General features: G+C 75.1%; 59 protein-coding genes (1 of these 59 only partly in view). 29 read left to right on the top strand and 30 right to left on the bottom strand.

The genetic code is table 11. The features are described 5' to 3' along the window. A protein-coding gene (locus ACI79R_RS20680) for a zinc-binding dehydrogenase (protein ID WP_456575551.1) crosses the window boundary here: on the bottom strand, positions 1 to 1,193 show its 5' portion. The gene continues 991 nt to the left of window position 1, outside the view; only the first 1,193 of its 2,184 coding nucleotides appear in the window; it begins with the start codon at positions 1,191 to 1,193; its stop codon lies beyond the left edge, outside the window. Positions 1,194 to 1,423: 230 nt separating this feature from the next. Next, complete coding sequence (locus ACI79R_RS20675) at positions 1,424 to 2,161, bottom strand: SDR family NAD(P)-dependent oxidoreductase (protein ID WP_456575550.1); 738 nt, start codon at positions 2,159 to 2,161, stop codon at positions 1,424 to 1,426. A gap of 261 nt (positions 2,162 to 2,422) precedes the next feature. On the opposite strand from ACI79R_RS20675, the gene ACI79R_RS20670 reads away from it, so the two are divergent. Together ACI79R_RS20670 and iolM are read left to right on the top strand one after the other, a co-directional pair. After that, positions 2,423 to 3,319: a fumarylacetoacetate hydrolase family protein gene (locus tag ACI79R_RS20670; RefSeq protein WP_456575549.1), complete on the top strand. Its 897-nt coding sequence runs from the start codon at positions 2,423 to 2,425 to the stop codon at positions 3,317 to 3,319. Positions 3,320 to 3,407: 88 nt separating this feature from the next. Then, positions 3,408 to 4,598 (top strand): scyllo-inosose 3-dehydrogenase, encoded by a 1,191-nt coding sequence (iolM, locus tag ACI79R_RS20665; protein WP_456575548.1) that lies wholly within the window; start codon positions 3,408 to 3,410, stop codon positions 4,596 to 4,598. A gap of 40 nt (positions 4,599 to 4,638) precedes the next feature. Here iolM and ACI79R_RS20660 read toward each other — a convergent pair whose 3' ends face one another. Beyond that, positions 4,639 to 5,394: a FadR/GntR family transcriptional regulator gene (locus ACI79R_RS20660; protein WP_456575547.1), complete on the bottom strand. Its 756-nt coding sequence runs from the start codon at positions 5,392 to 5,394 to the stop codon at positions 4,639 to 4,641. A 230-nt stretch (positions 5,395 to 5,624) separates the two neighbouring features. On the opposite strand from ACI79R_RS20660, the gene ACI79R_RS20655 reads away from it, so the two are divergent. Both ACI79R_RS20655 and ACI79R_RS20650 read left to right on the top strand, forming a co-directional pair. Further along, complete coding sequence (locus ACI79R_RS20655) at positions 5,625 to 5,834, top strand: dodecin (protein WP_456575546.1); 210 nt, start codon at positions 5,625 to 5,627, stop codon at positions 5,832 to 5,834. Positions 5,835 to 5,874: 40 nt separating this feature from the next. After that, positions 5,875 to 7,044: a flavin reductase gene (locus ACI79R_RS20650; RefSeq protein ID WP_456575545.1), complete on the top strand. Its 1,170-nt coding sequence runs from the start codon at positions 5,875 to 5,877 to the stop codon at positions 7,042 to 7,044. A 398-nt stretch (positions 7,045 to 7,442) separates the two neighbouring features. Here the strand turns inward: ACI79R_RS20650 and ACI79R_RS20645 are convergent, their stop codons facing one another. Continuing rightward, positions 7,443 to 8,330 (bottom strand): SDR family oxidoreductase, encoded by an 888-nt coding sequence (locus ACI79R_RS20645; protein ID WP_456575544.1) that lies wholly within the window; start codon positions 8,328 to 8,330, stop codon positions 7,443 to 7,445. A gap of 356 nt (positions 8,331 to 8,686) precedes the next feature. Between ACI79R_RS20645 and ACI79R_RS20640 the strand changes: the two genes are divergently transcribed. Next, entirely contained in the window at positions 8,687 to 9,718 is a 1,032-nt protein-coding gene (locus tag ACI79R_RS20640) for an LLM class flavin-dependent oxidoreductase (protein WP_456575543.1), read from the top strand. A gap of 256 nt (positions 9,719 to 9,974) precedes the next feature. Here ACI79R_RS20640 and ACI79R_RS20635 read toward each other — a convergent pair whose 3' ends face one another. The 5 genes from ACI79R_RS20635 to ACI79R_RS20615 form a co-directional block, all read right to left on the bottom strand. Next, positions 9,975 to 10,730 carry an SDR family NAD(P)-dependent oxidoreductase gene (locus ACI79R_RS20635; protein ID WP_456575542.1) on the bottom strand — a complete coding sequence of 252 codons (756 nt, stop codon included), beginning with the start codon at positions 10,728 to 10,730 and terminating at the stop codon, positions 9,975 to 9,977. A 357-nt stretch (positions 10,731 to 11,087) separates the two neighbouring features. Beyond that, positions 11,088 to 11,495 (bottom strand): universal stress protein, encoded by a 408-nt coding sequence (locus ACI79R_RS20630; RefSeq protein WP_456575541.1) that lies wholly within the window; start codon positions 11,493 to 11,495, stop codon positions 11,088 to 11,090. Then, a complete protein-coding gene (locus tag ACI79R_RS20625; RefSeq protein ID WP_456575540.1) occupies positions 11,492 to 11,656 on the bottom strand; it encodes a hypothetical protein in 165 nt (54 codons plus the stop codon). The genes ACI79R_RS20630 and ACI79R_RS20625 overlap by 4 nt, the downstream gene beginning before the upstream one ends. Continuing rightward, positions 11,653 to 11,784, bottom strand: a complete 132-nt coding sequence (locus ACI79R_RS20620; RefSeq protein ID WP_456575539.1) for a hypothetical protein — start codon at positions 11,782 to 11,784, stop codon at positions 11,653 to 11,655. Before ACI79R_RS20620 ends, ACI79R_RS20625 begins: the two co-directional genes overlap by 4 nt. A gap of 79 nt (positions 11,785 to 11,863) precedes the next feature. Then, positions 11,864 to 12,301 (bottom strand): nuclear transport factor 2 family protein, encoded by a 438-nt coding sequence (locus tag ACI79R_RS20615; protein WP_456575538.1) that lies wholly within the window; start codon positions 12,299 to 12,301, stop codon positions 11,864 to 11,866. 103 nt (positions 12,302 to 12,404) lie between these two features. Here ACI79R_RS20615 and ACI79R_RS20610 point away from each other — a divergent pair, with 103 nt between their 5' ends. Continuing rightward, positions 12,405 to 13,280: a PaaX family transcriptional regulator gene (locus ACI79R_RS20610; RefSeq protein WP_456575537.1), complete on the top strand. Its 876-nt coding sequence runs from the start codon at positions 12,405 to 12,407 to the stop codon at positions 13,278 to 13,280. Positions 13,281 to 13,290: 10 nt separating this feature from the next. Here the strand turns inward: ACI79R_RS20610 and ACI79R_RS20605 are convergent, their stop codons facing one another. The 5 genes from ACI79R_RS20605 to ACI79R_RS20585 are packed head-to-tail and all read right to left on the bottom strand — an operon-like array spanning position 13,291 to position 19,186. Continuing rightward, a complete protein-coding gene (locus ACI79R_RS20605; RefSeq protein ID WP_456575536.1) occupies positions 13,291 to 13,713 on the bottom strand; it encodes an acyl-CoA thioesterase in 423 nt (140 codons plus the stop codon). Continuing rightward, on the bottom strand, positions 13,710 to 16,088 hold the full coding sequence (locus tag ACI79R_RS20600) for a bifunctional salicylyl-CoA 5-hydroxylase/oxidoreductase (RefSeq protein WP_456575535.1): 2,379 nt from the start codon (positions 16,086 to 16,088) through the stop codon (positions 13,710 to 13,712). Before ACI79R_RS20600 ends, ACI79R_RS20605 begins: the two co-directional genes overlap by 4 nt. Next, the gene (locus tag ACI79R_RS20595) at positions 16,085 to 17,755 is read right to left on the bottom strand and encodes an AMP-binding protein (protein ID WP_456575534.1); all 1,671 of its coding nucleotides are present in this window, start codon (positions 17,753 to 17,755) and stop codon (positions 16,085 to 16,087) included. The genes ACI79R_RS20600 and ACI79R_RS20595 overlap by 4 nt, the downstream gene beginning before the upstream one ends. Positions 17,756 to 17,789: 34 nt before the next feature. Continuing rightward, a complete protein-coding gene (locus ACI79R_RS20590) occupies positions 17,790 to 18,701 on the bottom strand; it encodes an acyl-CoA thioesterase (RefSeq protein WP_456575533.1) in 912 nt (303 codons plus the stop codon). Next, positions 18,698 to 19,186: a cupin domain-containing protein gene (locus ACI79R_RS20585; protein WP_456575532.1), complete on the bottom strand. Its 489-nt coding sequence runs from the start codon at positions 19,184 to 19,186 to the stop codon at positions 18,698 to 18,700. The genes ACI79R_RS20590 and ACI79R_RS20585 overlap by 4 nt, the downstream gene beginning before the upstream one ends. Before the next feature lie 131 nt (positions 19,187 to 19,317). Here ACI79R_RS20585 and ACI79R_RS20580 point away from each other — a divergent pair, with 131 nt between their 5' ends. Next, positions 19,318 to 19,737, top strand: coding sequence for a RidA family protein (locus tag ACI79R_RS20580; RefSeq protein ID WP_456575531.1), 420 nt, complete (start codon positions 19,318 to 19,320; stop codon positions 19,735 to 19,737). A 19-nt stretch (positions 19,738 to 19,756) separates the two neighbouring features. Here the strand turns inward: ACI79R_RS20580 and ACI79R_RS20575 are convergent, their stop codons facing one another. The 3 genes from ACI79R_RS20575 to ACI79R_RS20565 form a co-directional block, all read right to left on the bottom strand. After that, positions 19,757 to 20,482, bottom strand: a complete 726-nt coding sequence (locus tag ACI79R_RS20575; RefSeq protein ID WP_456575530.1) for an alpha/beta fold hydrolase — start codon at positions 20,480 to 20,482, stop codon at positions 19,757 to 19,759. A 116-nt stretch (positions 20,483 to 20,598) separates the two neighbouring features. Continuing rightward, positions 20,599 to 21,525 (bottom strand): AraC family transcriptional regulator, encoded by a 927-nt coding sequence (locus tag ACI79R_RS20570; protein WP_456575529.1) that lies wholly within the window; start codon positions 21,523 to 21,525, stop codon positions 20,599 to 20,601. After that, positions 21,525 to 22,526 (bottom strand): LuxR C-terminal-related transcriptional regulator, encoded by a 1,002-nt coding sequence (locus ACI79R_RS20565; protein WP_456575528.1) that lies wholly within the window; start codon positions 22,524 to 22,526, stop codon positions 21,525 to 21,527. Before ACI79R_RS20565 ends, ACI79R_RS20570 begins: the two co-directional genes overlap by 1 nt. A 123-nt stretch (positions 22,527 to 22,649) precedes the next feature. Between ACI79R_RS20565 and ACI79R_RS20560 the strand changes: the two genes are divergently transcribed. Next, positions 22,650 to 24,080, top strand: a complete 1,431-nt coding sequence (locus ACI79R_RS20560) for an amidase (protein WP_456575527.1) — start codon at positions 22,650 to 22,652, stop codon at positions 24,078 to 24,080. Between the two features lie 18 nt (positions 24,081 to 24,098). On the opposite strand, the gene ACI79R_RS20555 is transcribed toward ACI79R_RS20560, so the two are convergent. Then, a complete protein-coding gene (locus ACI79R_RS20555) occupies positions 24,099 to 25,382 on the bottom strand; it encodes a HupE/UreJ family protein (RefSeq protein WP_456575526.1) in 1,284 nt (427 codons plus the stop codon). A 177-nt stretch (positions 25,383 to 25,559) separates the two neighbouring features. Between ACI79R_RS20555 and ACI79R_RS20550 the strand changes: the two genes are divergently transcribed. Beyond that, positions 25,560 to 26,144, top strand: a complete 585-nt coding sequence (locus ACI79R_RS20550; protein WP_456575525.1) for a hypothetical protein — start codon at positions 25,560 to 25,562, stop codon at positions 26,142 to 26,144. Between the two features lie 27 nt (positions 26,145 to 26,171). Here the strand turns inward: ACI79R_RS20550 and ACI79R_RS20545 are convergent, their stop codons facing one another. Continuing rightward, a complete protein-coding gene (locus ACI79R_RS20545; protein ID WP_456575524.1) occupies positions 26,172 to 26,552 on the bottom strand; it encodes an ArsR/SmtB family transcription factor in 381 nt (126 codons plus the stop codon). A gap of 87 nt (positions 26,553 to 26,639) precedes the next feature. On the opposite strand from ACI79R_RS20545, the gene ACI79R_RS20540 reads away from it, so the two are divergent. Both ACI79R_RS20540 and ACI79R_RS20535 read left to right on the top strand, forming a co-directional pair. Next, complete coding sequence (locus ACI79R_RS20540) at positions 26,640 to 28,349, top strand: SpoIIE family protein phosphatase (protein WP_456575523.1); 1,710 nt, start codon at positions 26,640 to 26,642, stop codon at positions 28,347 to 28,349. A gap of 50 nt (positions 28,350 to 28,399) precedes the next feature. Then, positions 28,400 to 28,618: a hypothetical protein gene (locus tag ACI79R_RS20535; protein WP_456575522.1), complete on the top strand. Its 219-nt coding sequence runs from the start codon at positions 28,400 to 28,402 to the stop codon at positions 28,616 to 28,618. A gap of 10 nt (positions 28,619 to 28,628) precedes the next feature. Here ACI79R_RS20535 and ACI79R_RS20530 read toward each other — a convergent pair whose 3' ends face one another. Both ACI79R_RS20530 and pdxR read right to left on the bottom strand, forming a co-directional pair. Further along, the gene (locus ACI79R_RS20530) at positions 28,629 to 29,489 is read right to left on the bottom strand and encodes a nucleoside hydrolase (protein WP_456575560.1); all 861 of its coding nucleotides are present in this window, start codon (positions 29,487 to 29,489) and stop codon (positions 28,629 to 28,631) included. Between the two features lie 5 nt (positions 29,490 to 29,494). Next, a complete protein-coding gene (gene pdxR / locus ACI79R_RS20525) occupies positions 29,495 to 30,964 on the bottom strand; it encodes a MocR-like pyridoxine biosynthesis transcription factor PdxR (RefSeq protein WP_456575521.1) in 1,470 nt (489 codons plus the stop codon). 100 nt (positions 30,965 to 31,064) lie between these two features. Between pdxR and pdxS the strand changes: the two genes are divergently transcribed. The 5 genes from pdxS (at position 31,065) to ACI79R_RS20500 (ending at position 36,614) form a co-directional block, all read left to right on the top strand. After that, entirely contained in the window at positions 31,065 to 31,967 is a 903-nt protein-coding gene (gene pdxS, locus ACI79R_RS20520) for a pyridoxal 5'-phosphate synthase lyase subunit PdxS (RefSeq protein ID WP_456575520.1), read from the top strand. Beyond that, positions 31,964 to 32,611 carry a pyridoxal 5'-phosphate synthase glutaminase subunit PdxT gene (gene pdxT / locus ACI79R_RS20515; protein ID WP_456575519.1) on the top strand — a complete coding sequence of 216 codons (648 nt, stop codon included), beginning with the start codon at positions 31,964 to 31,966 and terminating at the stop codon, positions 32,609 to 32,611. The genes pdxS and pdxT overlap by 4 nt, the downstream gene beginning before the upstream one ends. Positions 32,612 to 32,691: 80 nt before the next feature. After that, on the top strand, positions 32,692 to 34,230 hold the full coding sequence (locus tag ACI79R_RS20510; RefSeq protein WP_456575518.1) for a DUF222 domain-containing protein: 1,539 nt from the start codon (positions 32,692 to 32,694) through the stop codon (positions 34,228 to 34,230). 87 nt (positions 34,231 to 34,317) lie between these two features. Beyond that, entirely contained in the window at positions 34,318 to 35,361 is a 1,044-nt protein-coding gene (locus ACI79R_RS20505) for a helix-turn-helix domain-containing protein (RefSeq protein ID WP_456575517.1), read from the top strand. Between the two features lie 83 nt (positions 35,362 to 35,444). Next, positions 35,445 to 36,614 (top strand): LLM class flavin-dependent oxidoreductase, encoded by a 1,170-nt coding sequence (locus ACI79R_RS20500; RefSeq protein WP_456575559.1) that lies wholly within the window; start codon positions 35,445 to 35,447, stop codon positions 36,612 to 36,614. Positions 36,615 to 36,660: 46 nt separating this feature from the next. Here the strand turns inward: ACI79R_RS20500 and ACI79R_RS20495 are convergent, their stop codons facing one another. From ACI79R_RS20495 to ACI79R_RS20480, 4 genes are read right to left on the bottom strand one after another with little or no spacing between them, the layout of a single operon-like run. Beyond that, positions 36,661 to 37,449, bottom strand: a complete 789-nt coding sequence (locus ACI79R_RS20495; protein ID WP_456575516.1) for a hypothetical protein — start codon at positions 37,447 to 37,449, stop codon at positions 36,661 to 36,663. After that, positions 37,446 to 38,381, bottom strand: coding sequence for an ABC transporter ATP-binding protein (locus tag ACI79R_RS20490; protein ID WP_456575515.1), 936 nt, complete (start codon positions 38,379 to 38,381; stop codon positions 37,446 to 37,448). The genes ACI79R_RS20495 and ACI79R_RS20490 overlap by 4 nt, the downstream gene beginning before the upstream one ends. Beyond that, on the bottom strand, positions 38,378 to 38,623 hold the full coding sequence (locus ACI79R_RS20485) for a helix-turn-helix domain-containing protein (RefSeq protein ID WP_456575514.1): 246 nt from the start codon (positions 38,621 to 38,623) through the stop codon (positions 38,378 to 38,380). Before ACI79R_RS20485 ends, ACI79R_RS20490 begins: the two co-directional genes overlap by 4 nt. Beyond that, on the bottom strand, positions 38,623 to 39,117 hold the full coding sequence (locus ACI79R_RS20480; protein WP_456575513.1) for a DUF2975 domain-containing protein: 495 nt from the start codon (positions 39,115 to 39,117) through the stop codon (positions 38,623 to 38,625). The genes ACI79R_RS20485 and ACI79R_RS20480 overlap by 1 nt, the downstream gene beginning before the upstream one ends. 176 nt (positions 39,118 to 39,293) lie before the next feature. Between ACI79R_RS20480 and ACI79R_RS20475 the strand changes: the two genes are divergently transcribed. From ACI79R_RS20475 to dapA, 7 genes are all read left to right on the top strand, one after another. Continuing rightward, positions 39,294 to 40,520 (top strand): ROK family transcriptional regulator, encoded by a 1,227-nt coding sequence (locus ACI79R_RS20475; protein WP_456575512.1) that lies wholly within the window; start codon positions 39,294 to 39,296, stop codon positions 40,518 to 40,520. Positions 40,521 to 40,587: 67 nt separating this feature from the next. Next, entirely contained in the window at positions 40,588 to 41,349 is a 762-nt protein-coding gene (locus ACI79R_RS20470) for an ATP-binding cassette domain-containing protein (protein ID WP_456575511.1), read from the top strand. Further along, positions 41,346 to 42,422 carry an ABC transporter permease gene (locus tag ACI79R_RS20465; protein ID WP_456575510.1) on the top strand — a complete coding sequence of 359 codons (1,077 nt, stop codon included), beginning with the start codon at positions 41,346 to 41,348 and terminating at the stop codon, positions 42,420 to 42,422. The genes ACI79R_RS20470 and ACI79R_RS20465 overlap by 4 nt, the downstream gene beginning before the upstream one ends. A 75-nt stretch (positions 42,423 to 42,497) precedes the next feature. Continuing rightward, complete coding sequence (locus ACI79R_RS20460) at positions 42,498 to 43,463, top strand: sugar ABC transporter substrate-binding protein (protein WP_456575509.1); 966 nt, start codon at positions 42,498 to 42,500, stop codon at positions 43,461 to 43,463. A 16-nt stretch (positions 43,464 to 43,479) separates the two neighbouring features. Beyond that, on the top strand, positions 43,480 to 44,382 hold the full coding sequence (locus tag ACI79R_RS20455; RefSeq protein WP_456575508.1) for a cyclase family protein: 903 nt from the start codon (positions 43,480 to 43,482) through the stop codon (positions 44,380 to 44,382). A 79-nt stretch (positions 44,383 to 44,461) separates the two neighbouring features. Next, complete coding sequence (locus ACI79R_RS20450; protein WP_456575507.1) at positions 44,462 to 46,105, top strand: glycoside hydrolase family 3 protein; 1,644 nt, start codon at positions 44,462 to 44,464, stop codon at positions 46,103 to 46,105. Between the two features lie 35 nt (positions 46,106 to 46,140). Continuing rightward, positions 46,141 to 47,040, top strand: a complete 900-nt coding sequence (gene dapA / locus ACI79R_RS20445) for a 4-hydroxy-tetrahydrodipicolinate synthase (RefSeq protein WP_456575506.1) — start codon at positions 46,141 to 46,143, stop codon at positions 47,038 to 47,040. A 60-nt stretch (positions 47,041 to 47,100) separates the two neighbouring features. On the opposite strand, the gene ACI79R_RS20440 is transcribed toward dapA, so the two are convergent. Then, positions 47,101 to 47,373, bottom strand: coding sequence for a hypothetical protein (locus tag ACI79R_RS20440; protein WP_456575505.1), 273 nt, complete (start codon positions 47,371 to 47,373; stop codon positions 47,101 to 47,103). Between the two features lie 243 nt (positions 47,374 to 47,616). Between ACI79R_RS20440 and ACI79R_RS20435 the strand changes: the two genes are divergently transcribed. Both ACI79R_RS20435 and ACI79R_RS20430 read left to right on the top strand, forming a co-directional pair. Then, on the top strand, positions 47,617 to 47,820 hold the full coding sequence (locus ACI79R_RS20435; RefSeq protein WP_012948038.1) for a cold-shock protein: 204 nt from the start codon (positions 47,617 to 47,619) through the stop codon (positions 47,818 to 47,820). Between the two features lie 135 nt (positions 47,821 to 47,955). Beyond that, the gene (locus ACI79R_RS20430) at positions 47,956 to 48,192 is read left to right on the top strand and encodes a hypothetical protein (RefSeq protein WP_456575504.1); all 237 of its coding nucleotides are present in this window, start codon (positions 47,956 to 47,958) and stop codon (positions 48,190 to 48,192) included. Between the two features lie 24 nt (positions 48,193 to 48,216). Here ACI79R_RS20430 and ACI79R_RS20425 read toward each other — a convergent pair whose 3' ends face one another. Further along, positions 48,217 to 48,678 carry a hypothetical protein gene (locus ACI79R_RS20425; protein WP_456575503.1) on the bottom strand — a complete coding sequence of 154 codons (462 nt, stop codon included), beginning with the start codon at positions 48,676 to 48,678 and terminating at the stop codon, positions 48,217 to 48,219. A gap of 68 nt (positions 48,679 to 48,746) precedes the next feature. Further along, the gene (locus ACI79R_RS20420; RefSeq protein WP_456575502.1) at positions 48,747 to 49,385 is read right to left on the bottom strand and encodes a hypothetical protein; all 639 of its coding nucleotides are present in this window, start codon (positions 49,383 to 49,385) and stop codon (positions 48,747 to 48,749) included. Positions 49,386 to 49,562: 177 nt separating this feature from the next. Here ACI79R_RS20420 and ACI79R_RS20415 point away from each other — a divergent pair, with 177 nt between their 5' ends. The 4 genes from ACI79R_RS20415 to msrB (ACI79R_RS20400) are packed head-to-tail and all read left to right on the top strand — an operon-like array spanning position 49,563 to position 53,302. Then, positions 49,563 to 51,701, top strand: a complete 2,139-nt coding sequence (locus ACI79R_RS20415; RefSeq protein WP_456575501.1) for a histidine kinase — start codon at positions 49,563 to 49,565, stop codon at positions 51,699 to 51,701. Further along, complete coding sequence (locus ACI79R_RS20410) at positions 51,691 to 52,350, top strand: response regulator (protein ID WP_456575500.1); 660 nt, start codon at positions 51,691 to 51,693, stop codon at positions 52,348 to 52,350. Before ACI79R_RS20415 ends, ACI79R_RS20410 begins: the two co-directional genes overlap by 11 nt. A gap of 53 nt (positions 52,351 to 52,403) precedes the next feature. Next, positions 52,404 to 52,826, top strand: coding sequence for a peptide-methionine (R)-S-oxide reductase MsrB (gene msrB / locus ACI79R_RS20405; protein WP_456575499.1), 423 nt, complete (start codon positions 52,404 to 52,406; stop codon positions 52,824 to 52,826). 59 nt (positions 52,827 to 52,885) lie between these two features. Continuing rightward, on the top strand, positions 52,886 to 53,302 hold the full coding sequence (gene msrB / locus ACI79R_RS20400; RefSeq protein ID WP_456575498.1) for a peptide-methionine (R)-S-oxide reductase MsrB: 417 nt from the start codon (positions 52,886 to 52,888) through the stop codon (positions 53,300 to 53,302). A 44-nt stretch (positions 53,303 to 53,346) separates the two neighbouring features. On the opposite strand, the gene hemQ is transcribed toward msrB (ACI79R_RS20400), so the two are convergent. Both hemQ and ACI79R_RS20390 read right to left on the bottom strand, forming a co-directional pair. Further along, positions 53,347 to 54,063, bottom strand: coding sequence for a hydrogen peroxide-dependent heme synthase (gene hemQ / locus ACI79R_RS20395; RefSeq protein WP_456575497.1), 717 nt, complete (start codon positions 54,061 to 54,063; stop codon positions 53,347 to 53,349). A 46-nt stretch (positions 54,064 to 54,109) separates the two neighbouring features. Then, a complete protein-coding gene (locus ACI79R_RS20390) occupies positions 54,110 to 54,808 on the bottom strand; it encodes a hypothetical protein (RefSeq protein WP_456575496.1) in 699 nt (232 codons plus the stop codon). Positions 54,809 to 54,993: the final 185 nt, after the last annotated feature.

The following is a 54,993-nucleotide window of genomic DNA, read 5'->3' as shown; positions in this document are numbered from 1 at the left end:
GTGACGCGAGCGTTGATGGCGTCGGTGTCGAGCGTGCCGAAGCCGAGGATGAAGCGGGTCGAGCGCTCGGCGACCAGGTCGTAGTCGAAGAGCTGATGGTTCGCGATCACCGTGAGGTCGCGCCGGTAGCGCTGCAGCGCGTCGCTCTGCCGGTACGGACTGGACCCCATGCCGTCGGTGAGGATCTCCACCGCCTCGTGGGCGAGGTGCACGACGGTGAGCTGGTCGAGCTCGATCTGGCCGATGTCGGCCTGCGACCATTCCTCGCCGGCGTCGCAGCGGGTGATCGACAGCTCGAGATTGTGCTGGTAGAGCAGCTGGGCACAGCGCACCTTCTCCAGGGCGCTGCCCCAGCGGACGCGGGCCAGCGGGAGGTCGATCCGGCGGGCGCCGCCGAAGGCCCGCGTGGTCTCCATGCGGCTCCGGACGTCGTCCAGGACCGCCTCCGCTCCGCCGAGCGCGATGGCGGTGACCATCATGCCCAGGCTGGCGTAGGGCGGGTAGCGCAGGAACGACTCCTCGTGGTCCACGCCGAAGTGGCGGTCGACCGAGAGCAGGTCCGCGAAGGGGATGGTCCGGCGCTCGGGGACGAAGACGTCGTGCGCGGTGACGCTCGCGCTGCCGGTGGCGGCCATCCCGGACATGAACCAGTCGTCGTTCACGGTCAGGTCCGACAGTGGCAGCAAGCAGGCGATCGGGACGATCTCGTCGCCCTCCTTCACCGGGGCGACGACGAAGCTCCAGTCGGCGTTCATGACGCCGGACGCGTAGCGGAACGTGCCCGACACCCGGAAGCCGCCCTCGACCCGCCGGCCGTGCCCTGAGGGGGTCAGCGGAGCGGCGGCCAGGATGTACGACCGGTCGGCGAAGATCTCCTCCTGCGCCTCCCACGGCAGGTGCGCGGCCATCCAGCTGTGCTCCATCAGGAAGGCCAGCGCCCAGGCCGCGGACACGTCACCCTTGGCCAGCTCGCGCGAGACCTCGGCCAGGGCGCGGAGGCCGAGCCCCTGGCCGCCCCACTTCTTCGGCACGAGCGCGTCCATGAACACCTCGGCATCGCGGATGGTCTCGTCCGGCTGGCGCCGAAGGGTCTCGGCTTCCAGCGCGCGGACGCGCAGCTTCGGTGCCAGCTCCCGTGCCTGTTCGATCAGCCGGTCGGTCCTGGCGTCGAACTCCTCCTGCTGCGCTACCACGGTTGCACCCAACGGAAGGCCTTTCTCTTCGCTTGCCGGACCAGGTTCCCGTCCCCGCCGTCGTTCCTGCGGTCAGGGGAAACCCACTGGCCCGGGCTGTCGTCGCGAGCCGTTGAGGCATCTGCCGACTGTGGACGGGTGGATCAGATGTGCCCACGCTACGAAGTGACCTGGCTTACGTCAAGCAGTCTTGGGCCTGACTTCAGATTCGTCTGGCATTTGTCAGACCGTTACGGCACCCACGGCTGGCCGGCGGTGGACACGACCAGCTCGTAGCAGAGTCCACCGGCGTCACGGCCGGCCGCGAACGCCACCGCCTCGGCGATCGCGCCCATGTCGGCGAGGGCGTCGTCCGCCGGCCGGGGACCCGGCCCTCCGGCCGCCAGCATGGCCATCAGCTTGGGTGACCGGATCGGCGCGTCGACGACGACGAGTGACACCTGGATCCCCTCGGGTCGCAGCTCCTCGGCTGCAGCGTGGACCAGAGCGCGGGCGGCCTGCTGACCGCCGGCCCACAGCCCCTCGCCGCTGCGGGGGCGGCGGGCGAGCCCGTTGCCGATCTGCACCAGCGCTCCTCCCCCGCCGCCGGCCCGTAACGCCCGCGCCCCCTCGGCGAGGAACACGACCGCCATCTTCGCCACCGCCCCTCCCCAGCGATCCCACGAATCGGGGCCCGCCTCGCCGACCGGTCCGCCGCCGTACTGCTCCCCGGGTACGGGACGGCCGACACTGGTGGCGTTCACGATCAGATCGATCCTGCCCAAGCACTGCTGGACCTCCTCGAGCGCCGCGCGCAGCTGCCCCGGATCGGTGGCGTCGGCCTCCAGGCCGACCGCGCCGCGGGAGCGCACCTGCTCGAGGGTGTCCGCACTGCGGACGACGGCCGCGGCCTGCCAGCCGGCGGCCAGGTAGTGGTCCAGGATGACGCCGCCCAGGTTGCGGGCTCCCAGCACGACCATCGTGGGCATGTCGATCCTCTCCGTCGGCCGGGCGGCCGGGTCGCGCTCACCCCGTCGCGTCCAGAGGCGTCGCGCCCAGAGGCGTCGCGTCCAGAGGTGTCGCGTCCAGCGGTACGACGCACGACTCGGCGACGCGGGAGGCACGCTAGCGAAGCCGTCCGCCTTCGGTCTATCGTCACCTTTCGGCCCACTCAGCCGAAGTCAGACATTTAGTCGTTTTTCCGTCGGCCACAGTGACAGCTGGGCCGCACACGAGATCGGAGTGAGCGGATGAGGTTGGCGTCGATCAGCACCGAGGCCGGGGCGGCCGTCGTGGCCGTCGTGGGCGACGAGGTCGTGGACCTCGGCTCCACGGCCCCCCAGCTCCCCCGGAGCATGAGGGAGCTGCTGGCCGCCGGCGAGGCAGGCCTCGACGGGGTCCGCGCCGCCATCGAGTCGGGCGCGGGCCGGCGGCCGCTGTCCGACGTGACCCTCCTGGCCCCCGTCGGCGACCCCTCGAAGTTCATCGCGATCGGCATGAACTACGTCGAGCACGTGCGCGAGACCGGCAAGGAGATGCCGACGTTCCCCACCGTCTTCGCCAAGTGGAACAACACCCTCGCCGGGCCGTACGACGACGTCCAGCGCCCGGTGGTGTCCGACCGGCTGGACTACGAGGCCGAGCTCGGCTTCGTCATCGGCCGCCGGTGCCGGCACGTGTCGGCCGAGAACGCCGCCTCGGTGATCGCCGGCTTCACCGTCGTCAACGACTACAGCGTGCGCGACTACCAGATGCGTACCGGCCAGTGGGTGCTCGGCAAGTCCTTCGACGGGCACGGCGTCATGGGGCCCTGGCTGGTGACCCCGGACGAGATCGACCCGCACACGCTCGGCCTGCGCACGATCGTCAACGGCGTGGTCCGCCAGGAGTCCAACACGGCGAACCTGATCTTCGACTGCTACAAGCTCGTCGAGATCCTCTCCTCGGCCATGACCCTCGAGCCCGGCGACATCGTGGCGACCGGGACGCCCGGCGGCGTGGGCGTCATGGAGGACCGCTACCTGGTTCCTGGCGACGTCGTCCGCGTCGAGGTCGACGGCATCGGCGCGCTGGAGAACCGCGTCGTGCAGGAGGACCCCGCAGTGGAGTGGATCGAGCAGCCGTCGAGCGCCCTGGTCGCCGGCTGAGCTGACCGCGTACCGCGGACCCCGGCACTCCCGCCGGGGTCCGCAGTCGCGTCCGGCCCCATACCGGGCCGGAGGAGAGGAGGTCCCCGTGCGCGCTCTGGTCGTCGACGCCGACTGGAATCCCCGGCCCGACGCCGGACTCAGCGAGGCGGAGCTGAGTGGCCGGTGGGCGCGGGATGCCCGGCTGGCCTGGCAGCACCCGCGGTGGTCGGTGACCGAGCACCCCGACCCGGTGATCTCCGCTCCGGACGACGTGATCATCCGGTCCCGCGCGGTGGGCGTCGCTGTCTCCACCCTGCGGATGGTCCGCACCGACCCGGACGGCTACGTCGTCCTGCCCTACCGCATGCGGCTGCCGCTCGTGCCCGGACACGAGTTCGCCGGTGAGGTGGTCGCGGTGGGTCCGGAGGTCCGGTCCCTGCGGCCCGGAGACGCAGTCGCGGTGGAGACGCTCCGGTACTGCGGCCGGTGCGCCGCCTGCCGGCGCGGCATGGTGAACCAGTGCCTGGAGGGCACGTTCAGCGGCTTCAGCATCGACGGCGGGATGGCCGAGCTCGCCGTGGCCCCCGAGCGCCACGCCCGGTCACTGGCTCCGCTGCGCGACCTCGTGGAGGAGCAGTCGGCCTACGAGATCGGTGCCCTGTGCGAGCCGGCCGGGATCGCCTATGCCGGCATGTTCCTGCGGGCCGGCGGCTTCCTCCCCGGCGCGACGGTGGTCGTCGTGGGCTGCGGCCCCATCGGCCTGGCGGCGGTCGCGCTGGCTCGCTGCGCCGGCGCCGCGCGCGTCCTCGCCTTCGACCCGGTGGCGCGGCGCTGCGCCGCCGCTCGCGCCCTCGGCGCGGACGCCGTCCACGACGTCACCGAACTGGCGGCCGCCGGCACGGGTATCGGCGAGGTGGTCCAGGACGCCACCGCCGGCGCCGGTGCGGACATGGTGGTCGAGGCGTCCGGCGCGGGCGACGCCGTCGCCCCGCAGATCGAGGCCTCGCTCGCCATCGGCGCGAAGGTGGTCCTCCTCGGCGTCGGCGGCGACCCGGTGCCCACGCGGACGATGGCGTACATGTCCCGCGCCGCTGTCGTGGTCGGGATGATGGGTCACCTGGGCACGTTCGACGCCCTCATCGACCTGCACGCGGCCGGCCGCCTGGACCTGCGCCCCATCGTGAGTGCGCGGTTCGACCTGGCGGACGGGGTCGCGGCCCTGCAGCACGCGGCTGCTCAGGCGGACCCGAAGGTCCTGGTGCTGCCGAACCGACGAGGCGTCGGCGCCGGGGACTGACCCCTGCGGGCGCCGGGCGCCCGCGCGCCGGACGATCCGGTCAGGCGACCCCGCGGGCGGGGGTCGCCACCTCGCCGAGCACCTCGGCGTCGAACTGGCTCAGGTCCAGCTGTGCGGCCATCGACCGTTCCGCCGCGTCCGGGTCCTGCGCGGCGATGGCGGAGATGAGTGCCCGGGTGCGCTCGGTCGTCCCGCTGGCGTCCTCCGGGCGCAACTCACGCTGGAAGATCGGCCGGGTGACCTGCCCGAGCGCGGCCACGAAGGACGCCAGCACCCGGTTGCCACTGGCGGCGGCGACGAGGCTGTAGATGCTGGTGCCCAGCTCGAAGATCTCCGGGTCCTGCGTCTCGAAGGCCCCCTGTCCCTGCAGGTCCTGCTGCCGCTCGATCAGCCGCTGGAGCTCGGCGAGCTGCTCGTCCGTGCGGTTCTCGGCGGCGAGCCGGGCAGCGGGGATCTCGAGCATCTGGCGCACGGCCATGACCTCGGCGAACGTGATCCTGCCCAGACTGAGGATGGTCTCCAGGGAGCCGGACAACACCCCGCGCAGCGACTCGTGGTCGACGGTCTCGACGAAGCTGCCTCCGGCCGGGCCGGCGTGCTTGGAGATCAGCCCTTCGGAGGCCAGCGCGCGCAACGCTTCCCGGATGGTGGCCCGACTCACCTGGAAGGTCTTGGCCAGCTCCGCCTCACTGGGCAGGCGCTCGCCACGCTTGAACGTCGAGGAGACGATCGCGCTGCGCAACTGCTTCTCGACCTGCTCGCGCGGACGCAGGACCGGTTCGACTTCAAAGGCCACGACGTAACACTACCGCCCGACCGGGAACCGTTCCTCCCTCTACCGAGGCAGAGTCGGAGGGTTGCGTCACCAAGCAATCCGTAAGCAGGCTGACAGATGACTTCCCTGGCTATTGTCAGAGTGATAGCTTGAGGGCGAGCCGCTGGAGACCACGGCTCCCTCCGCGCCGTGTTGCCGGCGCCGTCGCCTCGCGGCGGTCGACCGGCCACGATCTCCCAGGAGCACACACCGTGACCGACCACGTCTACCGCATCACCGAGGTCGTCGGCAGCAGCGAGACGAGCGTCGACGACGCGATCCGCGCCGCGGTCCGCCGGGCGGCGCAGGCCGTCCGCCACGTCGAGTGGTTCGAGACGCAGGAGATCCGCGGGCACGTCGTCGACGGCGACGTGGCGCACTTCCAGGTGACGCTGAAGCTCGGCTTCCGGGTCGAGGACTGATCTCCGCGACGGCGCGGAGGTCCGAGGGGAAGGAACTGAGATGCCGGACACCAGCGAGGCCCCGACCATCGCAGCAGCGGACTTCCGCCGGGCGCTCGGTCACTATCCGACCGGCGTCGCCGTCGTCACCGCGCGCGAGGCGGATGGCTCGCCCGTGGCGATGGTGGTGGGCACCTTCACGTCGGTGTCCCTGGACCCGCCCTTGGTGGGGTTCCTCCCCGACCGGTCGAGCTGGTCAGGGGCCCGGATCCGTGAGGCAGGCTCCTTCTGCGTGAACGTCCTCAGCTCGGACCAGGAGAACGTCTGCCGAGCCTTCGCCCGCAGGGAGGACGACCGCTTCACCGCGCACTGCACGGAGGACGCCGGCTCCGGGAGTCCGCGGCTGACCGACGCGGTGCTGTGGATCGACTGCGACATCGAGTCCGTCCTGCCCGCCGGGGACCACGACATGGTGCTGGGCCGGGTCCGGGACCTGGGCGTGGCCGAGAACGCCGCCCTTCCGCTGCTCTTCCTGCGCGGCGGCTACGGAGCCCCGCTCCTGCCCTCCATCCAGGTCGAGGCGCCGGAACTGGGCGCCCAGCTGCGGCTGGCCGATCTCGTGCGGACGGAGGCCGAGCAGCTGTCCCGCGACCTCGAGCTGGAGTGCCTCGTCGGCGCCCTGGTCGAGGAATCGGAGGTCGTCCTCGCGACGGCCGGTATCGGGCGGGCCCCCGGTGGCAGCGCGACGAGGCTCGGGTCGACGTTCCCGCTCGCCGCACCGTTCGGTCCGCTGTACGTCGCCTGGGCGACCGAGGCGGAGCGGGAGACGTGGCTGCAGCGCGGACGCCGGCTGTCCGGGGGCGAGTCGATGGACCTCGCGGCGAGAGAACTGGACGCCATCCGCGAACTCGGCTACGAGGTGACCACCGACCGGGCGACGGCAGACCGGTTCGAGCGCCTCTTCGGTGACGCCGATGACGCGGACGACGCGGGAGCCATCCTGCGCGGCTTGACCGCCAAGCTGCCGGAGTCCGGTCTGCGTGCGCCGATCGAGCACCTCACGGACGTGACCTCGCTCGCCGCGCCGGTCCACGACGCGGACGGCCGCGTCGTCATGGTGCTGCGCCTCATCGGCTTCCAGGGATCGGAGTCCCCCGAGCGCCTGCGCACCTGCCTCGACCGGCTGCTGGCCGGGGCGGCCCGGGCCACCGCATCACTCCGCCGCGCCTGAACCGCGCCGAACCGCGGAGGGTCGGTCGGCGGACGCGTTCGGGACCGGTCAGCGCCCCTTCCGTCACTGACGGAAGGGGCGCTGACCGTCCCTCTGCCGGCGAGCGGGGCGGGTGAGCCCCCTCCGCCCGGATCTCGGCTCCGGTCCGCCGGTCGGAGCGAGCTGCGACCGGTCGTCACGAGCGCGTCCCGGGCCCAGCGGCCCACCTCGGGGGTCCGTCGGGCGCCTGCTCCCCCGCCGCGCGCGGTCGGACACGTCGAGCCGGATGGGCAGGCCGCCCCGGTCGATCGGTCCTCCTGGCTGTCGGGAGGACCCCTCCGGCCGCCACCGGCGCCCGGGCGATCCCGGGCCAGGTCCCCGCCCCCGTGACGCAAGCGGTCCGCCCATGACGTCGCCCGTCAACGCCGACCCGACGTCGTTCCCGTCCGCCCCTCCGGCGTGTAGACCCAGCCGGACTCCTCCCCCGGCGGCCTGCCGCCGGCGCCGCCCGGTTCCGGCGCGGCGTCGCAGGCGGCGAGGAGCGGCGCGAAGCTGCCGACGATCTCCTGGCGGAACTCGGCGTGGGGCAGCACGTAGAGGTCGTTGCGCCGGATGCCGGCCAGCAGCCGCTCGGCGAGCTCCACCGGGTCCATCCCGATCTCCAGGCCCAGGCAGGGAGGCAGGTCCGGCGGCGAGTCCGCCGGCATCGGCGGCCGGGTGCCCCAGGTGTCGGTGCTCGTCAGGCCGGGGCAGACCACCGACACGCCGATGCCGGAGCCGGCGAGCTCGGTCCGCAGGGACTCGGTCAGCCCGAACACCGCAGCCGCGGCCACGGAAGAGATCCCGGAGAAGCCGTGCGGGGTGAGCCCGGCCAACGAGGACACGTTCACGATGTGCCCGCCCTCGCCGTGCGCCAGCATCCGGCCGAGGAACGTCTGCACACCGTTGATCACCCCACCCAGTTCGACCGCGAGCGACCGGTCCCAGTCGGCGTGACCGGCACTGGAGACTCGGCCCACCATGCCGACCCCAGGGTTGTTGACGAGGAGGTGGACCGGTCCGAAGACCCGCTCGGTCTCCTCGGCGGCACGCGACCACGCCTCACGGTCGGTCACGTCCAGCTCGATGTAGTGGTGAGACGTCGCGCCCTTCGCGTCCAGTCGTCCCCTGGCCTCGGCCAGGTCCTCGGCGCGCATGTCGGTGACCACGACCCGCATGCCGGCCGCGCCGAGCACGGTCGCCGTCGCCAGGCCGATCCCGCCGGCCGCTCCGGTGATGAAGGCGACCCGCCCCTCGAACTCGTCCAACTGTCCTCCTGTCGTCCGCCTCGTGAGCGGCGTGCGGGGCCGGCGGGCGGATGCCCGCGGCGGTCGGGCTCGGACCGGCGCCGGCCCGGCCTCGGGCTGGTCGAGCTCGACCCTGTGCACCGAGGGAGACCGGCGCTCCCGCAGCGCGGGACGGGGTACCGGCGGCGCATGACGACGACCACCACGCCGACCTCGTAGGGCGGCACGGTCGTCCTCGAGGGCCTTGCTAGGGACGTCTGCCCAGCGCGTCCCCCCGTCGAGCGCCATGCGCCCTCCTGTTCACTCGGACGGCGTGGCCCATGGTCGGACACCAGCCCGATCAGTCATACGGGAGCAACACAGGTTACCTTCTGACCGTGTCTGCGAGCGTTCCGTTGTCCGTCCTCGAACTCGCCATCGTCGGTGCCGGCGCCTCCACGGCAGATGCGCTCGCTGCCACGACGCGCGTCGCCCGGGCCGCGGATCGGGAGGGGTACACCCGCATCTGGGTCGCCGAGCACCACAACAACGCCGCCGTCGCGAGCACCACCCCGGCGGTGCTCATCGGTCATCTGGCCGCGGCGACGCAACACATCCGGGTCGGATCGGGCGGCGTGCTGCTGCCCAACCACTCGCCCCTCGCCGTCGCCGAGCAGTTCGCGCTCCTGGAGGCCCTGCACCCGGGCCGCATCGACCTGGGCCTGGGCCGGGGGACCGGCACCGACGCCGTCGCGGCCGGCGCGCTGCGCCACGGCGCACCGGCCGAGCAGGACACCGGGCGGGGGGTGCTCGACATCCTGGCCCTGCTGGGGGACGCGCGGGTCGACGGCGGCATCGCCGACCACGTGCGCGCCACACCCGCCCCCCGCTCGGCGCCACAGGTGGCCCTCCTGGGCTCCAGCGGTCACAGCGCCCAGCTCGCTGGCGCGCTCGGCCTGCCCTTCGCCTTCGCGCACCACTTCGGTGGTCCGACCGAGGCGGCCGTCCGCCTGTACCGGTCGTCCTTCCGGCCGTCCCGCCTGCTCGACCGGCCGCACGCCATCGTGACCGCCGACGTGCTGGCCGCCGAGACGCCAGAGGAAGCGGAGCGGTCGTCCCTGCCGGGCCGCTTCTTCCACTTCTTCCTCCGGACGGGCCGCCTGCAGCCGGTCCCCACGCCGGAGGAGGCGGCCAGGCACCCGCAGCGGGCCGTGGTCGAGGAGATGCCCACCGGCATGCTGGTCGGGGATCCCGCGACGGTCGTCGATGGCCTGCGCGGGCTCGCCGCCGCCACGGGTGCCGACGAGCTCATGCTGATCGCCCACACCCATGCGGGCGACGAGCGGGTCGCCAGCCTCGAGCTGATCGCTCGGGAGTACGGGCTCCCCCGGCCGTCGGACACCCCGGCCAGCCGGGACCAGGACAGGTAGAGCGTCCGGTACCGGCACACCTCCTGCCGAGTCTCAGGAGGCGAGGCTGCCGGAGATCCCGTCGGCAGCTACCCGGCCGTCGTCGATGACCGTCTCAGATGCGCGATGGCGACGAGTTGCGGTTCACCTCTCGCCGACCCTGCCCCTGACCCAGGCCCCTGGCCCTGCACTGGGGTCTCGGGAGCGCTGGGACACGTCGGGGGGCGGCGGCGACCACTCACGGCAGGCCGCGCCCGGTCTGCGCTAGGGAGGCGCCTCAGCGCGCGGTCGGGCTCGAGCCGTCGGAGGTCGGGCTCCCGTCGGGCACCGCGGCCAGCAGGGCGACCCGCCGGGCACGGACGAGCCGGCCCACCGACCGGTCCTCGACGACGAAGGCCTCGCCCTCGCGAGCGCCCTGCACGACCCGCCGTCCGAGCTCCAGCCACTCGCCCTCCGGGCGGTCGACCGCACCGGCCGTGGCGACGAGGCCGACCGTGATCCCGTCGGCCGCCAGGTCCTGCCGCAGGCACTGAGCCAGCGCCACGACCGCGGCCTTCCCCGTGGCATGGAGTGTGCCGCCGGCGCCAGCACCGACACCGGCCAGGGACGTCGTCAGCAGGATGCGGCCGCCCTCGCCGCGCTGCCGCAACCGCGGGACCACCGTGGCGATGGCGTTGACCGCCCCGCCGAGGTTGATGCCGGTCACCAGGTCCCAGTCCGCCCACGACGCGCGGGCCGCCGTCAGCGGGGAGGCCAGCTCCGCGGCGGCACAGAGCAACTGGATCGGGCCGATGGCGGCTTCTGCCTCGTCGACCGCGTCCACCCACCGGTCGCGATCCCGCACGTCGTGCCGGACCAGGTGCACCGGGGCGCCGGTGGACCGCACCAGGTCGCCGGCATGCGCGAGATGCTCGGCATTGATGTCGGAGATCGCCACCCGCACCCCTGCCTCGGCCAGCGCCCGGGCGATCCCCAGCCCCAGCCCGGCGGCCCCTCCCACGACGAAGGCACTGCCTCCCTCGAACCGTCCCATCCCGCGCGCACCTTCCCGGACGCTCCGGCGCGAGCCGGCGACGCGTCCCGACAGAGGAAGTCCCCGGGGCGCCGAGGCCACGCGGAGATCTCCGTGTTCCCGTGGACCGGCTGGGTCAGCCGGCGGTGTACCAGTTCTCCTCGGTGACGGGGCTGACCGGGTCGGCCTCCGTCGTGAAGGAGCGACGGCAGGTCCTGCACGTCCGTCCGGATGGCTGGAGGATCGGTACGAACTCGTCGAGCTGTGCCGTGGCCTCCTGCATGATGCGTTCCCGCTCCTCGGGCTCGCCGACCAGCGCAGCGTCGTCGACGACTGGAGGGACACCTCCGTGTTCGTGGACGGTCTCGGCCGCCTGCGCTACACCGATGCCGCCTTGACGGCGAGGACGGGGCAGCCGGCTCCCAGGAGGACCGACTGGGCGTTGCTCCCGAGGAGGAGTTTGCCGACGGGGGACCGGCGACGCATGCCGATCACGATGAGTGCTGCCTTTTCCCTCTCGGCGATGTCGATGATGTCGTCAGCCGGGTCGTTGCCCCGGGCGAGATCCGCGACGACCACCTCGAGACCCTCGCCACGGACTTGCTCCTGGATCTGCTGGAGGGCGTCACGATCGGCACGGACGGTGGCGGCATCCTCGTCACCACCCTGGGAGGAGTGGACGATCACGAGCCGGCCGCGGCGCCTGCGCACCTCCTCGACGGCCGCCGCGAAGGCAGCTTCGCCCTCGGGTGTGCGAAGGAACCCGACGATCACAGTGTCGCTCACGCTGCCATCCTTCCAGAACCGGTCAGGCAATGGTCCGTTAGTACGATGACGAACGCCATGGAGCGGTACTGCCTGCCGCGGTCGGAGTGGACGATTGTCGGACCGGCCCGCGCAGGGCGATCGCGATTGCGCAGCGCGGTCGCCGCCAGGGCGGCGGTCATCCGGGCATCCACGAGTAGTCGACGATCCGCCCGGAGTGCAGGTCCTCGATCGCGGGCACGGCGGTGTGTGACTCCACGGCCACGAGGACGCCCCAGCAGGCCGACAGCGCTCTCGTGATCCGCTCCACGCCGATGCCGGGCGAGCCGGTGCGGGTGCAGCCGAGCCGGGCGCGACTCCGGCCGCGGCCGCCGCTCGCCGGTCCGCCGTCAGCCCCGCCCCGGGAAGACCTTCAGGTACACCTTCTCCTCCACCCGCTCGGCGATCCGCCAGCCCTCGGGCGTGCGGACCAGCGAGTCGACGTACCAGAACCCGGTGACCATCAGGTCCGGTGCCGCGGGGTCGCCCGAGGTCATGGGGTTGTGGCACTGCGTGCGGGCCCGGGCGGTGTCGCCGTCGAAGGTGATCGTCGTCCCCGCGATCAGGTGCTGCAGCGTCAGGAACTTCGGCATCACCTCGGCGAGGAACCGCTTGGTGGCGGCGAGGTCGCCCACGCTGCCGCCGAACGCCGAGTAGTCGATGCGCGCGTCCGGCGTGAAGACGGCGTCCAGCCCGTCCCAGTCGCGCGCGTCGACGGCGTAGCTGTAGCGCGTCATGAGGTCCTGGATCTCCAGGCGGTCGGAGATCTCCTGCAGCGACATCGGCATGACCTCCGCTCTACCGCACTCCCCCGGCGACCGGCGGTGCCGCCGCCGCTGAGCGGGATGTGGCGCACCGTGGCGGCACGTCGCGGTCGGTTACCCTCCGGCCATGACGGCGGCGCCTCCCGCGAGCCCCGGGACCGGGAGCCGCGACGCCCGCCTCGCCCCGCTGATCACCACCGTGCTGGCGCTGTACGCCCGGGCCGAGGGCAACTGGCTGTCCGTGGCGTCCCTCATCTCGCTGATGGCCGACGCCGCCGGCGCCGAGCCGCAGGCGGTGCGGTCGTCGATCTCCCGCCTGAAGCGCCGCGGCGTCGTCCTCGCCGAGCGGCACCGGGGCCTGGCCGGGTACAGCCTGGCGCCGGCGACCCTCGAGGTGCTGGCCGAGGGCGACGTCCGGATCTTCGAGCGCCGCCGGGCGACGGTCGCCGACGGCTGGCTGCTGGTGGCCTTCTCCGTGCCGGAGTCCGAGCGGGAGCGGCGCCACGCGCTGCGCGCGACCCTGACCCGGCTGGGCTTCGGCACCGCCGCGCCCGGCGTCTGGGTCGCCCCGGGCAACCTCGAGGAGGAGACCCGGCACACCCTCGAGCGGCGGGGCCTGGCCGCCTACGTCGACATCTTCCGGGGCGAGTACGTGGCCTTCGGCGATCCGCGGGCCAAGGTCCGCCAGTGGTGGGACCTCGACGAGCTGGCCGGCCTCTACACCGACTTCCTGCAGCGCTACCGCCCCGTGCTCCCCCGCGCGACCGGTGCCGGGATGGACCCCCGCGAGGCCTTCGGGGTGCACGTCCCGATGCTCACCCACTGGCGGCGGCTGCCCTACCGCGACCCCGGCCTGCCCGCCGCCGTGCTCCCCGAGGGCTGGATCGGCGAGGCCGCCGGCGCCCTGTTCGACGAGCTCCACCAGGCGCTCGGGCCCCTGGCGCACAAGCACGCCATGGCGGTCATCCACGGGGACGACGGCGACGCGCCGACGGCGCCGTAGAGCGGGCGGCTCAGCCGCCGAGCGCCTCGCGCCACGCGGCGGGCCAGGGCTCGGCCCGCCCGGCGAGGTCGGGGGCGTGCACGACGACCATCCGGCCGGACGCCGCCCGCCCGCCCCGGTGGTCCCCGAAGTCCTCGCCCCACACCTCGAAGGTGAACGTCGCCGAACTGGTCCCCAGCCGCTCGAGGACGATCTCGCAGGCCACCGGCTGGTCGAACCAGAGCCGGCCCTGGTAGTCGATCTCCTGGCGCACCCGGGGGATGACGCCGAACCAGCCGGTGATCCCCCGCTCGCGGACCAGGGTCGCCTCGGCCGCCTCGATGAGACGGACCACCGTGCTGTTGTGGTAGTGGCCGCTGGCGTCGGTGTCCGACCAGCCGATCCGGGTGCGGTACGTCGCCGCGACGCGCGGAGCGTCGCCCGCGGCGCTCACGCGACCGGCGTCGGTGCCCGCTCCGGCGTCCAGCGGACGTGCACCTGCCCCGGGGTCTCCTCCCGCAGCAGCGCCAGCCGCGGCGGGATCTTGTCGGTGCGCGAGGTGGGCGGCCGGCGCCGGCCCGCCCGGAACTGGACCGGCCACTGGGCACCCTCTCCCTGGTAGTCCTGCTCGGCGGCGGCGTGCAGCGTCCACTGCGGGTCGTAGAGGTGCGTGCGACCCAGCGCGCAGAGGTCGGCGCGGCCGGCGAGCAGGATCGAGTTGACGTCGTCGTAGGAGGATATGGCCCCGACCGCGATCACCTGCACGCCGGCGGGAGCGGCGACCTCGTGGCGGATCCGGTCGGCGAACGGCGTCTGGTACGACCGCCCGAACGCCGGCTTCTCGTCCTTGGCGATCTGCCCGGAGGAGACGTCGATCGCCGCCGCACCGTGCTCGACGAACGCCCGGGCGATCTCCACCGCGTCGTGCTCGGTGTTGCCGTCGGGCAGCCAGTCGGTGGCCGAGATCCGGACGGTCACCGGGATCGTCTCCGGCACCACCGCGCGGACGGCGTCGAAGACCTCCAGCGGGAAGCGCAGCCGGTTGGCCAGCGAGCCGCCGTACTCGTCGGTGCGCCGGTTGGAGACCGGCGAGAGGAACGACGACAGCAGGTAGCCGTGCGCGGCGTGGATCTCCACCAGGTCGAACCCGGCCGCGACGCCGCGCTCGGCCGCGGCGACGAAGTCGGCCACCACCGTGTCCAGGTCCTCGCGGGTGGCGCCCCGCGGCATGTGGCAGCCCTCGCCGTAGGCGAGCTCGGAGGGGCCGATGACCTCCCAGTTGTCCTCCGGCAGCGGCTCGTCGATCCCCTCCCACATCAGCCGGGTCGACCCCTTGCGGCCGGAGTGCCCGAGCTGGAGCCCGATCCTGGCCGCGCTCCGCTCGTGGACGAAGTCGGTGATGCGCCGGTAGGCGTCCCGCTGCTCGTCGTTCCACAGCCCGGTGCAGCCGGGGGTGATCCGGCCGGCCGGCGACACGCACACCATCTCGGTCATGACCAGGCCGGCGCCGCCGAGCGCCTTGGAGCCCAGGTGCACGAGGTGGAAGTCGTTGGGCACGCCGTCCACGGCGCTGTACATGTCCATCGGCGACAGGACCACCCGGTTGGGCAGCCGCAGCGGGCCGATGTCGACCGGCTGGAACATCGCCGGGGCCACCTCCGGCGAGCCGGTGGCCCGGGCGAAGGCGGCCTCGATGCGGGCGGCGAAGTCGGCGTCCCGGTCCTTGAGGTTCTCGAACGTGATCCGCCGCGAGCGGGTCAGCAGGTTGAAGCAGAACTGGGCCGGGTCCTGGTCGTGGTACATGCCGATGTTCTCGAACCACTCCAGCGAGGCCTGCGCCGCGCGCTGGGTGGACTCCACGACCGGCTTGCGCTCGACCTGGTAGGCCTCCAGCGCGGCCTCCACGGTGGGGTGCTCGTGCAGGCAGGCGGCCAGCGCGAGGGCGTCCTCCATCGCCAGCTTGGTGCCCGAGCCGATGGAGAAGTGCGCGGTGTGGGCGGCATCCCCGAGCAGGACCACGTTGCCGGAGTGCCAGCACTCGTTGCGGACGGTCACGAACTCCAGCCACTTGGAGTTGTTCGTGAGCACCCGGTGGCCGGCCAGCTCGTCGGCGAAGATCTCGGTGATCCGCTCGACGGCGTAGTCGTCGGACACCCCCGGCGGAAAGCTCCGGTCGGCCGTGGCGTCGAACCCCGCGCGCCGCCACACGTCCTCGTGCATCTCGACGATGAAGGTGGAGCCGCTGCCGGAGTAGGGGTAGCCGTGGATCTGCATCGTCCCCCACTCCGTCTGCTTGACGACGAACTGGAAGGCCTCGAACACCAGGTCGGTCCCGAGCCAGATGTACTTGTTCCGGCGCCGGTCCAGGGACGGGCGGAAGACGTCGGCGTAGGTGGTGCGGATCCGGGAGTTCAGCCCGTCCGCCCCGACGACCAGGTCGTGGGTGGCCCGCAGCTGCTCCACGTCCGGTGCCTCGGTGCGGTAGTGGACGGTGACCCCCAGGTCGGCCACCCGCTGCTGCAGCAGGTGCAGCAGGTCCTTGCGCCCCATGGCGGCGAAGCCCTGGCCGCCCACCGTGAACGACGTCCCGTCGATGTCGATGTCGATGTCGGTCCAGCGGGCGAAGCGGCGCGACATCTGCTCGTGGATGACCGGGTCGGCGTTGTCGATGGCGCCGAGGGTCTCGTCGGAGAAGACGACGCCGAAGCCGAAGGTGTCGTCCGGCGCGTTCCGCTCCCAGACGGTGACCTCGTGGCCGGGGTCCAGCTGCTTCATCAGGGCGGCGAGGTACAGCCCGCCCGGCCCGCCACCGGCGATCGCGATCCTCATCGGGTTCCCTCCACCGAGGGGACGCGCGGCGCCGTCCCCTCGTTCGTGACGATGTCGCGCAGGACGTAGTGCTGCAGCTTTCCGCTGCTGTTGCGGGGCAGGGACGGGCAGAAGCGGACGTCGCGCGGGTACTTGTAGGGCGCCAGCTGCTGCTTGACGTGGTCCTGGATGGCCCGGGCCGTGGCCTCGCCGGCGGTCACGCCCTCGCGCAGCACCACGAACGCGCACACGACCGAGCCGCGCTCGGGGTCGGGCTTGCCCACCACCGCCGACTCGACGACGTCGGGATGGGTGTCGATGGCGGCCTCCACCTCGGGCCCGCCGATGTTGTAGCCCGACGAGACGATCATGTTGTCGGTGCGTGCGCGGTAGTGGAAGTAGCCGTCCTCGTCCCGGACGAAGGTGTCGCCGGTGACGTTCCAGCCGTCGACGACGTAGATCCGCTGCCGCTCGTCGTCGAGGTAGCGGCAGCCGACCGGGCCGATCACCGCGAGACGACCCTCGACCCCGGGGGCGACCTCCCGCCCGTCCGGGTCCAGGACGGTCGCGCGGAACCCGGGCACCGCCTTCCCGGTGCTGCCCGGCCGGATGTCGTCCCCGGCGGCGGAGACGAAGATGTGCAGCATCTCGGTGGCGCCGATCCCGTCGATGATCCGCAGCCCGAGCTCGGCCTCGACCTGTTCCCACACCTGCTGCGGGATGTGCTCGCCGGCGCTCACCGCGGCGCGCAGGCCGCGCAGCCGCTGGATGCCGCCCGACCGGAGGATCTGCCGGTACCCGGTGGGCGCGGTGGCCAGCACCGTCACCCCGTGCTGCTCCACCAGCTCGGCCAGGCGGGCCGGCGGGGCGTTCTCGGTGAGGAACATGCAGGCGCCGGCGCGCAGCGGGAAGACGACGAGCATGCCGAGCCCGAAGGTGAAGCCGAGCGGGGCGGTGCAGGCCACGAGGTCGTCGGGCCGCAGCCGAAGCACGTTCCGGCCGAAGGTGTCGTCGATCGCCAGCAGGTCGCGGTGGAAGTGGGTGGTGATCTTCGGGACGCCGGTGCTCCCGGACGTCGGGGCGAACAGCGCCACGTCGTCGGCGGCGGTGTCGACGGCGCGGAACTCCCCCGACCGCTCCGAGCAGCGGGCCACGAGGTCGTCGCCGTCGTCCCCGCCGATGGTCACCACGCGCAGCTGCGGGGCGTCGGCGTCCCGCACCGCCTCGACGTCGGCGACGTACCGGGCGTCGACCAGCGCGATCGCCGGCCGGGACCGCGCCACGACCGGGGTGAGCTCCCGGGCGCGCAGCGCGCACATGGTGGTGACGGCGATGCCGCCGGCCATCAGCACGCCCAGCCACGCCGCGACGGTCCAGGGATTGTTCGGGGACCGGAGCAGCACGCGGTTGCCCGGCACGAGGCCGAGGTCCTCGGCGAGCACCTGCGCGACCTGGCCGGCGCGGCGGCGCAGCTCGCCGTAGGACCACACCTCGCCGGTGTCGGTGCGGACGGCGGGGCGGTCGGCGCCGAACCGGGTGATGGCGCCGTCGAGGAGCTCGACGGCGGCGTTGAGCCGCTCGGGGTACTGCAGGTCGGGGGTGGGGAACTCCAGGCGCGGCCACTGCTCGGCCGGGGGCAGGTGGTCCCGGGCGAAGGTGTCGACGTGGGCGCTCGGCGAGAGCTGCATGGGTGGTCCTCTCGGAGCCGGGGCGGACGGGGGCTCAGGACGCCCGCGTCATCCCCTCCTGGACGACCGTGGCCAGGTGCCGGCCGTCGGGGGTGAAGAAGCGGCCGAGGCCGACGCCGCGGCCGGAGCCGGCGTGCCCGGCCTCCTGGGCGTAGAGCAGCCAGCCGTCGACGACGCCCTCGTCGGGGACGGCGTGGAACCACATCGCGTGGTCGAGGCTGGCGGTGACCAGACCCGGGCGGGCCCACGGCAGGTCCAGCACGCGCAGCACCGGCTCGAGGATCGTGTAGTCGCAGACGTAGGCCAGCGCGGCGAGGTCGCGCTGCGCCCGCGACAGCCCGGGGACCTCCCGCAGGGCGTCGTAGGGGCGGACCCAGACCGCCTGGTGCGGCGATCGTCCCCCGTCGACGGTGAGGTAGACCGGTCCGGGGACGTGCCGCATGTCGAAGCTGCGGCCCGCGCTCCAGTAGGCCTTCGACTCCTCGGTCATGGTGCCGCCCGAGCGCTCGGCGAGGTACTCGGCCGAGCTGGGCAGGGTCTCCGGGCCCGGCACCTCCGGCGCCGTCGGCGCGTGCGAGCCACCCGGCTCCCCCGCCGCGAAGGAGGCCAGCGCGACGTACACCACCTTGCCGTTCTGGTGTCCGCGGACCGAGCGGGTGCTGTAGCCCCGGCCGTCGCGGAGCACCTCGACCTCGTAGCGGACCTCGGCGCCGATGTCGGCCGGCCGCATGAAGTACGAGTGCATGGAGTGCATCGACTTCGCGCCCTCGCCGGCGTCGGGGACGGTGCGCATCGCCGCGGCCGCCGCGGCCGCGACGAGGTCACCGCCGTAGGCCTTGGGCCAGGGGCAGGGCTGGGTGGTGGCCACGTACGCGACGCCGTCGGCCCCCGGCTGCTCGCGGAGCGTGACGGCGGCGGTGAAGATCTCCGACGTCGGGGCGGTCACGGCCGGTCCACCCAGTTCCTCAGCGCGGCGTCGGCGACGTCGGCGAGGTTGACCACGATGTTGTCCGGGGTGCGGGTGGTCATCCAGGTGAGCGGCCGGTTGCGGTCGAGGTTGCACTCGACGTGCGGCATGTGCGGCGGCACGAAGACCCAGTCGCCCTCCTCCATGTCGAGGTAGTCCTCGTACCTCTCCCCGAAGTAGATCCGCGCCCGTCCGGACAGCACGTAGCCGCCGGTCTCGGCCTCCCCGTGGTGGTGCGGGACCGACCGGTAGCCGGGCTCGTTGCTGACCTTGCCGAACCAGATGCGGGTGGCCGGGGTGTTCTCCCGGCTGACGCCCGCGATCCGGGAGGCGCCCTCGGACTGGCCGGTGCGCTGCGACTCGAGCCCGCCGCGGGTCACGACCGGCACGACCAGGCCGGCCTCGTTGGCGTACGGCGAGCCCGCTCCCGCGGGGATCCGGAGGTCCTTGTCGGTCGGCTGCATGTGCGCTCCTCCTCGATGGGGAGCCCGCGCTCCGGCGTCCTGCGGCGCCCTCTCGGGACTGTCGGCGCGGCCTCGTATGCACTATCGTTCACGACCGTCACCAGATGTCAATAGCCGTCGATGGAGGCAGCATGACCCCGATCCCGGTGAACCCCGCGGCGCTGCCGGCCCCGAGCGGCTACTCGCACGGCACCCTGTCCGGCAACACGCTGTACCTGGGCGGTCAGACCGCGCTCGACGCCGACATGAGGATCGTCGAGGGCGGCATCGTCGAGCAGTTCCGCCAGGCGTTCGGCAACCTGCTGGCCACGCTGGCCGAGGCCGGCGGCCGTCCCGAGGACCTCGTGACGGTGACCATCTACCTGACCGACATCCCCGACTACCAGGCCCACGGCCGGGAGATCGGCCGCGTCTGGCGGGAGCTGGCCGGCCCCGTCTACCCGGCGATGGCCGGCATCGGCTGCACCGCGCTGTGGCAGCCCGAGGCGATGATCGAGATCCTCGGCGTCGCCGTGATCCCGGACGAGCGGCTGCGCCGGCCGGCGTCCTGAGCCGGCCGACGCAGCCGGGTCAGTCCCGCCCGGCCGCGACGATCGCCTCCGCCAGGCGCTGCGGCGCGGTGAACATGACCTCGTGGCTGCCCGGCAGCTGCACGAGCCGGTACATCCCCAGCCGGCTGGACATGCGGGGGTGCCATCCCCACTCCCCCGGCGGCAGCGCGGTGTCCTCGGTGGCGTTGATGTAGCTGCGGGGCAGCTCGAGGGCGTAGAAGCGCGAGAGATCCAGCGTGTCGACGAAGGGCTGGAAGGGCTCCGACGACAGGCGGCCGTACGTCTCGCGGGCGAGCGCCTCGTCGGCGTCCTGGATGAAGGCCTCCCGCCAGATCGGCCACGGCATGCTGACCGTGTTGTCGCCGCTGGCCGCGGCGAGCTGGCCGAACAGGTCGCGGTAGTGCGGGGGCACCTCGTCGAGGAGGCTGTTGCCCGGCTGCGGCACGAACGCGTTCCAGAAGACCAGGCGCCGCAGGCGGTCGGGGATCTCCTCCGCCACCCGGGCGATGACCGTGCCCCCGAAGCTGTGGCCGAGGAGGACGACGTCGGTCAGGTCGGCGCCGGTGATGGAGTCGACGATCGAGGCCACGCAGTCGTCGTGCGTGACGGCCTTGTCCACCCCGACGCCGTGACCGGCGATCGTGGGCGTGTGCACCTCGTGGCCGGCGGCGGTGAGGTGCTCGGCGACGGGCTGCCACAGGGAGCCGTCGTGCCAGGAACCGTGGACGAGGACGAAGCGGATCACGGGACCTCCCCTGTCGTGTCGCCCGGGTCGGCGACCGTGCCGCGACGTTAGGGGCGCCGCCCGCGCCGCCCTGTCCGGATCGCGCGCACCGGCCGGAACGCGCGACCGGAAAGGGGTCACCGCCCCCGGGCGGTCTCCGAGGGCAGCCGGCCGAAGGCCCGGCGGCAGTCCGCGGCGAACCGCCCCGGGTGCGCGAAGCCCCAGCGCCAGGCCACCTCGGCCACGCCGCCGGCGTTCCCGGCCAGCAGGTCGCGGTGCGCGCCCGCGAGCCGGACGTCGCGCAGGTAGGCCGCGGGCGTCGTGCCCAGCCGGTCGCGGAAGTGCTGCTGCAGGGTGCGCGGGGACACCCCCGCGGCGGCCGCGATGTCCACCAGGCCGATCGGGGTCTGCGCGTGGTCGTGCACGAACGCCTGCGCGCGCCGGACGACGCCGGCGCCGCCGCTCCGCCCGCGGTCGGCCTCCGGCGGCGTGGCCGCCAGCGCCGCGGCGGCCACGAGCCCGACGACGGACCGGCCGACGGGCCCCTCCAGCAGGCCGCCGGGCAGGGCCTCGTCCAGCAGGAAGCGGGTGACGCCGTCCCAGGCGGTGCGGTCGGCGAGCACGCCGGTCCGGATCCCCGCCGCGCCGCCGGCCCCGGCGGCACGGGCGATGTCGGCGAGCGGGACCTTGACCGTCAGCAGCCGGCAGCCCGGACCGAAGGCCAGGTCGTGCTCCTCCCGGGCGTCGAGCGCGACGACGTCGCCGGTGCCGACCACCGTGCGGCGGCGGCCGGACCCGACCTCGAGCGCACCGGCGACCGGACGGGAGAGGAGCACGAAGTCGCGGAAGGGGGTCGGCCGCACCCGCACCGGGCTCCGGCCGTAGGAGAGCACGTACACGCCCAGCCCCGCGCCGCCGCCCTCGGCGTGCCGCGCGCGGAACCCCGGCCCCCGGGGCGTGAGCGAGTGCGGGCAGTAGGTGCGCCCGACCTGCTCCCGCGCGGAGTCGACGTCGTCGGTGTCCAGGCGGACGGCGAGCCCGGACCGCGGGCGCCCCGGCCCCATCAGCAGGCGCCCGGGGCCGTGCGCACCGGGAGGTGCACCAGCCCCAGCCGGACGGCGGTCGCGGCCGCCGCGGCCCGGTTGCCGGCGCCCAGCTTGGTCAGCAGGTGCCCGACGTGGCTGCCCACCGTCCGCTCGCTGACCCCGAGCGCGCGGGCGACCATCCGGTCGGTGGCCCCGCCGGCCAGCGCGGCGAGCACCTCCAGCTCCCGCAGCGACAACCCCCCGGGCGCCGGCGCCGGCCGGTGCGCGACCACCACCCACGCCCCGGCGGGCGAGGCCTCGACCGCGGTCAGCGCGCTCCCCCGGAGGACCAGCAGCGAGCAGCCCAGCCGGGACGGCCAGCGCGCCGGGTGCAGCAGCTCGCGCAGCGGGCCCGGCGGCGCCACCAGGGCGGGCTCGGCGCCCGGGGTCAGGGCCACGGTCGAGCCGTCGCCGGGCCGCCAGGCGAGCATGCCGCCCTCGCCGTCCGGCACCGGCAGGGGGACGCCGCCGAGCGGATCGACCAGGGCGGTCAGGTCGGGGCCGAGCAGCCGCAGCAGCGCGACCGCCTCGTCGTCCACGGCCGGGCCGGCCGTGCTGGCGTGCAGCGCCCCGACGTACCGCTCCCCCGCCGTCAGGCAGACGCTGACCCCGTCGGTGTACCGGGAGGGCCCGATCACCCGCTCGAACATCGGCCCGCGGCGCCCGGCCTCGGGGATGTCGCTCATCCGCAACGGGCCACCCGGGCCGCGCACCGCCGGGAAGTGCGGATCGGCGTGGAAGCCGGTCTCGATGGCGGCGAGGACCTCGCCGGCGTAGCCGCTGCTCGCCAGCGTCTCGTGCGTGCCGCCGACCGGGTCCCAGCGCTCGACCGCGGCAGCGCAGCACGGGAGCAGCGCGGTCAGCGCGTCGAGCACACCGCGCGCCCGGTCGCCGGGGAGCGCACCGGAGTCCACGGCCTCGGCGGCCGCCCGGACCTCGAGCGCCACCGCCAGCCGGCTGCCCGTCGGCACGGAAGGCACGCCGCACCCTGCCACGTCCCGGCCCTCCGTGGGGCCGCGCCGGGCTCGGTAGTTCCCCCGATGCGCGGCCGGCCGCGGCGGCGGCAGTCTCCCGCCACCGCCCCCGAGCCGTGAGGAGCACCCATGGACGTCGCCGAGTACGCCGAGCACGACGCCACCGCCCTGGCCGCGCTGATCCGCTCCGGCGAGGTCAGCGCCCCGGAGGTGCAGGAGGCCGCACGGACGGCGGTCGAGCAGGTGGAGCCCGAGCTCAACGCGCTGGTCGGCCCGCTCTTCGAGAAGCCGCTCGAGCACGACCCGGCCGGGCCGTTCGGCGGGGTGCCGTTCGCGCTCAAGGACCTCATCACCCACGCCGCCGGGGTGCCGCAGCGCGCGGGCAGCCGGCTGCTCGGCGACGGCATCCCGTTCCCGTACGACAACGCGCTGATGACCCGCTTCCGCGCCGCCGGCCTGGCCGCGCTGGGGCTCACCGCCACCCCCGAGTTCGGCTTCAACGCCGCGACCGAGTCCGTCGCCAACGGCCCGACCCGCAACCCCTGGGATCCCTCCCGCTCCCCCGGCGGGTCCAGCGGCGGCTCCGCGGCCCTGGTCGCCGCCCGGGCGCTGCCGGCCGCGCACGCCAACGACGGCGGCGGGTCGATCCGCATCCCCGCGGCGGCCTGCGGCCTGGTCGGGCTCAAGCCCACCCGCGGCCGGGTGACCGTCGGCCCCGACTACAGCGACCCGCTCCTCGGCCTCGGCATCGAGTTCGCCGTCGCCCGCACCGTCCGCGACGTCGCCGGCCTGCTGGACGCCGTGCACGGCGCCGAGCCCGGCGACCGGTACCTGCTGCCCGCCCCGGCGACGAGCTTCGGCGACGCCGCCCGGCCGGTCGGCGGGCGGCTGCGGGTCGCGGTGTCGACCACGGCGGCCAACGGGGTGCCGGTCGACCCGGCCTGCGTGGCGGCGGTGCAGGCCGTGGCCGGCGCCCTCGCCGAGGCCGGCCACGTGGTCGAGGAGGCCGCCCCGGAGTACGACGTCGCGGCGTTCGACGACGCCAACCTCAAGGCCTGGAGCAGCTTCCTCGCCGACGGCGCCTACGGCATCGCCGCGCTGCTCGGCCGGACGCTGGACACCGAGGTGCTCGAGGCGACCACGCTCGCCTGCGCCGAGTACGGGGCCACGCTGACCGCGATGGACATCTACGCGGTCGACCGGGTCTTCAACGCCACGACCCGCGCGGTCGCCGGCTTCTTCACCGGCTACGACGTGCTGGTCACCCCCACCACCGCGGCGCCCAACACCGCCATCGGCCACCTGGACGCGAACGACGCGTCGCTGGACGCCCGCGGCTGGTACGACCGGATCTTCTCGTTCGGGGCGTTCACAGCGCTGTCCAACGTCACCGGCGCACCGGCGATCAGCGTGCCCGGCCCGCCGTCGCCCGAGGGCTGGCCGGTCGGCGTGCAGGTGGTCGGCCGGCACGCGGCCGAGGAGACCCTCCTGGGGGTGGCCGCGCTCCTCGAGGAGGCGCTGCCCTGGGCGGACCGGCGGCCGGCGGTCGTCGCGCACTGACGGGGCGCCCCGGCCGGGTCACCGGGCGGCCGGTGCGACGGCGTCCTCGCGGACGCCGTCCGCCGGTGCCCGCCGGTCGGCCACCCGGCAGGCCACCGCCACCGCGGCCAGGCCGGCGACCACCGGCCAGGGGGAGGCGACGACCGCCTCCTCGAGCCCCGCCAGGGGGTTGGCGAGCAGGCCGAGCCGGTCCAGCGCCCAGCCGAGCGCGGCGACCAGGGCGACGGCGGCGCCGATCAGCCGCAGCGCCGGGCCCGATCGGGTGCGCGACATCAGGTACAGCGACGGGAACACGAGCACCACGGCGAGCAGCTGGGCCAGCTCGACGCCCACGTTGAACGCGAGCAGCGCGGGCACCGAGGCCGAGCCGTCGAGCCCGAGGTCGGTGAGGATGCCGGCGAAGGCCAGTCCGTGCACCAGTCCGAAGCCCCCGGCGATGAGCACCTCGCCGCGGCGGGCCAGCGGGCGCACCGCGTGCACGGCGGCCACCCCCACCGAGGCGGCGATGAGCACCTCCACCGGCGCGCCGGGTACGGCGACCCAGCCCAGCGCCGCGGCGATCAGCGTCAGCGAGTGGCCGGCGGTGAACGCCGTGACGACGGCGAGCACGCGGCGCAGCGCCGGACCGAGCCCTCCCCGGCGGCGCCACCGTCCTCCGACGGCCACGAGCGGGGCGACCAGCAGCAGCGTCAGCAGGAACAGCAGGTGGTCGGCGCCGGCCAGCACGTGGTTCAGGCCGTGGCCGACCATGTCGGCCAGGCCCGTCCCCGCCACGTCGCCGATCCGCAGGCTGCTGTCCGTGGCGTCGAGGACGCCCGCGGTGGAGATGTCGCCGGCCGCGTCGGTGAGGACGACGACCGCCTCGTGCGCCGGGTCGGCCTCGATGACGCCGTCGTAGGTCAGCGTGAAGTCCGACGGGTCCGCGCCCCCCGGGTCGATCGTCACCTCGACGCTCAGGGAGTCGATGCCCTCGACCGACTCGCGGACGACGCCGGCGTAGGTCTCGGTCCACTCCGTGCCGTCGGCGCCGGTGACGGTCAGGTGCTCGTCGAGGTAGGCGGCGACCTCGTCGGCGTAGGAGTCGACGTCCGCGGCCGACGCCCAGTCCGTGCCCAGCGCCTGGTCGAGGGTCTGCAGCGCGACGCTGACCGTCGCGTCGACCGAGTCCTCGCCCACCCGGACCGACAGGGTGCTGCTGCCCAGGCTGTGCGCGTCGGCGACCCCGGGGGTGAGCAGGACGAGGCCGCCGGCCGGGGCGGCCCCGCCGGCGAGCGTGCGCCGGACACGGTGCAGGGAGGACATGGCGGCCGAGCCTGGGGTCGGAGTCTGGGAGCCGCCTGGACGCCGGCTGGGAGGACCACATCACCCGGCGTGACCGCCGGGTCTCACAGCGTTCGTCCAGCGAGCGCCCAGGGTCACCGGAGCCGGCGTCCCCATCGTTGCTCCCGACCGACTTCCCCCAGCTCGAGAGAAGCCACGATGAAGCTCCGCACGACCCTCGCCGCCGCCCTGCTCGCCGCCGTCGTCCCCGTCGCGGCCGCCTGCGGCACGACGGCCGACGCCGCCTCGGCGACCTCCACGTCCAGCAGCACCACCGGCACCGGCAGCACCCAGGAGGACGCCTTCGCGGGCGGCCGTCCGGACGGCGGCGCCGGCGGCGGGCCGGGGGGCGTCGACGTCTCCTCGGTCACCACCGGGGAGCAGCTGGTCGAGGTGATCCAGGAGGCCTACGGGGACGGCTCGCTCGACCTGCACCGCGGGCACCAGCCGGTCCAGGACGTGCTCGACGAGGTGCTCGCCATCAGCCACGACGAGCTGCACGTCCGCATGGACGCCGGCCAGAACCTGGCCGCCGTCGCCGAGGACATCGGCGTCGACCCGCAGGACCTCGTCGACGCGCTCGTCGAGTCGTGGGGCACGGCCATCGACACCGTGCTCGCCTCCGGCGAGATCACCGAGGACGAGGCCGAGCAGTACCGAGCCGCGCTCGAGGAGGCGTTCACCTTCCGCGTCAACTGGGACGGCGAGGAGGAGATGCCGACCTTCACCGGACTGGACGCGTGAGCCGGGGCCGCCGGCCGCGCGCGGCGGTCAGCCGCCGCCGCGGCCGGAGTCGGCCAGCGCGACGGCGTCCCGCTCGCCGTCCAGGGCCTCGAGCAGCGTCTGGTTGTGCCGCAGGTTCAGCGTCAGCATCCGCCGGGCCACCGCGAGCAGCTCGGCGGTCTGCGGATCGCGCAGCGAGCAGATGACGTTGTTGCCCGACCGCCGGCTGCTGACGATGCCGGCCCGCCGGAGCACCGACACCTGCTGCGAGAGGTGCGAGAGCTCCAGACCCGTGCCGTCGGCGAGCTCCCCGACGGTGCGCTCCTGCTCGGCGAGCAGCTCGAGCACCCGGATCCGGGCCGGGTGCGCGAGGGCCTTGAACAGGTCCGCCTTCGCCTCGGCCAAGGGACGGCCCGGAGTGAACGGCATGCCTGCCATCTTACGGAGCCCGGCTCCCCGTGGTCATCGACTTGATAAAGTCATCAAGTTCGCATGTCGACACGGGGATGAGGCTGCATGGCGCGCTGGTGGCGGACCGACGGAGGCGACGACGTCGACGCCGACTCCCAGACGCTGGAGACCATGCCGATCGGGCTGATCGAGCTGGACACCGACTGGACGGTCCGCTTCGTCAACCGGGCGGCGGAGGAGATGGTCGGGTACCAGCGAGCCGACCTGCTCGGCCGCTCCTACTGGGAGGCCTTCCCGGCCAACGCGGACAACGAGTTCGGCGAGGCCTACCGGCAGGCGGTCAGCACCCGCCGGCCCCGCACCGTCGAGGCCTTCTACCCCGAACCGCTGAACCGGTGGTTCGAGGTGCAGGCGGTGCCCACGGCCCAGGGGCTGTGGCTGTACTTCACGGAGGTGACCGCCCGCCGCCAGGCACTGGAGCGGCTGGCGCTGCTGGCCCGGGTCAGCGCCGAGCTGGCCGGGACGTTCCACACGCCGGCCGCGGTGGGGCGCATCCCGCGCCTGCTGGTGCCCACGATGGCCAGCTGGGCGACGGTCGCCCTGGTGGACGAGGACGGCAGCCTGCAGGAGGCCGGCGGCTGGCACGTCGACCCGATGCGGACTCCCCTGGTGCGCCGGTACGCCGCCGCGGCGCAGGCGTCGTTCCCGGCCACCTCACCGGTCGTGCGCGCCGTGACCACGGCGAGCACCGTGACCCTCTCCGCCGCGGAGCTCTCCGGCAGCGCCCTGGGCGCCGTGGCGTCGGGCACCGCGCGCCGGCTGCTGCGGGCGCTGGACCCGGGCAGCATGACCGTGCTGCCCATCCGCGGCCAGGACCGCGTCCTGGGCGCCATGACCCTGGTCCACGACCGGCACCGCACGCCGGACCCGGCCGACCTCGCCACCGCCACCGACGTCGCCGAGCGCATGGGCCTGGCCCTGGACAACGCGCGCCTCTACGAGCAGCAGCGGCGGCTGGCCGAGGAGCTGCAGCGCAGCATGCTGACCGCGCCGCCGGAGCCCGACCACGCGCAGATCGTCGTGCGGTACCTGCCGGCGGCCGAGGCCGCGCGCGTGGGCGGGGACTGGTACGACGCCTTCGTCCAGCCGGACGGCGCGACCAACCTGGTCATCGGCGACGTCGTCGGCCACGACACCGCGGCCGCCGCGTCGATGGGGCAGCTGCGCAGCATGCTGCGCGGGATCGCCGTCACCGGCGACGCCGGCCCGGCCCAGCTGCTCACCCAGCTCGACGCGGCGATGGCCCAGCTGCAGCTGCACACCTACGCGACCGCCGCCGTCGCCCGCTTCGAGCAGAGCCGGGCCGACGTCGAGCGCGGCATCACCCGCATGCGGTGGGCCAACGCCGGGCATCCACCGCCGCTGGTCATCCACCCCGACGGCACGATCGCCGAGCTGGCCAGCTGGCGCGGCGAGCTGATGCTCGGCGTCGACGCCTCGACCCCGCGCAGCGACTCGGCGATCAGCCTGGACCGGGACACGACCGTCCTGCTGTACACCGACGGGCTGGTGGAACGGCGCACCGCGGATCTCGACGACGGCATGGCGCGGCTGCGGGCCGCCGCGGTCCGGCTCGCTGACCTGCCGCTGGACGACCTGTGCGACCGGCTGATCGAGGAGCTGGTGGAGCCCACGCCGACCGACGACGTTGCGCTCGTCGCGATCCGCCTGCACCGGCAGGACCGGCCGCGACCCGACCAGGCCGGCGCACCGGACGTCCCCCCGACCGTCGGCCCGGACCCGGCCGGCACCTGACCGGCAGAGGGGCTGCATCCGGGGAGCCCTCGGGATCCGAAGGCCTGGACGTGGTCGCACGCAGCGCAGACGTCGAGTGGCTCCTCGAGCCGCTGGTCACCGCCGGGCTCGACGCCGAGGAGATCCAGACGCTGGTCTGCCGGCTGGGCTTCGAGGTCCTCACCGCCGACGGGGCACCGGGGCTGCTCCGCCTGCACCGGGTGGCCGCCGACCGCGCGCCACGGGTGCAGGCGGCCTGGATGGAGACGGTCGGCCGGCTGCTCGGCTGAGGGCTCCGGCTCAGACCCGGACCGGCCGCTGCCGGCGCTCGTGCAGCCGCAGCCGGGCGAGCAGGTCGCCGAACAGCAGCCGGGTGTCGACGTCGGTGTAGACCCGCCGCTCCGCGCCGCCCGCGGCCGACACGGTGTACCGGCTGGACTCGTCGTCCAGGGCGGTGAGCAGCACCGGCGGGCTGTCGCCCAGGGGCCACACCGCGCCGATCTCCAGCCCCTCGGGCAGCGGCAGCTCCACGAAACGGGTCCACAGCCAGGCGCCGACCGCGCCGCTGCCGGCGAGGTCGGCCTCGAGCTCGGCCACCGAGTACGCGCAGCGCCGGTAGGTCTCCAGCGGGAACGAGGAGACGGCGAGCTCGGCCCGGCCGAGCACGAACTCGGCGGCGGCGGGGTCGGTGTCGCGGTTGTACTCGAACACGCCGTCGGCCAGCGCGCCGCCGACCCAGACCAGCGTCAGGCGGGTCGCGATCTCCGGCGCCTCCTCCAGCGCGGCGGCGACGTTGGTGAGCGGGCCGGCGCAGACGACGACCAGCCGCAGGTCGTCGTCCCGGCGCGCCTCGGCCACGATCGCCGCGGAGGCCGCCGAGCGCGCCCCGCCCGGGGTGAACGCCGCCTCGGCACCGGTGTGCACGCCCGAGGGCACCGGGACGCCGACGAGGTCGACGAGCTCCCGTGCCATCGCCGTCCCCCGCGCGGCCGTGCCGTCGGTCTCCCCGAACACCGGGTTGAGGAAGGAGCTGGTCACCGCCACCACCCGGTTGGCCGGGGAGAGCAGGTGGTGCGCCAGCCCCACCAGCCCGTCGGGGTCACCGGCCCAGTCGTTGTCGACGACGACCCGGCACCGGGCACGGAGGCGGAGCTGCTGCATCGCGGTCACCCGCCCGACGATGCCCGCCCCGGCCCCCGCTCCTCCACGGCCGTGCCGCTGGACGGCACGGCGGCCCGGTCGAGCAGCCCGGCGAGCACGGCGAGCGCCCGCCGCAGCTCGAGGTCGGTCGGGGCGCCGTAGCCGAGCACCAGCCCCGGCGACCGGGGCGGGCCGGCGCAGTAGTCGGCGAGGTCGGCGACGACCACGCCGCGCGCGGCGGCGGCGCGCACCAGCGCCGCGGCGTCGGCCCGCGGCGGCAGGTGCACCACCACGTGCAGCCCGCCGTCGAGGGCGCCGAGGGTGACGTCCGGGCGGTTCCCCAGCGCGGCGACCACCAGGTCCCGGCGGTGCCGGTAGTCCCGCTGCGCCCGCGCGGTGTGGCGGGAGAACCCGCCTCCGGAGAGGAACGTGGCCAGCGCGGCCTGCTGCACGCCCGACACCGGCGTGCCCAGCAGCGCGCGGATCGCGCGCAGGCGCTCCCCCACCTCCCCCCGCAGGGCCATCCAGCCGCAGCGCAGCCAGGGCGTGAGGGTCGTCGACCAGCTCCCGATGAGGACGACGTCGGCGGACGACGGCAGCGAGGCCATCGCCGGCAGCGGCCGGCGGCGGTGGCGGAACTCGCTGTCGTAGTCGTCCTCCAGGACGAGGACCCCCGCGTCGGCCGCCCACCGCAGCAGGTCGACCCGCTCCTGCACCGCCATCCGGCCGCCCAGCGGATACTGGTGCGACGGCGTCAGCAGCACCGCATCGGGCACCGGCGACAGCGCCGCGAGGTCGGCCGCCCGCGCGCCGTCGGCGTCCACCGGCAGCGGCTGGACGCGGGCGCCGGCGGCGGCGAGCACCCGCCGGGCGGTCGGGTAGCTCGGGTCCTCCACGACGATCCGGGGCCGGCCCCCGGGCCCGCCCAGCGCGAGGGCCACCAGCGTCAGCGCCTCCCCGGCGCCGGCCGTCACGACCACCTCGTCCGGGGCCGCCTCGACCCCGCGCACCCGGCGCAGGTACACCGTGACCGCCTCCCGCAGCGCGGGCAGCCCGAGGGGGTCGGGCGCGCCCGGCGGCAGCGGGCCGGCGACCGCCCGGCGCCAGGCCGACCGCCACTCCGCGTCGTCCAGCAGCCGGGTGGCCGGCCGGCCGGGCGTCAGGTCCACCACCGGCGGGACGTCCGGGCGCTCGGCCGCGGGCGGCGGGCCGGCCGGCGGGCGGGGAGCCGCCGGATCGGGGCGCACGGCCACGACGGTGCCGCCGCCGCGCCGTCCGGTCGCGAAGCCCTCGCCCACCAGCTGCTCGTAGGCGGTGACCACCACCCCGCGGGACACCCCCAGGTCGGCGGCCAGCGCCCGGGTCGAGGGCAGCGTGTCGCCGGGACCGAGCGCGCCGTCGAGCACCGCGGTCCGGACGGCCGCGGCGATCTGCACGCTCAGCGGCGTGCCTCCCGACCGGTCCAGCCGGACGAAGAGGTCGCTGGCGTAGGCCATTTGGTCCTCCCGGGTCCGGCTCGTTTGGACTCCTGTCCGGACCAAAGGATGGCGCAGGGTGGTCGCGGCCCGACGCCCCACTCCCCCGAAGGACCCCGTGATGAGCACCGACACCGCTGTCCCCGCCACCGGCACCGACCTCGTCAAGCGCGGCATGGCCGAGCAGCTGAAGGGCGGCGTGATCATGGACGTGGTCACCCCGGAGCAGGCCCGCATCGCCGAGGACGCCGGCGCCGTCGCGGTCATGGCGCTGGAGCGGGTGCCGGCCGACATCCGGGCGCACGGGGGCATCGCGCGCATGAGCGACCCCGACATGGTGCAGGGGATCATCGACGCGGTCTCCATCCCGGTGATGGCCAAGGCCCGCATCGGGCACGTCGTCGAGGCGCAGGTGCTGCAGAGCCTGGGCGTCGACTTCGTCGACGAGTCCGAGGTGCTCACGCCGGCCGACGAGGCGCACCACATCGACAAGCGCGCGTTCACCGTCCCCTTCGTCTGCGGCGCCACCGACCTGGGCGAGGCGCTGCGCCGGATCGCCGAGGGCGCGGCGATGATCCGCTCCAAGGGCGAGGCCGGCACCGGCAACGTGGTCGAGGCCGTGCGGCACATGCGCGCCATCCGCGCCGGCATCCGCGGTCTGGCCGGCCTCGACGAGAGCGAGCTGTTCGCCGCGGCCAAGGAACTGCGCGCGCCGCACTCCCTCGTCGCCGAGGTCGCCCGCACCGGCCGGCTGCCGGTCGTGCTGTTCACCGCCGGCGGCATCGCCACCCCGGCCGACGCCGCGCTCATGGTGCAGCTGGGTGCGGAGGGCGTGTTCGTGGGCTCGGGCATCTTCCGCTCCGGCGACCCCGCCCAGCGGGCCGCGGCGATCGTGCAGGCCACCACGTTCGCCGACGACCCCGAGGTCATCGCGAAGGTGTCCCGCGGGCTCGGCGAGGCGATGGTCGGCATCGACGTGACCGCGCTGCCCGAGTCGCAGCGCTTCGCCACCCGCGGCTGGTGAGCACGCCGACGATCGGCGTCCTGGCGCTGCAGGGCGACGTCCGGGAGCACGCGGCCGCGCTGAACGCCGCGGGCGCCGAGGCGGTGCCGGTCCGGCGGCCGGCCGAGCTGACCGCCGTCGACGGCCTGGTCCTCCCCGGCGGCGAGTCCACGACGATCGGGAAGCTCGCCGCGCGCTGCGGCCTGATGGCGCCGCTGCGCGCGGCCGTCGCCGCGGGCCTGCCGGTCTACGGCTCCTGCGCGGGGATGGTGCTGCTCGCCGACCGGCTGCTCGACGGCGCCGCGGGCCAGCAGACGATCGGCGGGCTCGACGTCACCGTCCGCCGCAACGCGTTCGGCCGGCAGGTCGACTCGTCGGAGTCGACGGTCCTGCTGGACGGCGAGCCGGTGCCGGCGGTCCTCATCCGGGCGCCCTGGGTCGAGGACGCCGGACCGGGCGTCCAGGTGCTCGGCCGGGTCTCCGGCGGGCCGGCCGACGGACGCGTCGTCGCCGTGCGGCAGGGCGACCTCGTCGCGACGAGCTTCCACCCGGAGTTGACCGGCGACCTCCGGGTGCACCGGCTGTTCGTGGAGGTGGTGCGCCGGCGCGGCACGCGGTGGCGTCCCGTTCCTCCACAGGCCGATCGGGTGTCCACACCCCGCTGAGCTGGGCGTTCCTGTCGTACCCGTCGGGCATCATCGATCACGGGTTCGAGGGGTTCGGGGTCGGGTTGACCGTGGCGCAGGTGCTGCCTGCCGCCGCGTGCCCGCCACTGCTCGCGGGGCAGCGGCCGGCGCGGTTGTCCGACGTGCTGCCTCCGGAGACGCGTACCGATGTGGAGCTGGCCGTGGAGCTGGAGCGGGTGCAGCAGTTGCGGTCGCGGCTGGCCGGTTACGAGGTGGGGCTGGTGGCGGAGCTGGCTGCGCGTCGGCCGGTGGACGACGACCCGGCCCCGAACACTCCGGGTGCGGCGTCTCCGGGCTGGGCCGGTGATCCGGCGCCGGGTGCGGTGAGCGAGTTCTTCCCCGACGAGCTGGCGTTGATCCTGAACGTGTCGCGGACCGAGGCCAGCAAGCTGCTGGCGGTCGTCCTCGACCTGCGCCACCGGCTGACCGCCACCTGGACGGCGCTAGCCGACGGCGAACTCGACTGGCCCCGCGCCCGCGCCATCGCCCAGGAACTCGGGGTCGAGAAGGCCGGCCAGACCTCCCCGGATGTCGTGCGGGCGGTGGAGGCGCTGGTGCTGCCGCAGGCGATGGAGCTGTCGATCAGCGGGGTGCGGGCAGCGGTGCAGCGCGAGCTGCAACGGCTGGACCAGCAGGCCGCCGACCGGCGCCGTGAACAGGCGAGGAGGGCCGCCGACGCCGTCCAGCGTCCGCTGCCCGACGGCATGGCGCGCTACGAGATCACCGGCACCGCCGAGCAGATCGCCGCGATGCGGGCGACGGTCGACCAGTTGGCCCACGCCGCCAAGGCCGACGGGGACGACCGCCCCATCGGCGTGCTGCGGGTGGCGGCGCTGCACGCCCTGATCACCCGGCCCTGGGACGACTCGCGTCCGCCGGTCACGGCGCACATCACGGTGCTCGCCCCACTGCCGGCGCTGCAGGCTGCCGGTTCAGCGGGCGCGGGCGGCTCGGTGGGTGCGGTCGACGGCCAGCCGATCACCGCCGCCCACCTGCGGCAGGTGCTCGAGCAGCTCGACGCGCTGTGCCCCGGCGGGCTGCAGGCGCCCGAGGGCGGGAGCCTGGACATCGGCCTGGTCGACCCCGGCACCGGCGAACTGCGCGCCACCCTCACCCGCGCCGAGCTCGACCGCCTGGCCCGCCGCGGCTGCCCCGACCACCCCGACATCGCCTCTCAGGGAGCCGACTGCGGCTGCCCGGTGCTCGACCGGCCGGCCCCCGTCGACGGCTACCGGCCACCGAACCCCACCGACCGGTTCGTGCGTACCCGCGACCAGCACTGCCGCATGCCCGGCTGCCACAAGCGGGCCGGCTGGGCCGACCGGGACCACGTCATCCCGCACGCCTCCGGCGGCGCCACCGCCTGCGACAACCTCTGCTGCCTCTGCCGCCGCCACCACCGGCTCAAGACCCACGCCCGCGGCTGGCGCTTCAACATGAGCCCCGACGGAGAAATCACCGTCACCACCCCCAGCGGCATCACCCGGGTGACCCGGCCACCCGGGCCCGACTGGTTCCCCGGCCCCGCACCACCCGGGCTCCCCGACCGCGCGACCGACCCGGCGATCGCCGGTCCCGACGCACCACCGCCGTTCTGAGGGGGCGGGTGGCATGTCCAGAAATCGCACACCCCACCGCCATGTGAGCCACCTCATACTCGACTCGGTCGAGCCGGGGAGGTGCGCGTGTCGGCAGTCGACGCCTGGGAGGCGTTCCAGCGCGGCGAGGAGCCCGTCGGGGTCCGCGCCGAGGTGCTCGCCTCCTGGCGCCGGTCCCGGTGGAACCAGGTCGACCCGGGGCTCGACGTCCCCCCGGTCGAGGACGCCGACGACGACTCCCCGTTCGTCCGCACGGCCGCGCCGGTCCTGCTCCGCATGGCCGACCTGCTCGCCGACAGCCGGACCTGCCTGGCGCTCACCGACCGCACCGGCCACGTGGTGTGGCGGTGGGTGTCCGACCGGCAGCTCAGCGCCGAGATCGACCGGTCGGGCCTGCGGTTCGCCGCCGCCTTCGACGAGCAGCAGGTGGGCACCTGCGGCATCGGCTCCGCGCTGGCGACCGGCCGGCTGGCCACGGTCGTCGGCGCTGAGCACTTCGTGGCGTCGTTCCAGCGGTGGGCGTGCGTGGCCGCGCCCGTCGTCTGCCCGGTGACCGGGCGCACCGTGGGCGCGGTCAACGTGACCTCCCGTGCCTCCGACGCCGGCCCCTTCCTGCAGGTCGCCGCCCGGTCCCTGACCGACCAGGTGCGGTCGGCGCTGGCGGAGGCGGCGACCGCCGGCGAGCACCGGCTGCTGCAGGCCTTCCTGCGAGCCCGCCGGCGGACGACGGCGCCGGTCGTCGCGCTCACCGCGGACCTGCTGATGGCCGACGGCGCGGCGGCCGAGCTGGGCCTGGACCACGCCGACACCTGGGCACGGGTCGTCGCGGCCGGCGCCGGCGCCACCGTCGTCGCGCTGGCCGGGGGTGTGGTCGCCGACGTCCTGCCCCTCGACGACGGCCCGCGCGACGGCGCCGTCCTCGCCCTCCGCTGCACCGCGCCGGCCGGGCCGGAGCCCGCGCCGGCGACGCCGGCGAGCCGGCTCACCCGGCTCGAGCAGGTGGAGTCCGACGCCATCGCCGCCGCGCTCGCCGAGTGCGGTGGCAACAAGTCCGCGGCCGCCGCCCGGCTCGGCATCTCCCGCGGCACCCTCTACCAGAAGCTGCGGCGCTACCGGCCGCTCACGGTGTAGAGGCCCCGAGCCCGCAGCCGGCCCCGGCTGCGTCCGTCCCCTGGTCCACCGTCGCACCCGGAGGGAAGCCACCCGTGAGCACCATGCGCTTCGGCCTGTTCATGCCGCCGTTCAACAGCCCGCCCACGCAGAACCCGACCACCTCGCTGCAGCGCGACATCGAGACCATCCAGCTGCTGGACCAGCTGGGCTACGACGAGGTCTGGGTCGGCGAGCACCACTCGGCGGCCACCGAGATCATCGCCGACCCGCTCACCTTCCTGGCCCACGTCGGGCCGCTCACCCGGAACATCAAGCTGGGCACCGGCGTGGTCTCGCTGCCGTACCACAACCCGCTGTGGGTGGCCGACCGCGCGATCCTCGTCGACCACCTGCTGCGCGGCCGGCTGATGGTCGGCGTCGGGCCGGGGTCGCTGCCCACCGACGCGGCGATGATCGGCCTGGAGCCGGCTCAGCTGCGCCCGGCGCTGCACGAGGACCTCGACGTCCTCATCCGGCTGCTGACCAGCGAGGAACCGGTGACGATCGAGACCGACCGCTACCGGCTGGTCGAGGCGCGGTGCCAGCTCGCGCCCTACCAGTACCCGTGCTTCGAGATGGCCGTCGCGGCCACCGCCTCCCCCACCGGCCCCCGGCTGGCCGGCAAGTACGGCCTCGGGATGCTGTCGGTGGGCGCTACGACCAAGGAGGGCTTCGACGTCCTCGGCCACCACTGGAGCGTGCTGGAGGCGGAGTCCGCCGCGGCCGGCCGGACCGCCGACCGCTCCCGGTGGCGGCTGATGGGTCCCATGCACATCGCCGAGACGCGGGACCAGGCCGTCGAGGACATCCGCTACGGCTTCGACGCCTTCGTCGAGTACACGCAGAAGACCCTCGCCCTGCCGCCGGTCCGCATCCCCGGCGACACCTTCGACGAGCGGCTGGCCTGGCTCGACGACAGCGGGTGGGGCGTGATCGGCACACCCGACGACGCGATCGCCCAGATCCAGCGGCTGGTCGACCAGTCCGACGGCGGGTTCGGCTGCTACATCCTGCTGCAGCACGACTGGGCCAACTGGCAGGCCACCCAGCGCAGCTTCGAGCTGTTCGCCCGCCACGTGATCCCCGCCTTCCAGCCCTCGCAGCGGCGGCTGCTGGCGGCGGAGTCGTGGGCGCGCAGCAAGCACGCCGAGCTCGACGCGAAGAACGGCGCCGCCATCCAGGCGGCGGCCGACCGCTACGCGCAGGAGAAGGCGACGGCCGGCCAGTCGTGAGCCGCGCCCCGGGCCGGGCGGCCGTCCGCCCGGCCCGGGAGCCCGCTCACCGGTTGGCGTCGCTGCGCGCGAGCCGCTGCCAGCCGAGCAGCGAGACGCCCCCGGCCCAGGCGAGCAGCACCACGACCGACGACGTCCGGGTCATGCCCGGCACCTCGCCGAGGAGGAGGTGGGCGGCACCGGACCCGGGCAGCACCTCGGCGACCGCGGCGGTCCAGGAATAGCCGAACTGCGGCAGCATCAGCGGGAGCAGGAGCATCAGCAGGACGACGGTGACCAGCGCGCCCGCCGTGCTCCGCAGCAGCAGGCCGAGCCCGGCCGCGAGGACGGCGCCCGCCGCGAGCACCAGGGCGACGGTGCCGAGCACCCGCCCGGCCTCCGCGGCGGGCAGCGGCAGGGTCGTGCCCGACGCCAGGTGCGCCGCGACGGCGGACGCCAGGGCGAGGAGCACCCCGAGCGCCGTTCCCGCGCCGGTGGCGACGGCCACCCGGGCCAGGACGAGGACGCCGCGGCGCGGGGTCCACTGCAGCGTCGGGACGATGCCGCCCGTGGCGTGGTCGGCGGTGACCGCGGTGACGACCAGCGCCAGGAGCGCGAACTGGACCGGCAGGGCGGCGAACGCACCCGCCGCCCAGGCCGGGTCGCCCGGTCCGGCGCCCTGCTCCGAGGCGGCCTCCGCGCCGGCGAGCGCGCCGATGCCGATCCACCCCACCGCCGCCGCGGCCAGGAACCACCAGGAGGTGCGCACCGACCACAGCCGTGCCCACTCGGCGCCGCAGGTGCGGGCGAGCACCCGCCCGGGCGAGGTGGGCCGGCTGCCCGTCGCGGCGGTCACCGGGCACCCTCCGTCGCCGGCTCGGCGGGCTCGCGCCGGCCGTGGTCCAGGCTGTCGCCGGTCAGCGAGAGGTAGGCGTCCTCCAGGGACTGCGCCTCGTCGGAGAGGTGCCGCAGCGCGATGCCGGCGGCCGCGGCGACCGCACCGACGTCCTCGGCGGTGCCGCCCTCGACCTCCAGGTCGTCCGCCTCGGCCCGCCGGACCGCGAGGCCGCGCTCCGCCAACCGGGCGGACAGCTCGGCCGCGCGGCCGGCGCGCACCAGCACCCGGCGGGCGCCCAGCCCCCGCAGGATCTCCTCCGTGGTCGCGTCCGCGATCAGCCGGCCCCGGCCGATGACGACCAGCCGGTCGGCGATCTGCTGCATCTCGCCGAGCAGGTGGCTGGAGACCAGCACGGTGCGCCCCTCGTCGGCCAGCCGCCGCAGCAGCCCGCGGATCCAGCGCACGCCGTCGAGGTCGAGCCCGTTGACCGGCTCGTCGAACAGCAGCACCCCGGGGTCACCCAGCAGCGCCGCGGCGATGCCCAGCCGCTGGCGCATGCCCAGGGAGTAGCCGCGGATGCGGCGGCGGGCGGCCGCGCCCAGGCCCACCTCCTCGATGACCTGCTCCACCCGGCGCCGCGGGATGCCGTTGGTGCGGGCGGCGATGCGCAGGTGCGCGCGGCCGGTCCGGCCGGGATGGACCGCACCCGGGTCCAGCAGCGCGCCGACCTCGCGCAGCGGCTCGGCGAAGGCGGTGATCGGCCGCCCGTTCACCCGGGCGGTGCCGGCGGTCGGCCGGTCCAGGCCCAGCACCATCCGCATCGTCGTGGACTTGCCGGCGCCGTTGGGCCCGAGGAATCCGGTCACCGCGCCCGGCGCCACGACGAAGGACAGCCCGTCGACGGCCCGCACCTCGCCGTAGTGCTTGCTGAGCTCGCGGACCTCGATCACGAGGTGACCTCGTGCGCCGGCCGGGCCGCCGGCGCGTCGTCCGGCACCCACTCCAGCAGGTCACCGGGCTGGCAGTCGAGCACGCGGCACATGGCCTCGAGCGTGCTGAACCGGACGGCCTTGGCCCGGCCGTTCTTGAGCACCGCCACGTTCGCCGGCGTGAGCCCGACCCGCTCGGCGAACTCCCCGACGCTCATCTTGCGGCGGGCCAGTTCGACGTCGATCCGCACGACGATCGGCATCAGATGACCGCCGCCATGTCCGCCTGCAGCGAGGTGGCCTGCCGCAGCAGGGCCCGGAGCACGACGATGAGCAGGCCCAGCACGGCGCCGACCAGCAGCGAGAGCAGCAGCAGGGCCGGGAGCACCGGGTCGTCGCTGACCTCGTCGACGATGAAGTAGTAGGAGCAGACGAAGACGCCGAGCAGCATGACCCAGCCGGCCGCGACCGCGCGCACGATCGCGTTGACCCACGGCAGCGAGCTCGGGCTGAAGATCCGGTCCTGGGTGACGAGGGTCAGCAGCGCCCAGGTGCACACGACGACGGCCTGCACGCAGACCAGCGCGAGCACGGCCGCCGCGGCCATGACCAGCCGCACGACCTCGCGCTCGAGCGTGGGCTCGGCGAGGTGCGGGAGCACCTCCGGTACCCCCCACACCTGAGCGGCGAGCAGGGCCGCGACCACGACCACCAGCAGGACCCGGAGGGGGAGCACCACGCGGCGCAGGGACGTCATGCATCGACTCTCGGGTGGGATCTATCGAAAGTCAATAGAGCGTCACCGCATGTCGCGTGCCGGCGCCCTACCGGCGCATCCACCGACCGGCCAAGAATTGGACGGTTAACGCTCGTTCGACGAAAGGACCTGCCAATCCGTTGACGGTCGAAGTGGCCGGTGCCACAGTTCCCGGCGTGATCACCGGAGTGCGGAGCAGCGCCTCGCCGGACGGCGGCTCGCAGACCGCGCTCCGCCAGGCGAACGAGCGGCGCGTGCTGGAGGCGCTGCAGTCCGCCGGCGCGATGAGCCAGGCGACGCTCGCCCGGGCGACCGGGCTGTCCCGGCAGACGGTGAACAACGTCGTCCGCGCGCTCACCGCCGCCGGCGACGTCGAGGTGACCGCCGGCGCGAACGGCCGGGAGACCCAGGTCAGCCTGCGCGCGACCGTCGGGGCCGTGATCGGGGTCGACCTGGGCTACCAGACGGCGCGGGCCGCGCTGGTGGAGTTCCCCGGCGGGCGTCGCACCGACCGCCAGGTCGGCCTGAGCGCGGCCCGCGAGGCCGCCTCGGACGACGTCGACGCGATCGTCGGTCTGGTCGAGGAGCTGATGGCGGTCCGCGGGGCGACGACCGAGGACGTCCTCGGCCTGGGCCTGAGCATCCCCCAGCCCTACGACGCGCGGACCCGGCGGATCGCCCCGACCCCGCTGATGCCCGGCTGGGCGGCCGAGCCGCTCGTCCAGGTCCTCACCGAGCGCCTGGGCATCGAGGTGGTGGCCGACAACGACGCCAACGCCGCGGCCGTCGCCGAGGCGAAGTGGGGCGCGGGACGCGACTGCCCCGACCTCGTGTACGTCATGGCCGCGTACGGCCTGGGCGCCGGGATCATCTCCGACGGCCGGCTGTTCCGCGGGGGCACCGGCATGGCCGGCGAGATCGGGCACGTCACCATCGACGACCGCGGCCCGGTCTGCACCTGCGGCAAGCGCGGCGACCTCAGCTCCCTGGCCTCCGGGCGCGCGCTGGTCGGCCAGATGCGTGCCCTCGGTGACACGTCGACCACCCTCGACGGGCTCATCGCCGGAGCCCGGTCCGGCGAGGTCTTCGCCAGCCGGCTGATCGCCGACGCCGGCCGGTACATCGGGATGGCCCTCGCCCACGTCGTCGGCATCCTCGGCCCCAGCCGGGTGGTGCTCGGCGGGCCGCTCGCCGCCGCGGGCGGCGTGCTCAGCGATCCGATCGAGGCCGCGCTCGGGGACATGGTGATCAGCCCGATGAGCGGCCGCACCGAGCTCGTCCGCTCGCCCCTGGACGCCGATGCCGCACTGCTCGGCGCCATCGCCCTCGTCGTCGAGGCGCAGGGCATCGGCACCGAGGCGCTGCCCTCGTGGGCCCGCCCCGCCGGAGTCGTCCCCGCCTGAGTCCCCCTCCAGCTCCGCGCCTCCCCACCGGACCCGCACCGCGGGCCCACCGTCAGAAGGGACGCTCATGACCAGCACGGTCATCGGCTGCCGCCACGTCGCCAAGCAGTTCGGCCACGTGCAGGCCCTGCGCGACGCGACCGTCACCGTCGCCCCCGGCGAGGTCGTCGCGCTCGTCGGGGACAACGGCGCCGGGAAGTCCACCCTGCTCAAGACCCTGCTCGGGATCCACCGGCCCGACACCGGCGAGGTCGTCATCCGCGACGAGCCGGTGACCCTGACCGGGGTCCGCGACGCCCAGCGCCGGGGCGTCGACGCGGTGCACCAGGACCTCGCCCTGGCTCCGGACCTCTCCGTCGTCGACAACATGTTCCTCGGCCACGAGCAGCTGCGCGGCGGCATCCGCGGCCGGCTCGGCGTCCTGGCGCGGCGGGAGATGGCCGACCGGGCGACCGAGGCCCTGCGGGAGCTGTCCATCCGGCTGCCCTCCCTGACCGTGCCGATCCGCGAGCTCTCCGGCGGTCAGCGGCAGGCGGTGGCGGTGGCGCGCGCGGTCATGTGGTCGGAGACCGCCGTGCTCATGGACGAGCCGACCGCCGCACTCGGCGCCCGCCAGTCGGAGATCGTCTGCGAGCTCATGCGGACCGTCGCCGCCCGGGGGCTGGGTGTCCTCGTCGTCTCCCACGACCTGCCGCGCATCCTGCGGGCGGCCGACACGGTCACCGTGCTGTGGCGGGGTGAGACCGCGCTGCGGGCGCCGGCCGCCGACCTCACCGTGCCCGACCTGGTCGCCACCATGGTCGGCTACCGGCCCGGAGCCGCCGCGTGAGCGCCGCCGCCGTGCACGGGGCGACGACCGGCACGGACGCGACGCCGCCGGTCGACGACCGCGCCCTCCGCCCCGCCTCGCTGGCCGGCACGCTGCTGCGGTCGCGGGCGACCTGGGTGCTGGCGCTCGACGTCGTGCTCGTCGTCGTCTTCACGCTGGTGTCGGAGGACCACGTCTTCTTCACGCCGGCCAACGGGCGCTCGCTCCTGCTCGGGATGACGCAGGCACTCCTGCTGGCCCTCGGCCTCGCCATGATGCTCGGCGCCGGCGTCTTCGACCTGTCGCTGGGCGCCAACCTGGTGCTCAGCTCGGTCGTCGGCGCCCTGGTGGCCCGGCAGTTCATGGACCCGGCGACGCTCGGGTACGCCAGCCCGTGGACGGCGATCACCCTGAGCCTGCTCGCCTGCGTGCTGACCGGCATCGCCTTCGGCGTGGTGAACGGGCTGCTCATCGCGGTCGCCGACGTCAACTCGCTGATCGCGACGCTGGCCACCCTGGGCATCGGGACGGGCGTCGCCCTGCTGCTCAGCGGCGGGGCCGACGTGGCGGGTATGCCGTTCGAGGCCCAGGACGCCATCGGGCTGGCCACGGTCGCCGGCATCCCGGTGCCCGCGCTGGTCGCCATCGTCCTGGCCGTCCTGCTGTGGGCGGTGGTCCGCTACACCCGCTTCGGCATGCGGACCCAGGCCATCGGGTCCTCCCGGGCGGCCGCCGAGCGGGCCGGCATCCGGGTGCGCCGGCACTACGTCGCCCTGACCTCCCTGGCCGGGGCCCTGGCCGGGCTGGCCGGGTTCGTCGACCTCAGCCGCTTCGGCTCGACCGCGCTCGCCGGCCACGCCAACGACTCCCTCGCGGCGGTGACCGCCGTGGTCATCGGCGGCACGCTCCTGGCCGGCGGCTACATCTCCATCGTCGGGGCGGTGTGGGGCGCGGCGCTGGCCGTGATCCTCCAGGCCGGTCTGGTCATCACCGGCGTCCCCTCGTTCTGGCAGCTCATCGTCGTCGGCGTCGTGCTCCTGCTCGCCGTCGTCATCGACCGCATCACCAGCAAGCGGCGCGCGGCCAGGCACTGACCGGCGCATCCCCCCTCCCCCACCGAAGGACCATCCATGAGAAGAACACGGCTGACGTCTGCCCTCCTCGGGGGCGTGGCGACCGCGCTGGTGGTGACCGGCTGCTCCTCCGGCTCGGAGAACAGCGGCGACGACGGCGGGTCCGGCGACGGCGCCATCGCGCTGGCCGGGGTGCTGGCCAACACCTCGGACCCGTTCTGGGCCAGCATCGCCTGCGGAGCGCAGGAGGAGGCCGAGGCGCGGGGTGTGGAGCTGGACCTCTACACGAGCACGTCGATCGACGACAACCAGACGGCCAGCAACTTCCAGACGGCCACGCTCAAGGAGCCCGACGGCATCTTCGCCAACCCGTTCAACGGCAACCAGTTCGTCGCGCAGTACCGGACGCTGATGCAGTCGGGCGTGCCCGTCGTGACCGCGACCGGCACGGAGCCGCGCACGGAGTACCAGGTGGTCTTCAGCGACGCCGACACCGCGGGCTTCGCCGAGGAGGTGCTGGCCACCGTCCCCGAGGGCGCCGGCAGCATGGTCTACATGGGCGGCGCGCCCGGCATCCCGCCGCTGGAGGCCCGCACGACCCCGCTGCTGGAGGCGATCGCCGAGGCGCGTCCGGACCTCACCCGGCTCGAGGACGAGTTCAGCGGCTTCGACATCAACAAGGCGACGACGGACGCCTCCTCGCTGATCATCGCCAACCCGGACCTGCGCCTGATCGTGGCGGCGGCCGGTCCCGACGCCGTGGGCGCCGCCGCGGCCATCGAGCAGGCCGGCAAGGCCGGCCAGATCACGCTCATCGCCTTCGACGCCATCCCGCCGGAGGTCGAGGCGCTGCGCCGCGGGACGATCACCGTCCTCATCGCGCAGAACCCCTTCGAGATCGGCCGGCAGCAGGTCGGGGCCCTCGTGGACTACCTCGAGGACGCCGACGGCGGCCCGGTGCCGACGACCGCCGAGCCGATCGGCATCCCGCAGCGGGTGCTCACGGCCGAGACCGTCGACGACCCCGAGAACGCCGACTACGTCTACCGGGCCGAGTGCTGAGGACGGCGAGCCGGACGTGCTGAGCGAGCAGGAGTTCAGGGCCCTCGTCGCCGCGGTCGACCGCACCGGCCGGTGGCCGGGCGACCCGCGGCGAGGAGCCCTGGGCTTCCTGTCCCGGGAGGCGACCCTCCGCGGCCTGGCGACGGTGACGGAGGGGCGGGTGGTGAGCTGCGCCGACCGCGCCGCGGCGCAGCGCGCGCTCGGCGCCGGCGACGGCGGCCCGGCGATCACCACCTCCGTGGACGCCGCGCACGACTGGCTGGCCGTCAACGAGGTGGTCCGGTACCGGCACCACGGTGCCGACGCCATGACGCACCTGGACTCGCTCGGTCACTTCTTCTACGGCGGCCGGGGGTTCGGGGGGACCACGCCCGACGTGGTGGCCGGGGACGGCGTCGGCGCCAACGACGTCCGGCCGGCCGCGGACGGCGTCGTCGGGCGCGGCGTGCTGCTGGACCTGCCCCGCCTGGTCGGGGAGCCGCACCTCCCGGCCGACCGGCTGGTGACGCTGCCGGAGGTGCAGGCGTGGCTGGCCGCGACCGGGACCGAGGTCCGCTCCGGCGACCTGCTGTTCATCCGGACCGGCCGCCCGCACTCACCGCCGGTGCCGCCGGGCGCCTTTCCGCAGGTCGGCACGCTCGACCTGGGCTGCGCCCGCTGGGTGCACGACCAGGAGTTCGCCCTCGTCCTGACCGACGCGGGCCTGGACTCCCCCACGCCGCTGGTGCAGGACGTCGCCACGCCCTGGCACGTGCTCACGCTGGTCGCCCTGGGCCTGTTCCTGGTCGACGGCGCCGACTTCGAGGAGCTGTCCGCGTCGTGCGCCGAGTCCGGGCGGACGACGTTCCTCGCGGTGCTCGCCGCCCTGCCGCTGCCCGGCGCCACCGCCTCCCCGGTCAACCCGCTCGCGGTGCTCTGACCCACCGCCCGCACCGCCGCACCTCGACCCGACAGAGCACAGGAGTTCCCTCCATGTCCCCCGCTTGCGACGCCCGCTGATGGCACCCCTCCCGCCCCTCGACGCCGCCCGCAGCGCCGCGGTGGACCGGCTGGTCGCCTCCCTCGACCTGCCCGCCAAGATCGGCCAGCTCTCCTGCGCCTACCTGACCGATCCCGACACCGAGCACGTGCTGGCCGGCTGGCGGAAGGCCGACTACGCGCCGGGTGGCGTGCTGCTGCTGGCCCGCGACGGGGCCAAGACTCGGGCGGACGTCGCCCTGGCCCAGGAGTGGTCCTCCGTGCCGCTGCTGGTGGCCGCCAACCTGGAGGAGGGCGCCGGCGTCGTCGGGACCGACGACGACGCCTACGCCAACCCCCTGCAGGTCGGGGCCACGGGCGATCCGGCGCAGGCCGGCCGGCTCGGGCTGGCCTGCGGCAGCATCGGCCGCGACCTCGGCGTCAACTGGGCCTTCGCCCCGGTGGTGGACCTCAGCCTCAACCCGCAGAACCCGATCATCCGGACGCGGACCTTCGGCCGGGACCCGCGGCTGGTGGCCGCGATGGGTGCGGCCTACGTCTCCGCCGTCCAGTCCTGCGGCGTGGCCGCCTCCCTCAAGCACTGGCCGGGCGACGGCGTCGACGGGCGCGACCAGCACCTGGTCACCACGGACAACACCCTGGACCTGGACACCTGGCGGAGCACCTTCGGCGCGGTGTACCGGGCGGGCATCGACGCCGGCGCGCTGACCGTGATGGCCGGCCACATCCGGCTGCCCGCGGTGTCCGGCGCCCCGGCGGCCGCCGCGGGGGGCGCCGACCTGCCCGCCACGCTCTCCCCCGCCCTGCTGGACGGCCTGCTCCGCGGCGAGCTGGGCTTCGACGGGCTCGTCGTGTCCGACAACACCGCGATGGCCGGCTACTCCACCGTCATGGCCCGCGAGCAGGCGCTGCCCGCGTCGCTCAACGCCGGCTGCGACATGCTGCTCGGCGCCTTCGACCCGCTGGAGGACCAGGCGATCGTGCTGCGCGCGGTCGAGCGGGGCGAGGTGCCCGTGGCGCGGATCGACGAGGCGCTGCGTCGGGTGCTGACCGTCAAGGCCCGCCTCGGGCTGCTCGACGGGACCGCCCCGCCGGTGCCGGAGGTGCCCCGCGCCGACATCCGCGCCTGGCGCCGGGAGTGCGCCGAGCGGGCCGTCACCCTGGTGCACGACCGGGCCGGTCACCTGCCGCTGTCGGCCGGGCGGCACCCGCGGGTCCTGGTCTACGTGCTCGGGGACCAGCCGACCTTCTACGACCCCACCGGCGGCCACGCGGACCGGTTCACGGCGGGGCTGGCCGCCCGCGGCATGACGGTCACGACGCGCCGGGTGCCCGGGGAGGGCCGCTCGATCCGGGCCGAGCGGGAGGTCCAGCGGGCGCACGACCTCGTCGTCTACTTCGCCGACGTGCGGTTCGCCGGCAACTCCAACGACTACCGGATCTCGTGGTCGCACCCGCAGGCACCGGAGGTCCCGCGGCACGTGGACGTCCCCACGGTCATGGTCTCGATCGCCGACCCCTACCACCTGCGCGACGTGCCCTCCGTCGGCACGTTCGTCAACGCCTACTCGCCGACGGCGCACACCGTGGACGCGGTGCTCGCCGCCCTCTTCGGGGACATCCCCTTCCAGGGCACCAGCCCGGTGGACGCCTGGACGCTCTGACCGGCGGCGGGGAGCGCCTGGGTAGGTTCCCGCCCGTGCCCGGTCCCGACCCCCGCCGCCCCTTCGGTGCCCTGCTGACCGCGATGGTCACCCCGATGACCGACGACGGCGCCGTCGACCTCGACGCGGCCGCGGCCCTCGCCGTCCACCTGGTGGAGCACGGGCACGACGGCCTGGTGGTCAGCGGCACCACCGGCGAGGCGCCCACGACCAGCGACCGGGAGAAGGCCGACCTGGTGCGCGCGGTGGCCGGCGCCGTGGGCGGCCGCGCCGCCGTCCTCGCCGGCGCGGGGTCCAACGACACCGCGCACGCCGTCGCCATGGCCCGGGCGGCGGCCGACGCGGGGGCGACCGGGCTGCTGGCGGTCACGCCCTACTACTCCCGCCCCTCGCAGGACGGCGTCGTCGCCCACCTCACCGCCGTCGCCGACGCCACCGACCTGCCGGTGATGCTCTACGACGTGCCGGCGCGCACCGGCGTCCGGCTGGCCCGGCCGTCCTACGAGCGGCTGGCCGGGCACCCGCAGGTGGTGGCCGTCAAGGACGCCACGGGCGATCTCGCCGCGGCGACCCGGCTGATCGCCGGCACGGGGCTGGCCTGGTACAGCGGGGACGACGACCTCCTGCTGCCCTTCCTCGCCGTCGGCGCCGTCGGGCTGGTCAGCATGGCCGGGCACCTGGTGGGCGACCGGCTCGCCGAGGTCATCGCGCTCGCCGGTGCCGGCGATGCCGCCGCCGCGCGGGAGGCGTTCCGGTCGGTGCTGCCGGTGGTCGACGTCATCAGCGGCTCCGGCAACGGCGCGCTGCGCTCGAAGACGGCGCTGGCCCTGCTCGGGCTGGTCCCGGGGCGGGCCATGCGGCTGCCGCAGGTGCCGGCCGGCGAGGCGGAGGTCGCGGAGGTGCGGGCCGCGCTCACCGCCGCCGGCCTGCTCTGACCGGAGTGCCCGACCGGAGTGCCACGGCGCGGAGAACGCGTCCCTGGCACTCCGGTGGGGTCAGGCGGCGAGCAGCGCCGCGGCGCGGGCGCCCAACCGGTGGGCGTAGACCGCCGAGCGGCGGTCGCGGCCGATGGTCCACGCGGTGAGGACGGCGTCGACCTCCGCCTGCCGCGACGCCGGCTCCTGCCGGCCGACCCGCGGCGCGACGACCTCCACCACGGGGTGGATCTCGGTCAGCCGGTTGTCGAGGTCGCCGTCCTCCAGGTCCTCCACGTCGACCAGCGCCAGCAGGTCCTCGTCGGCGGTCAGCAGTGCGGTGGCGGTCTCCATGACGGCTCCTCGGGTCGGTGTCCAGCGGCCGGTTCCTCCGGCACGGACGACGATCCCGGGCGCACCGCAACCAGCACTCCGAGAATCCGCAGGATCGGCGCAAGAACCGATCTCGGGATCCCGCACCCGCAGCGCCGCAGCCAGGGGCGGACATCCGGGGTCCGAGCCGCTAAGGTCATCCGCGTCGGGAAGGCCCTGCGCTATGGCAGGACCCCGATGCACGACCTCAGCTAGGAGCGAGCAATGCCCGAAGGAACAGTGAAGTGGTTCAACGCGGAGAAGGGGTTCGGCTTCGCCACCCCTGACGGCGGTGGGCCGGACGTGTTCGTCCACTACTCGGCCATCCAGACCAGCGGGTACCGCTCGCTCGACGAGGGCCAGCGGATCTCGTTCGACATCGAGCAGGGCCAGAAGGGCCCGCAGGCGGCGAACGTCAACCCGCTCTGATCCTCTGATCAGTCGCACCACCCCCGTCCGGGTCTCCCGGGCGGGGGTGGTGTCGTTCCGGGGCCGGGATCGGCGGCGGTGTCAGCGGCCGCGTTCGGGGAACACCCCGGGGACGACGCGATCCGGGGAGGCACCGTGGCGGTCTGCGAGGTCTGCGGCAACGACTACGACATGAGCTTCGAGGTGATCGCCGCCGGGGCGCGGCACACCTTCGACAGCTTCGAGTGCGCCATCCACCGCATGGCCCCGCGGTGCGAGCACTGCGGCTGCACGGTGATCGGCCACGGCGTCGTCGTCGACGGGCACTTCTACTGCTGCGCGCACTGCGCGCGGCACGAGCACGAGGGCGCCGGGGTCAGCGACTCCGCCTGAGCGCGCCGCCCGGCCGGGCGCCCCTCAGCGGGCCCTCGGCACATACCCGCCGATCAGCGCGGACATCAGCAGCGCGCCCGAGTCCGGCCCGACCGCCTGCGCGGCGTCGGACAGCGCCTGCCAGCGCTCGCGCTCCACGTCGGTGGGCGCGTTCGCCGCGCGGGCGGCGAGCTGCTCGAGCAGCCGCTCCCACTCCCCCTGCGGCGTGGGCCAGAGGCCGGCCAGCCGGCGGGCCTCCGCGGTGATGCCGGTGATCCGCACGATCTCCCCGGCATAGTTGGTGAGCGCCGCGACGTACCCGGTGTCGACCAGCGCGCGCACCGCGGCCACCACCTGCGGCTTGGGCAGCCCGCTGGCCGGTACGACCTGCCCGAGGTAGGGGTTGCCGCCGTACTCGGGGCCGTCGACCAGCCGGGCGATCGCCCGCAGCACCGGCAGGTCGCGGGTGAACCACACGTCGGGCAGCGGCTGGTCGGGCGGCGTCACGACGAGCAGTCTCCCCCAGCGCCCGGCTGCGCCCCGGCCGGGGAGCGGCCGGGGCGCCGGGCCGGAGCTCAGCCGCGGGTGAGGTCGGGGCGCAGGGCCAGCACCAGGCCGAGGCAGGCGTAGCCCGCGAGCAGGTGGCCGGCGGCCACGGCCGGGGCGATCGCCGGCAGCAGCGCGGCGGTGGGCACGCACACCGGCGCCCAGCTCTCGGCGCCCAGCGGCCAGAACCGGGCGGCGCCCCGCCAGCGGCCGGCGATCGCGATGCGGATGCCGATCGCGAACATGCCCAGCATCGAGACCGGCCAGAACGCGTCCAGCGCCAGCGCGACGGGGTGCTCGTCCCACGCCGGGACGGCGATCGTCTGCACCGTCGAGAGCATCGCCAGGCCGAGCAGCACGTGCTCGGCGTGCAGGAACCCGCGGGCCAGCCGCCCGGTGCCGGTGGCCCGGGTGCGGAGCTGCACGGCGACCAGCGCCACCAGGCCGACCTGGAACAGCAGCGTCGAGGCGTGGTAGATCGTCAGGCGCACGCCGTCCACGTCGCCCAGGCCGAAGGCCATGATGCAGCCGGCCCAGGCGGCCGAGCCCACGGCGGTGGCGACGCCGGCGGCGCGGACGGCGCCGGTGCGCGGCCCGGCCGGGGGAACCGCGGGCGGTGCGGACGGCGCGTCGGTGCGGGCGGGAACGGGGGTGGTGGTCAGCGACATCGGGTCCTCCGGAACGGTCGGCGGTGCCCGGTGCACCGCCCTGGTGCCACCGTCGGCGGGGCGCGTCCCGGGCTCCCAGGGCCGGGGACCCCCGATCCGGTCACGTTCCCCGTCCCGGGGGATCCGGGACAGCTGCCTCCTGTCGCACGGGACGCGCGGTCGGCGAGGATCTGCCGCGTGCCCGTGTCCGCCGACCCCGCCGCGCTCCCGGCCGCGCCTGCGGCCGCCGCGCTCCCACCGGCACCGCCGTCGCGCCGGCGGCGGTGGGGCCTGCTCGCCGGGTGGGTGGTGGCGCTGGTCAGCGGCGGCAGCACGCTGGCCGCCGCCGTCCTCGACGTCCTCACCCCGGCCGCGGTGCGCGAGGAGGCCGTGGCGACGGCCGGCTGGGTCATCGGCCTGCCCGGCCTGCTGCTGGCCGTCCCCGCCGGGCTGCTGCTGACCCGGCTCCCCCGGCATCCGGTCTCCTGGGTGGTGGCCGGCAACGCGCTGGTCTGGGGCCTGGACGGGCTGGCCCAGTCGTGGCTGGTCTTCGCCCTGCGCGGCGAGGAGGCGCTGCCCGGCGCGACGCCGGCGTTCTGGTTCGTCTCGCGCTTCGGCGCCTGGCTGCTGATCGGCCTGCCGCTGCTGCTGTTCGTCTACCCCGACGGGCGGCTGCCCGGTGGCCGCTGGCGGGTGGTGGCGGTGCTGAGCCTGGCGGCGTCGTCGATGCTGCCGCTGCTGCTCATGGTCGCGCCCGCCGAGCTGCTCGACGCCGGCGCCGGCAGCACCACCCCTGCGTTCTACGACCGCGTCGACCTCGACCCCACGAGCCTGCCGCTGCCGGCCGGCCTGGTGCTGCCGCTGCGGTCGGTCGCCTTCCCCGCCGCCGTCCTCGGCGTGCTGGTGCCGCTGGCCGCCGTCGTCGCCCGGTTCCGCCGGGCCTCCGGCGAGCGGCGCCTCCAGCTGCGCTGGCTGCTGTGGGCCGGCGTGGCCGACGTGCTGGTCGCGCTCGCCACGCTGGTGGTGCCCGGCGACCTGAGCTCGCTGGCGTTCGGCATCGCCGTCGGCCTCACCGCCGCCGCCGTCACGATCGGCCTGCTCCGCCCGCGGCTGGTCGACATCGACCACCTGCTGGGCGGCACGCTGGTCTACGGCGGGCTCGCCGTCGCCGTCGTCCTGCTGGACCTCGCGGTCGTCGCCGGTGCCGGGGCGCTGCTCGGCGACCGGCTCGGCGACCGCGACGCCACCCTGCTGGCGCTGCTGGTCGTCACCGCGCTGTATGTGCCGCTGCGCGCGCAGGCGTGGCGGCTGGTGCGCCGCTGGGTGCTGGGCGAGCGCGAGGACCCCTACCGCGTCGTCGCCGGGCTGGCCGAGCGGCTGGAGCGCTCGGAGGACGTCGAGGACCAGCTGCGCGCGGTGACCGCGGCGGTGGCCGAGGCCTTCCGCTCCCCCTACGTCGGCGTGGAGATCGAGTCCGGACCCGGTCAGCGGATGACCGCCGAGTCCGGCCGGCGCCCCGCGGCCGTGCAGCGCCTGCCGATCACCTACCGCGGCGCGGAGGTCGGCGTGCTGCTCCTGCCCAGCGACGGCGTGCGGGCCCAGCTGCGCACCCGCGACGAGCGGCTGCTGGCCGACGTCGTGCGGCAGGCGGCCGCCGCCGCGAGGGCCAGCGCCCTCACCGCCGAGCTGCAGCGCAGCCGCGAACGGCTGGTGACCGCCCGCGAGGAGGAGCGCCGCCGGCTGCGCCGCGACCTGCACGACGGGCTGGGCCCGTCGCTGGGTGCGGTCGTGCTGCGCATCGACACCGCGCGCAACCTCGCGGCCGACCGCCCCGACGAGGCCGACCGGGTGCTGCGCCAGGCGCGCACCGAGGTGGCCACCGCGCTGGCCGACGTCCGCCGGCTGGTGCACGACCTGCGCCCCCCGGCCCTCGACGACGTCGGGCTGGCCGGCGCGGTGCAGCAGCAGGCGCAGCGGGTGCTGCCGCCGGAGGTCACGGTGACCGTGGCCGCGGCCGACGCGGTGGCCGGCCTGCCCGCCGCGGTCGAGGTGGCCGCCTACCGGATCGCGTCCGAGGCGCTGACCAACGTGGCCCGGCACGCCCGGGCCACGCGGGTCCGGGTGTCGCTGGACTGCGACGGCGACGGCGCGCTGGTGGTGACCGTCGCCGACGACGGCGTCGGCATCGACCCGGCCGCCCCGGCCGGGGTGGGGCTGATCTCGCTGCGCGAGCGGGCCGCCGAGCTCGGCGGGTCCAGCTCGGTGACCTGCCCGCCGGAGGGCGGGACCGTGGTGCAGGCCGTGCTGCCTGCGGAGGGAGACCGACGTGACGACTGATCCCGACGAGCCGCTGCGGGTGCTGGTGGTCGACGACCACCCGGTCTACCGCGACGGGCTGGCGGTGCTGCTGGGCTCGGTGCCCGGGCTCGCCGTCGTGGGCACCGCCGCCGACGGCGCCACCGCCGTGGCGCTGGCCCGGGAGGAGCAGCCCGACGTCGTCGTCATGGACGTGCAGATGCCGGTCATGGACGGCATCGAGGCCACCCGCCGGATCACCACCGAGTCGCCGTCCGTCGGCATCGTGGTGCTCACCATGAGCGAGGACGACGGCACCGTGTTCGCCGCCGTCCGCGCCGGCGCCCGCGGCTACCTGCTCAAGGGCGCCGACCAGGAGGAGGTGGTCCGCGCGATCACCACCGTCGCGAGCGGCGGCGCGGTCTTCGGCGCGGCCCTGGCCCGCCGGATCGCCGAGTTCTTCGCCGCCGGGCCCAGCGGGCCCGAGACCGCCTTCCCGCAGCTGACCGCGCGCGAGCGGGAGGTGCTCGACCTGGTGGCCGCCGGCCGGTCCAACGCCCAGATCGCCGCCACCCTGTACCTGTCGCCGAAGACCGTGCGCAACAACGTCTCCAACGTGCTGGCCAAGCTCCAGGTGACCGACCGGGCGCAGGCGATCGTCCGGGCCCGCGAGGCGGGTCTGGGCCGGTAGGGGCCGCGTCCGGAGCGCCCCTGCCGGTGGCGCCGCGGCCGTACCGTGGGGTCATGACGACGTCCGCAGAGCAGCAGCCGAAGGTCACGAGGTCGGACGCGGAGTGGCGCGCCCAGCTCTCCCCCGAGGAGTACGCGGTGCTCCGCCAGGCGGGCACGGAGCGGCCGTGGACCGGCGAGTACGTCGACACGAAGACCGTCGGCGTCTACGCCTGCCGGGCCTGCGGCGCGGAGCTGTTCCGCTCCGAGGCCAAGTTCGACAGCCACTGCGGGTGGCCGTCGTTCTACGAGCCGAGCGGCGAGGACAACGTGGTGCTCCGCACCGACCGCAGCCACGGGATGATCCGCACCGAGGTGCTCTGCGGCACCTGCCACAGCCACCTCGGGCACGTCTTCGACGACGCGCCGCAGACCCCGACCGGCGACCGGTACTGCATCAACTCGGTCAGCATCACGCTGCAGCCCGCCGAGGGCTGACCGGCGCGTCGGCCCGCGGCCTCCCCGCCCGCCCGGGGAGGCCGCCCTACGGTGCCCCCGTGCTCCCCGACGAGGACGACGACCCGGTCGTCAGTCGCACCGACGACGAGTGGCGGGCGCTGCTGACCGCCCGCGAGTTCGCGGTCCTGCGCCGCGGCGGCACCGAGCGCCCCTGGTCGGGCGCCTACGTCGACACCAAGGTCGGTGGCGCCTACCTGTGCCGCGGCTGCGACACCGAGGTCTTCCGCTCCCGGACGAAGTTCGAGTCGACGTCGGGCTGGGCGTCGTTCTACGCGCCCAGCAGCGCCGGCAACGTGCAGCTGCGGCCCGACCTCACCGGGAAGTTCCCGCGGATCGCCGTCCGCTGCGCGACCTGCCACGGCCACCTCGGGCACGTGTACGACGACGCGCCGCAGACGCCCACCGGCGACCGCTACAGCATCAACTCGGCCAGCGTCCGCTTCGTGCCGGGCTGAGGCGGAGGGCAGGAGCGCAGGAAACCTGCGCTCCCGCCCTCCGCTCACGGCAGGTCGTTGACCAGCTCGGCGATCGGCTTCCGGACGCCGGTGTAGAACGGCACCTCCTCGCGCACGTGCCGCCGCGCCTCCGAGGCGCGCAGCTCGCGCATGAGGTCGACGATCCGGTGCAGCTCGTCGGCCTCGAAGGCGAGCATCCACTCGTAGTCGCCGAGGGCGAACGAGGCGACCGTGTTGGCGCGGACGTCGGCGTACCCGCGGGCCATCCGGCCGTGCTCGGCGAGCATCGCCCGGCGCTCCTCGTCGGGCAGCAGGTACCACTCGTAGGACCGCACGAACGGGTAGACGCAGACGTAGCGGCGCGGCTCCTCGTCGGCCAGGAACGCCGGGATGTGGCTGCGGTTGAACTCGGCGGGCCGGTGCAGCGCCATCTGCGACCAGACCGGCTCCAGGTGGCGGCCGAGGGTGGTGCGGCGCAGCCGGGAGTAGGCCTCCTGCAGCGCCTCCGGCGTGGACGCGTGCCACCACACCATGAGGTCGGCGTCGGCGCGCAGGCCGGCGACGTCGTACACCCCGCGGACGACGACGTCCTTGCCGGCGAGCTCCTCGATCAGGGCGCCGACCTCGTCGGCGGCCGGGCCGCGCTGGTCGTCGCCCAGCGGCCGGGCCAGCTTGAACACCGACCACATCGTGTAGCGGATGGTCGCGTTCAGCTCGTTGGCCCGCTTGCCGACGCTCCGGTGCTCGGTCTGCTCGCTCATGCCCCCATTGTCGCGCGCGCCCCGGGCGCCCCCGGAGTGGGAGTGCTCACCCGCGGGGCACGACGACCAGCCGCGGCCGCCCGGTGCCCGAGCGCCCCGGCAGGCACGCCACCGCGGCCAGCAGCAGCGCGACGCCGTCCTCGACGAGGGCGGCCCGCGTGGCGGGGATCCGCGCGGCGGCCCAGCGCCGCCAGCCGATCCCGCCGAAGGCGCCGACGGCCGCACCGGCGGCCGCGGCCAGCACCGGCACCGCCCCGTTGGCGCCGTCCCGGCCGGCCAGCCGGCCGGCGCCGACGGCGGCTCCGAGGAAGCGCGCCCCCAGCGCCGGCGGATCGGTGCGGTCGGGGGTGGCCGGGTTCTTGTCGGCCACCAGCTCGCCGGCGACCGCGGCGAGCGACACCAGCCGGCGCAGCGGCGGCACGGCGCCGGCCGGCGCGCTGAGCGTCGGCCCGGACAGCCCGAGCGAGCTGCGCGCGCCGGACGCGACGCCGAGCGCCGCCGACCGCAGCGCGAGCCCGGCACCGGCGGGCGCCCGCGGGGTGCGCCGCTCCCGCTCGGTCGGCACCGCCTCGAGCACGGCCTGGACGGCCGCGCCGTAGGCGAGGTGCGGCACGGCGTCGGCGGCCCAGTCCGCCGCCGTCCAGGTGCGCGGATCGGTGACGCCGAGGGCGGCGGCGGTGCCGTCGCTCGCCGCCATCGCGGCCGCGCCGGTGAGCACGGCGCCCACCGGGCGGGAGAAGCGCACGCCCGCCGAGCGGAGGCCGCTGGCGACGACCCCGAGGCCGACCCCCGTGCCGATGCCGCTGAGCGCCCCGAGCGCGGTGGGGGGGGGGGGGGGGGGGGGGGGGGGGGGGGGGGGGGGGGGGGGGGGGGGGGGGGGGGGGGGGGGGGGGGGGGGGGGGGGGGGGCGCGGGGGGCGGCGGGCGCCGC

The sequence above is a fragment of the Blastococcus sp. SYSU D00820 genome (assembly GCF_054050695.1).
Note: the sequence above shows the minus strand (reverse complement) of the source record. Positions and strands in the feature narration are given on the sequence as shown.

Coding starts and splice junctions, on each gene's coding strand:
- ACI79R_RS20530 (WP_456575560.1), bottom strand. CDS start 29,489: ATGCAGCAGCTCCGCCTCCGTGCCCGGTGCCGGGTCGTCGTCGACAAC.
- ACI79R_RS20435 (WP_012948038.1), top strand. CDS start 47,617: ATGCCCGAAGGAACAGTGAAGTGGTTCAACGCGGAGAAGGGGTTCGGC.
- ACI79R_RS20550 (WP_456575525.1), top strand. CDS start 25,560: ATGAAGCTCCGCACGACCCTCGCCGCCGCCCTGCTCGCCGCCGTCGTC.
- ACI79R_RS20595 (WP_456575534.1), bottom strand. CDS start 17,755: ATGCAGCTCTCGCCGAGCGCCCACGTCGACACCTTCGCCCGGGACCAC.
- hemQ (WP_456575497.1), bottom strand. CDS start 54,063: ATGAGCGAGCAGACCGAGCACCGGAGCGTCGGCAAGCGGGCCAACGAG.
- ACI79R_RS20580 (WP_456575531.1), top strand. CDS start 19,318: ATGACCCCGATCCCGGTGAACCCCGCGGCGCTGCCGGCCCCGAGCGGC.
- ACI79R_RS20650 (WP_456575545.1), top strand. CDS start 5,875: ATGCCGGACACCAGCGAGGCCCCGACCATCGCAGCAGCGGACTTCCGC.
- ACI79R_RS20570 (WP_456575529.1), bottom strand. CDS start 21,525: ATGGGGCCGGGGCGCCCGCGGTCCGGGCTCGCCGTCCGCCTGGACACC.
- pdxR (WP_456575521.1), bottom strand. CDS start 30,964: ATGGCCTACGCCAGCGACCTCTTCGTCCGGCTGGACCGGTCGGGAGGC.
- ACI79R_RS20560 (WP_456575527.1), top strand. CDS start 22,650: ATGGACGTCGCCGAGTACGCCGAGCACGACGCCACCGCCCTGGCCGCG.
- ACI79R_RS20500 (WP_456575559.1), top strand. CDS start 35,445: ATGCGCTTCGGCCTGTTCATGCCGCCGTTCAACAGCCCGCCCACGCAG.
- ACI79R_RS20470 (WP_456575511.1), top strand. CDS start 40,588: ATGACCAGCACGGTCATCGGCTGCCGCCACGTCGCCAAGCAGTTCGGC.
- ACI79R_RS20555 (WP_456575526.1), bottom strand. CDS start 25,382: ATGTCCTCCCTGCACCGTGTCCGGCGCACGCTCGCCGGCGGGGCCGCC.
- ACI79R_RS20440 (WP_456575505.1), bottom strand. CDS start 47,373: ATGGAGACCGCCACCGCACTGCTGACCGCCGACGAGGACCTGCTGGCG.
- ACI79R_RS20675 (WP_456575550.1), bottom strand. CDS start 2,161: ATGCCCACGATGGTCGTGCTGGGAGCCCGCAACCTGGGCGGCGTCATC.
- ACI79R_RS20670 (WP_456575549.1), top strand. CDS start 2,423: ATGAGGTTGGCGTCGATCAGCACCGAGGCCGGGGCGGCCGTCGTGGCC.
- ACI79R_RS20545 (WP_456575524.1), bottom strand. CDS start 26,552: ATGCCGTTCACTCCGGGCCGTCCCTTGGCCGAGGCGAAGGCGGACCTG.
- ACI79R_RS20450 (WP_456575507.1), top strand. CDS start 44,462: ATGGCACCCCTCCCGCCCCTCGACGCCGCCCGCAGCGCCGCGGTGGAC.
- ACI79R_RS20585 (WP_456575532.1), bottom strand. CDS start 19,186: ATGCAGCCGACCGACAAGGACCTCCGGATCCCCGCGGGAGCGGGCTCG.
- ACI79R_RS20600 (WP_456575535.1), bottom strand. CDS start 16,088: ATGAGGATCGCGATCGCCGGTGGCGGGCCGGGCGGGCTGTACCTCGCC.
- ACI79R_RS20610 (WP_456575537.1), top strand. CDS start 12,405: ATGACGGCGGCGCCTCCCGCGAGCCCCGGGACCGGGAGCCGCGACGCC.
- pdxS (WP_456575520.1), top strand. CDS start 31,065: ATGAGCACCGACACCGCTGTCCCCGCCACCGGCACCGACCTCGTCAAG.
- ACI79R_RS20485 (WP_456575514.1), bottom strand. CDS start 38,623: ATGCCGATCGTCGTGCGGATCGACGTCGAACTGGCCCGCCGCAAGATG.
- ACI79R_RS20615 (WP_456575538.1), bottom strand. CDS start 12,301: ATGCCGATGTCGCTGCAGGAGATCTCCGACCGCCTGGAGATCCAGGAC.
- ACI79R_RS20625 (WP_456575540.1), bottom strand. CDS start 11,656: ATGACCGCCGCCCTGGCGGCGACCGCGCTGCGCAATCGCGATCGCCCT.
- ACI79R_RS20540 (WP_456575523.1), top strand. CDS start 26,640: ATGGCGCGCTGGTGGCGGACCGACGGAGGCGACGACGTCGACGCCGAC.
- ACI79R_RS20480 (WP_456575513.1), bottom strand. CDS start 39,117: ATGACGTCCCTGCGCCGCGTGGTGCTCCCCCTCCGGGTCCTGCTGGTG.
- msrB (WP_456575499.1), top strand. CDS start 52,404: ATGACGACGTCCGCAGAGCAGCAGCCGAAGGTCACGAGGTCGGACGCG.
- ACI79R_RS20635 (WP_456575542.1), bottom strand. CDS start 10,730: ATGGGACGGTTCGAGGGAGGCAGTGCCTTCGTCGTGGGAGGGGCCGCC.
- ACI79R_RS20420 (WP_456575502.1), bottom strand. CDS start 49,385: ATGTCGCTGACCACCACCCCCGTTCCCGCCCGCACCGACGCGCCGTCC.